Source organism: Hugenholtzia roseola DSM 9546 (genome assembly GCF_000422585.1).
In the GTDB taxonomy this organism is placed as follows: domain Bacteria; phylum Bacteroidota; class Bacteroidia; order Cytophagales; family Bernardetiaceae; genus Hugenholtzia; species Hugenholtzia roseola.
This window is the reverse complement of record NZ_AUGI01000034.1, coordinates 1-57,671: the sequence shown is the minus strand read 5'-3', so window position 1 is coordinate 57,671 and position 57,671 is coordinate 1. Positions and strand designations below refer to the sequence as shown.

The following is a 57,671-nucleotide window of genomic DNA, read 5'->3' as shown; positions in this document are numbered from 1 at the left end:
GTCGCATACGACATGCAAGACGTGTCCGCCGCCGATGGCATAGCCATTGACCATTGCCACAACAGGCTTAGGCAGGGAGCGAATTTTCTTTTGTAGGTCTAATACATTCAGGCGCGGTGTGCCGTCGCTATCCACATATCCGCCTACGCCTTTGTAGTTTTGGTCGCCGCCACTACAAAAGGCTTTATCGCCTGCACCTGTCAGAATGACTACGCCGATTTGCTGCTCGTAGCGGCAGAAGTCGATGGCTTCTATCATTTCGCGCACCGTTAGGGGCGTGAAGGCGTTGCGAAAGCGTGGGCGATTGATGGTAATTTTGGCAATGCCTTCGGCAAGTTCGAAGCGCACTTCCTCGAAATGCTTGAATCTTTCTATGACTTGCCAATCGGCGGCAGGGCGAATGGTAGAAAGGCTGTCTTGTTCGTTGTATGCCATGAGAAAACGATTTTTTATGAAAAAAAACCTAAGTCCGCTAATATTGTTTGAGATATTAGCAAACTTAGGGCTGCTTAAAGCGTTAAGCCAAAGGAAGCAGGACGTGTTTAGGTGCAAAAAGCCACATGCCTTTCCTTATTTAGGGGCGTTTGCTTCTAAGTAAGCAATAGCCTGTCCTACGGTAGAAATCGTTTCGGCTTGGTCGTCAGGAATAGAAATATTGAATTGTTTTTCAAACTCCATAATCAATTCGACGGTATCAAGCGAGTCTGCGCCTAAGTCGTTGGTGAAGCTGGCTTCGGGTGTAACTTCTGCTTCTTCTACGCCTAACTTCTCAACGATGATGTTCTTTACTTTTTCTGCAATCTCTGACATTGTAGGGTTCGTTTTAGTAGAAAAGAATTAAGGCGCAAAGAAAGAAATTTATTAGCGAAAAATCAAATGCAAACCATAGAAAGCGCAAAGTTTTTCGAAAACTTTTTCGCACTGCCCTGCTTATTGCATTTAGGGGGAGTATTTTGGGAAAGAGAAAGTATGTTGTTTTATCTAAGAAGTTGTTTTTTCGAAACGTGCTTGCAAAGGAAAAAAGTGCCGAAAGTGCCAATAAAGTATCCATTCTGACGCTACTACCTCAAATAGAAGGCAAATAGAAGACAAATCGCATGCAAATAGCAGGCTACTAAGCCCAAAAAAATTTGAAAATGGGTACAAGATGCGTAATTTTGTGGCATCTTGCGTAATTGCTTGTGTGGCTACACAAAAGCGATTGCCTCACCGCCAAAAGCCCTCCGTCATGAACTCTGTCAAAATCTTTGCTTGCTCTGCCTCCCTCTATTTAGCCGAAAAGATAGCCCACTCTTACGGCAAGCCGCTTGGTAAGATGACTCTCCAACGATTCAGTGATGGCGAAATGTCGCCCAGCTTCGATGAGTCTATTCGCGGCGCAGATGTCTATATCATTCAATCCACTTTCCCCCCTGCCGACAACTTAATGGAATTGCTCCTGCTGATAGACTCTGCCAAGCGTGCCTCGGCAGGTTCGGTTACGGTCGTGATGCCTTATTTTGGCTATGCCCGTCAGGATAGGAAAGACAAACCGCGCGTGGGGATTGGCGCAAAATTAGTCGCCAACCTGCTTTCTGCGGCAGGGGCAAGCCGCCTGATGACCTGTGATTTGCATGCAGGTCAGATACAAGGATTTTTTGATATTCCCGTCGACCATCTCTACGCCTCGGCAATTCTTTTTCCTTATATTGCTTCCCTAAAACTCGACAACTTAGTCTTTGCAGCCCCCGATGTAGGTGGCGTGGCGCGTGCGCGTGCTTATGCGGCACATTTTCAGGCGCACATGGTCGTTTGCGACAAGCACAGAAAACGCGCCAATGAAATTGCAAGCATGCAGGTTATCGGTGATGTAGAAGGTGCAAATGTGGTCATTGTAGATGATTTGGTAGATACGGCAGGTACAATTTGCAAAGCCGCAGAGGTGCTTTTGGAGCGTGGGGCAGTTTCGGTACGAGGCATGGTTACGCACCCTGTCTTGTCGGGCAAGGCATACGAAAACATCAACAATTCGGTATTAGAAGAGTTAGTCGTTTCGGATACCATTCCTTTGAAGCAAGAAAGTGCCAAAATCAAGGTGCTTTCCGTTGCCGACCTCTTCGCAAAAGCCATTCGCAAGATTCACGACCAAGAGTCTATTAGCACGCTTTTTATTTCCTAATCCGACCCTTATCCCAAAATCCTAAGTGGCTTGACAACGCTTAGGGTTTCAATTCCCAACTTCCTCAAAACACCATCTTTTCCTATGTATAACCTACTCAAAGGCAAACGCGGCATCATCACAGGTGCATTAGACGAAAAATCTATCGCTTGGAAAATCGCACAACGCGCACACGCAGAGGGCGCAACTTTTACCCTCACCAATGCACCCGTAGCTATGCGCATGGGAACGATTCAGAAACTGGCGCAAGAGTGCAATACGATTGTGATACCTGCCGACGCGACCTCTTTGGAAGACATCGAGAACCTCTACCAAAAATCAGTAGAGCATCTGGGCGGCAAAATTGACTTTATCCTACATTCCATCGGCATGAGTCCGAATGTGCGCAAGAAAAAAGACTACGGCGACCTCAACTACCAATGGTTTATGCAGGCTCTCGACATCTCGGCGGTTTCCTTTCACAAAATGATGCAAGTAGCGGAAAAGAAAGACATCTTAAACGAAGAAGCCTCTATCGTCGCCCTTTCTTACATTGCTGCCCAACGCACTTTCCCCGACTATGGCGACATGGCACAGGCAAAGGCTTTGCTCGAATCTATCGCCCGTAGTTATGGCTACCGTTTGGGTATGAGCAAAAAGGCGCGTGTCAATACCGTTTCACAATCGCCCACCCCTACTACCGCAGGAACAGGCGTAGGCGGCTTCGATGCCTTCTTAGAATACGCCGACAAACTCTCGCCCTTAGGCAATGCCTCTGCCGATGAGTGTGCCGATTACGTCATTACGCTCTTTTCCGACCTAACTAAAAAGGTTACGATGCAAAACTTATATCACGACGGCGGATTTTCCACCATGGGCGTTTCCGAAGCCTTGATGAACAAGATGTAATTTGCACCTGAAATAAGACAGACCCAAAAACTAACAGTTTTCCAAAACTGTTAGTTTTTTTTGAAAAATGTTATCTCTTTTCTATTTCAATTTTTTTCCAATATGCCGCTTTCCAAACGCATCATACCTTGTTTAGACATCAAAGACGGACAAACTGTAAAGGGCGTGCAATTTGAGCAACTTCGTTATGCAGGCGACCCTGTGGCTTTGGCAGCGCGTTATGCGGAAGAGGGGGCAGATGAATTGGTCTTTTTAGACATCACCGCCACAGACGAAAAGCGCAAGACCTTAGCCGATTTAGCCTTGCGAGTAGCCCAAGTCTTGCCTATTCCTTTCACCATTGGCGGCGGCGTGAGTTCGGTTGCCGATATTGAAGTGCTGTTGGCTTCGGGTGCGGATAAAATTACCATCAATTCGGCGGCAATTTACAATCCTACCCTCATTACCGAAGCGGCGAAAAGATTTGGCGAGCAGTGTATCGTTGTGGCGATTGATGCCAAAGCGGAAAGTAGTCAGGTGCAGGGAGCTACACAGGCTTATTGGCGCGTCTATGCCAGTGGGGGCAAAAAAGCTACTGATTTAGAGCTTTTTTCTTGGGCAAAACGCTTAGAAGATTTGGGTGCAGGCGAGCTACTTTTTACTTCTATGACGCATGATGGCACAAAAAATGGCTTTGCCGATACGGTCTATGCCCAACTTTCGAGCCTGCTTCACATTCCGATTATCGCTTCGGGCGGGGCAGGCAAAAAAGAGGATTTTGCCAATGTCTTCGAAAAGGGAAAAGCCGATGCCGCCTTAGCTGCCAGCGTCTTTCATTTTGGCGAAATTCCAATCCCTACGCTCAAAAATTTCCTACAACAAAAAGGGATTGCGGTGCGTATCTAAGGCTATATTTTCACCTTTTATTGCGCTCACATGGAAAATTTGCGCTGCCCTTATTGCGATTTTTCTTTTCAACTCAACGGCAAACATTTTAGCGGCGGTTTGCCGCCCACAGGCGGCGACTATGAGTGGTCGGAATCGGATACCAAACGCAAATGCCCCTCTTGTCAGGGCGAAATACCCCTGCGCTTGCGTTCAGACATCGAAACAGGGATAATTTTGAAAGTGTGCAAAAGCCCCAAACCGTTCAAAGAAGGCATTACTTGGTATGCCGTCGGCACAGTGTATGAGTCTTTTTTTGAAAAAGGTTGTTTTTCGGTGTCCGTACAATTTTTATTTGAAGACTTTGCGCAGGCTCAAAAAAAGGCGTATCACCCCTACAAACTTTTAAAAGTTACAAAAGAAGGGTATTTTTTGTATGAAAAAGAGGCTTTCGCCGATTTGCCCCTTCCAGAGGAGGACTACCACCAGCCTTATATTTCATACGCAGGCTACTAATTTTTATTTTTTATTTTCAACCTAAACGCTTCTCGATATGTTCCCTACAAATGTTGGCAGAAATGATAAAATCTTGCGCCTTGTCTTTGTATTAGCCATGACCATCTTGGGTTTTAGCGTGAGTTCGTGGTTTTTCTTAGGGCTGCTGCCCCTTTTTTCGGTGCTTACGGGCTACTGTCCGCTTTATAGCTTAGTTGGGTACAATAGCTGCCCGCTCAAAAAGTAAGAACGCTTTTTACAAACCAAACCCTCCCCTAAAAACTTAGGCGAGGGTTTTGAATTTTAAGATAAAACTTAGGATAGGACGTTATTCGTTTGAGCCGATATTCGTATGTACGACAATCGTTTCCAATTCGTCCGCGCTCAAATGGACATTGATGTAGCCATTGTAGGTGAGCATTTGGTCGAAAGTAGTGCCGCTTGAAGCAGGAATTTCGGTTACGCTCATGCCATTCACAACGTCGGTTAGCATAAAGGCAATACCGCCAGGGCTTGTAATGGAGCCGTCATGGATATGCGCAGGGTGTACGCCCGGTGCGTTAGGCACAGAAAGGGTTACGCGCGTGCCATTGTTGGCGGTGCGTTCAAAAGTAGCAGTGCCACTAAGCCCTAAATTGTTGCCCGCATCTACTAAGCTATAAGTACGCATTGTTACTTGTGGCTCGTCGTCGTCGTCGTTGTTACAACTTGTGAAGGTAAAGGCAAAAAGAGCCAATAAAATGGCAAAGAATTGAACTTTAAAAATCTTTTTCATTTTACTATTTTTATACGTTGTAAAAGAAAGAATAAATAGTTGCTTGTCTTGTATAGCACTGTAAAAAAGCAACACGAAATATAAACCTTTGCCTACCAAAAATGTTTTGCCCAAAGGCTAAAAAAGTGCAGAAAAATATTGTTTTGGGCTTTTTTCTACCATAAAAATAGGGCGGCGGTAGTATTTTTTTCGTTCAAAAAATCTTAAAATAGACTTTAATGCTTGATTTTCAAAGACTTAACCCTGATTTCGTCTGCCATTACAGGCAGCACCACAAAAACACAAAAAAGTGAGAAAAATAAGCCGCCCGTAACGCCTGCCGCCAAAGAAAACCAAAAAACTTCTTCCTGCCCTTCCCATAAAAAAGGCAAGAGTCCCAAAAAAGTAGAGATAACGGTAAGTAGGATAGGATAGCTTTTTTTATAAATTGCCTTTAAAAAAATAGCCTTCTTTCTGCTTCTTTTTTTCAAAAAATTATACTCATCAAGAATAAAAATGGCTGCATTGACAACCAAACCTCCCAAAAGTACAAAAGAAGCATAGCCGCCTTGGTCGAAATAAACTTCCAATCCGCCGAAGGTGATAAAAATGCCGATAAAGGAAAAGGGGATTGTAAAGATAATAAGCAAGGCTTGTCTGAAATTTTCAAATAAAATGCTACAAATAAAAAATATAATTACTACCAAAATCAATAACAATCCGTATTCGGTCTTTGCTTTTTCCCAAGAAAAAAAGTTGTTTTCCAACTGTTTTACCTCATAACCCTGTGGCATTTGGCTTTTGTACTGTTCAAGGGTTTGGTCTAAAAATTTTTGTCCAAAATTCGCTCCCCCGTAATAATCGAAACCGACAATGCGCAAATAAAGGCGATTTTCTTTGTAAATCGAGCTGCTGCTATTTTCTATTTTAAGCGTAGAAAAATCTTGAAAAGCGACTGTTTTTGTGTTTATTTTTGTAGCACTATCTAATTGAAAAACAGATAGATAGCCACTTTTTAGTTCTTGCGCTGCAAAACTTTTTGAGTCCCTACTTTCAAGGCGCACAGGCAAAAGGCTATTTTGATAGGGCAAGTAAAACTCGGCTTCGCTGCTGGGCGTATGCAAGCGCAAAGCTGCCGTAAGGGTTTGCGCTGAAAGCCCTTGATGGGCTAATTTTTCCAAATCCACCTCCCAAGCTAAGGTCTTTCGGGCGCGTTCTTCGTAGGAAAGTCGCTCGTTGGTATTGACTTGCTGAATCCGCTTGTGCTTGACCAAAAGTGCGGCTAATTTTTCTGCCTCTGCCTCCAAATTTTGATAATGCGTGCCTTTCATCTGCACCCGAAAAGAAGCTAATTGTGCTTCGTTGCTATTACTAAATGCCTGATTACCAACGCCATAAATATTCCACTTCACGCCGTCTAAATCCACTGAACGCGCAATAAGTCTATTTTTTAGTTGTAAAGGATAAGATGAATTTTCTACTTCTTTTGGAAATAAAATTTCAATCTGACCCGAAGAAGTAATAACTTGCGTAACAAATTTTTCTATATTTTTTTCTGCTTTCAAAATCAATTCTATGCTGCGTAAGGCACTGTCCATCTGTTGTAGGGTTGTGCCTTGTGGCATTTCTGCCTGCACATAAAGGCGTGCTTTTTCGGCTTCTCTATAAGAAAATCGTTCATATCCGAAACGAACAAAAAGGCGCAAAGTGCCACCCAGATAGGTATCGATATGGGGGCGTATGTCATTTTGGTACAAATCTGAACCTATTATATCATTATACCAAACTAAAATCTTGCTATTTTTAGGGTTTTCTACCTTCGAGGGAAGCAAAAAAATGGGTGTGCCAAAGAGCAACAAGAGGGCTATCATAAACTTCTTTTTATGACTTTTTAAAAAAGCAATAAAAAGAAGATATTTTTGAAAAACTTGAACCGAAAAACGCCTACCGAAGCGAAAATTAGTTTTCTTTTTCTTTTCTTTTTTCGTTTGAAAAAGCAAATGATATAAAGCAGGCGTGAAAAAAAGTGCCACAGGGAGCGACAATAAGAGATTGAGAGCGACAATCGCGGCAAAGTCGGTTAGGTTGCGGCGCGTTTCTTCGGGTAGGAAAAAGACCAAAAGCAAGGCAGCGGCTGTCGTGAGCGAAGCCCCCAAAAGTGCCAAAAAGAGAGAACCCGACCGCTTTTGGTGTAGGCTATCCACCATCACAAGGGCGTTGTCTAAAATCAGACCAAAGGAAATGGCAACCCCCGCCAAAGAATATAGGTGAATTTGTATCTTAAAAAAATAAGCAAATAAGGCGGTAAGGCAGAGATTGACAAACAAACTACTTATTAAAACACATAGATAAAGTAAGTTTCTTTGCAGCAAAACAATAAAAAATATCAAAATAAGAAGCGAAAAAAGAGCGCGACGATAGGTCTTTTCCAATTCCTTTTCTAAAAAATCGGTTTCGTCCCACTCCAAAAGAAGTTCAAAATCGGTAGGAAGTGGCATCTGCGCGATAGCAGCCTTGATTTTCCGCCCCGCTTCTAAGGCGTTGGCATCTTTTTGTAGGTAAAAAGAAAGCGTAACGGCTTCCTTGCCATTGATGCGGTAAAAACCCGAAGGCGCGTTTTCCACCACTGCAAAGGTAGCGACATCGGAAAAACGCACAAGTGGATTTTCGGAAAGCAATAAATTTTCTACTATTTTTGTGAAATTTTTAGAAAAAGTAGCCTTATTTTCAGAACTTTCTGTTAGGAGTGGGCGTTTCTTGACCCAAAAATTTTGTCCTACGCCGTCTTTGCTTTGCCCTATGTAATCGATTTGGGCAAGCTCCTGCAATCGACTGACCAAATCTTGATGGCTGATGCCATACTGCAACATTTTTTCGGGTAGGTAGCGCACCTCTATCGCCAAATCGGACGTGCCGCGCACGCTAATTTCCTCTATTTGTGTGATTTTAGAAAAATGAAGACTTGCAATTTTGCGCACCTGCTCCTCGATTTCGAAAGCCGTCAGGGGAGCATTTACCGAATAACTAAGGCTTGCTTTTTTATGACTCTGCGCATTTGCATCTGTGAGCTGAAGCTGTGGATAGGAAACCGAAGGCGGCAGTTTGGGGTAGATTTGGCGTAAAATCATGGTAGTTTCAAACTTTTTTAGTTCCATGTTTTGCCCTTTTTCAAAACTAAGCGTAATATTTCCGCCATTGTAACGCGAAACGGAGCTAATTTTTTTAAGTCCTTGCAGTTGGGAAAGGGCATTTTCTAAGGGTGCAGTTGCCAAATTTTCTACAATATCGGGAGCGGCTTGTGGGTATTGATAGCGAATTTGTAAGGTATTGCTTTCGGGTTTTGGGTTGAGTTCGACGGGAAGAAGTGGCAGCGCAAATACGCCTAATACGCTGATAATTAGGAAGATAAAAACTATCCGAAAGGGCGTTAGAAAGGAAAGCTGCATGGAAATAAATTTTAAAGCAGGTTTGTTTTAAGACAAAATCTATTTTTTAAAATCAAAAAACAAATATAAAAGTGGTATGAAAAAGAGAGCCGTCGCCGTTCCCATACCCAAGCCCCCTATTACGGCTAATACCAAAGGCGTTTGCAGTTCTGCTCCCAAGCCTGCACTAAAAAGGGTAGGAAGTACGGCTAAAATAGTCGTTAGGGTTGTCATCAATATCGGTTTGAGGCGCAAAACCCCCGCCAGATGCAGGATTTCGCGCGTGTCGGTAGTAGGAAGTTGTTTTTTTAGTTTATTGATGGTATCAATTTTTAGAATGGCATCATTGACCATAATACCCAGCATCACGACCAGACCAATTGCCGACATCAAATTAAGAGAAGCATTGCCCCAATACAAGACCAAGAACGCGCCCGAAATACCCAGCGGTAGCGTCAGGACGACAATAAGCGGTTGTAAAAATGACTCAAATTGTGCCACTAAAATAAAGTAGAGCAACACAACCGAGATAAGAAGGATAAAGAAAAGTTGCTGTAAGTTTTCTTCATTTTCTATAAAATTTCCTGCCCAAGTAGTTTGTAAGTTTTTTGCCTCTTTTTTCATTTTGAAAAGGCTATCTATCTCGATTTGTTGTCTTTTTTCTAAATCTTGCCACACAAAACTTTGGTAGATACCCAGCGCGTCTGCGGTTAGGTTGCGATAATCATTTTCCCTTTCTATGCGTACTAAAAGATGGAGCGGGATTTTTTGATGCTGCGTATTATCTGCCACTTCTAAATAGGTGTTTTGTAAAATTTCTGCAATATTCGCCTGATTTTGTGCCAAACGAATGGGCAATACTTCGCCGAAAGATTTTATATCTGTAATAAAATAGTGTCCTACACTTTGTTTTATTTTTTCTAATATTTGCCGCTGCGAAAAGCCGTAAATGGCAGCTTTTTCGGCTTCTACCTGCAAAATGACGCTATTTTCCGTTCTCATGCCGCTTCCTACTTCGGCTTGGTAGGGCATGGTTTCATACAAAGAACTTACCTTTTCTACGGAAAGCGGACTACTTTCAAAAGGGTTGCGAAAGCGAAGTTCATAGTTTGGATTGGGGCTTGCGAAAAGTTGCGAAAAAGCGTCGGGGGCAGCCTCAAATTGAAAAAGAGCCTGTGGCGCATGATTTTCTAACCAAAGTTGCAAACGCTTTTGTGCCTCTTTTTTGTCTTTAAAATTGGACAGGGCAAAGTAGAAAAAGACCTGCGATTGTGTGCTACCTTCCCCTTCGAGTAGGTATTGCCGTTTGCCCAAATCTATTTCTATTTGCGAAAAAACGCCTTCAAATTGATGTAAGAAAAATAGCGTCTTTTCTAAATTCTGTTCAGAGCTAAGTGGTAAGTTCCAATCTAATTTTAACACAAAATCGGGTTTGGAAAGTGTCGGCAGCCTTTCCACTTTTAGGTTTTTGGATATAAAAAAAGGTGCGGCTATCAGACCTATAAAAAAGAGAAGTCCTATCTTTTGGTGGCGCATGACCTGCCAAAAGATAAATTCATAACCTTGCAGGAGTTTTTGAAAAAAGCGCGTTTCGGTAGAAAAATCTAAGGTAGGCGCAAAGCTATTTGCCTTTTTTTTGTGTGAAAGAAGAAAAAGATGCGGCAGAAAAAGAAATGCCACAGCCAACGAACTTGTCAGGACAAGGGTAATGGAAAGGGCTTGGTCGTAGAAAAGTGCGCCCGAAATGCCGTTCATAAAAATAAGGGGCAGAAAAACAGAGAGCGTCGTGAGCATCGAACTCAAAAGTGGCGCGACAACATCTTGCACCCCTAAGACACAGGCTACTAATTTTGATTTGCCTTCTTTTAAAAATCGTTCAATATTATCCAAAACAATGATGCTATTATCTATCAACATACCCAACCCTAATGCCAAGCCGCTCAAAGATATGATGTTGATAGTCAATCCCATTACATAAAAAAGACCGAAGCCCAAGAGCAGCGAAAGAGGCAAACTCACGCCTATCATCAGCGGCATGCGCCAATTTCCTAAGAAGAAAAACAAGACGATAAAAGCCCCCAAAGCCCCCAAAAGTAGGGTATTGCGCAAGTTGGCAATCGCGAGGTCTAAAAATTGACTTTGATTTTGGGTAAGAGAAAAATCGAGGGTCGGATATTTTTGCCTAAAATCGGCTACGGCTTTTTCTATTTCCTCCATTAGGGCTTGCATCTGTGCATCAGGCTGCTTGTGCAAAGTAAGGACGAAGCCCTCTTTTAGGTTCATTTGCGCCTTTTTTTCTGAAAGCGAATCGGCAAAAAGGTGAAACCCCTGCGGCATTTCTTCTTCGAGAGTGATGGTCGCTAAGGTTTCCAGACGCACCACGCGCCCTTTGGCAAGGCGAATTGGTAGGCGGCGCAAAGCGTCAGCATCTGCTAAAAGGTTGACGGATTTGAGAAAATAGCGGTACTGCCCATCTTTTACCGAAACCGAACTAAGGGGTTGATTGGCTTGCGTGATGGCTTCAACAAGTTGATTTTCAGATACTTGTAGGGCTGCTAATTCTGCCTGATGTAGGCGCACGCTGATTTGTTTGCGTTTTAGCCCATTGGCATCTACAAGCGAAACGCCTGCAATTCCTTCCAGCCGCTTTTTTAAAACCTTTTCTACTAATTCCGAAGTTTCTAAAAGATTGCCTTTTTCTTTTGGTACAATTTGAAGACGCGCTAAGGGAATGTCGTTGGTGTTGATTTTGATGATATGCGGACGGCTAACCTCTTTGGGCAAATAGTTGAGCAGGCGGTCTAATTTTTCGTTTGCCTCGATGTAGGCTAAGGTCATGTCTGTCCCAAAGGCAAAAAAAAGCCGTAACTGTCCGCTTTCGCTAAGGGCTTCGCTTTTCAAATCGGACAACCCTTTGACTGTCAGCAGGCTTTCGCGCAAAGGGCGCAAGACATTTTGCTCTATTTCGGCAGGCGAATGTCCGCGATATTCCACCTGCACCAAAAGCTGCGGTACGTCTATGGGCGGCAGCAGCGATACAGGAAGTTTGGAAAATCCTATCCAAGACAAAACTGCCACTGCCAAAAAACTCATCAAGACCCCAATCGGACGCTGAAAAAGAAAAGTCAGAAGTGAAGAGGGCGACATAAAAAGATAATTTTAGAAGGATAAATGCACCCCAAACCCAGCGGTTTCGAAACAACGGTGGAAAATGCTTTTTTAAGTTTGGTGCAAAATAAAATTTGGACTTAAACCCTAAGGGTCTTCAAGACCCTTAGGATTTGGGGCATAGAGCAAGGCAGTGCCTTTGGCATTGTTGCTGCGATAGAAGCCTAAAATACACCCCGCCCCAAACCCCCAGTAATGTTAAGTTCTGTCAAAAGCCTTGTTTTGTCAAATTTGACACAAAATAAAATTTGGACTGACCCTTATTTTTGGGTCTGAAAATCCTTTTTTATTTCAATCTTGCTGCGGACAAGGCAGTGCCTTGTCCCTACATTTGGCTCTGATTTTTAGAATTTAACATCACTGCCCAAACCCCTCCCCCAAAGGGAGGGGCTTTGATATGGTATCATTTTTTTGCATTTATGCAAAAAAAATGATTTGTATTTCGAACCCTCCCCTATGGGGGGAGGGCAGGGTGGGGGTTCAAGAGTTTTATTCGAAGCCCCCCTTTTTTTGACAGGCTGACCGTTTCAACAACATCTACCCTTTGTCCCTACATTTGCACCTACTTTTTAGAATTTAACCTTATTGGCGTGCTTGTGCTTTGGAAAGCTATTTATTTTTTTCCACTTCCACTTTTGCGTCGTGTGAAAGTTGGAGGTTGTTGCTGATAATGACTTCGTCGCCTGCCTGCAAGCCTTCGAGGATTTCTACCCATTGGCTATTTTCCTTGCCTTTTTTGACGTAGTTCCAAAAGGCACGCCCATTTTTGAGCGTAAAGACGACTTCTTTTTCAGAGCGCAACACAATCGCTTCTTTGGGAACTAAAAGCTGCGGACTTTGTGGAATTTCTATCAGCAGGCGGACATTCATACCCAGAAGCAAGTCGTTTTGGGCAGGAAGGGCAAAACGAAGCCGCACTAAGCCTTCCCGCTCGACGGCAGGGTTGAGGTCGACTAACTCTGCCACGTAGGTAGGATTGCCCGCAAGGGGGGTAATTTGGGCTTTGATGCCTTTTTGAAGCACTCCTATTTGGCTTTCGGGAAGGTAGGTTTCTACTGCTAATTGCGTATCGGTGTAGAGCGTCCCCAGAGCTTGAAGTGCCTGAATTTGAGTGCCTTTGCTAAGATACCAGTCGCTGAGGACACCCGAAAAAGGGGCTTTGAGGCGCGTATTTTCTAACCTTCTCTCGGCTTCGGCTTGGCTTACCTCTGCCAACGCCAAACCGCTGCGCACGCGCAATATCTGCGCTAAGGTATCGGAAAGAGAGTGAGGAACGCCCCAAGTGCCACCGTATTCGACAAATAATTTGCGGTATTCGTCCAGACGCATCGCCGTTTCGGTGCGGGCGCGTTCCAAAGCCAAGCGAAATTCGCTATCTTCTAAGACCGCCAAGACTGCCCCTTCGCCTACGCGCCCCCCATTGGCAACCAACACTTGCGATACCGAACCTGAAACCAAAAACGAAAGGGCTGCCTGCTGATGCGACACCACCTTGCCATTGCTCGTAATTTGATAGGAAAGGGGAGCAGAAGCGGCAACAAAGGTCTGCACGCGAGGGGTAGGAATGGACGCAAGGGAACTGCTATCCGAAGCCCGATTCGTCTGCTGCTCTTCGGCACTACTTTGGCAGCCACTCCACAAAAGATTTAGAAACAAGACGACAATGGCGATTTTTCTCATGCTTTTGTGCTATTTTTGAAGGGCAAAGGTAGGAAGTTTTTGGGAAAGTTTAAAGATTTTTTTCTAATACTTCAATTTCTTTAGTAATAACTTCAGGATATAATTCTTTTTCAGATATTATATATTTATTCTTAATTTCATATAAAGTTGGGTATTGTCCTACTCTTGCCTGTCGAATAAAGTAACCTTTTGGGTCTAAAAGGTACATGTCTTTCTCATTTAATCTGAGTAAATGAACTTGTAAAAAAGCTTTGCCTTGCATGGTAGAAAGAACTGTTTTTAGTTTTTTATTGTGTACGTATTTATTTGAAAATAGCAATGCCTTTTCTTTGCAACCACTACATCCTTCCATCGGTATTATCAAAACATACTGACACAGTGAGTCTTGTTTAATTGGGTTACCTAAAAGGCTATCCGCATGAAAAAAAGTGTTATTGACAAGCTGATAATCTTTGCTTTTTTGACAAGCAATAAATAATAAAAAGGACATAAATAAAATATATTTCATATCATATTACTTTTTTCTTTGAAGTTTAAACAAACGAAAAGAAAGGTTGTCTTCGTCTAAGTCAGGGTTGCGATAATGACCTTCCGAAAGCCAGAGTCCTTCTTGGGTGATAAAATGATTTCTACTATATATTTTTTTAGGAAGCAAAGTTTCACCTACTATATTATACTCTTCATCAAGAATGATAATAGAACAGGGCTTATCGTCCCAATTTTGCTTTTTCCCTTCTGCATTGGTTTCCTCAATGGCTTGATAAGCAAATCTGTAATAGACGCGATTGTACTTATCGGCTAATAGATAACGAAAAGAAGGATTCTCTAAATAGTGCTTTTCATGATGATTAAAATATTTAGATTCTGACCACTTAGATTTTATGTTTTCAAAATAAAAACTATTACACATTATTTTTTTTATGTTTTCTTTTTTATTAAAATGTCTAATATGAATATTATTTTCAATAGGATAGCTAATAAGAAGCTGGCTACTATCAAAGGAAAGTGTGTACTGTAAGTGAGTAAAATACGCTCCCCAAATATTTTCATTACCATCAATCTCTGAATCTCCGATTTTGATAAATCCTAATCCTTTCATTGTCCGAATGTCAATAGCATATAGGAAGTTGGCGTTAAAAAAGGAAGGTTCGTCAACTCTATAAGTACTGTTATCATTGGCACGAAAGTAAAGAGTATCACCTATAAGGAAGCTTTGATGAGCATTGCTGCGTGGCAAAGGAAGCATAAATGGAGACTCCTTACCTGTGTCATACAGGCGGCACCGTCCGAGTACTTCGCCTTTTTGATTGGCTAATGTTACTTGAAAGGATTTCGCCCCAAAAACAAATATACTATCCCAATTATGAAGGTAGAAGCCGCCCCAACCACCTATACCATTATTTCCGTCTGAGTCAAATTTTATGTCTGTAATTTTCTTTTCTGAATTTAAGTTATAAACTGAAATATAAGGAATTTCTTTATTTGCCCAAAATAAATAAATAGTATCATTTATATTTTTTGTTTGATAATAATTTGTTTGATACATAGATAACTCATCTAAAGGATAGTGCTTTACTATGTCAGTAGCCACTAACTCTAACTTCTGTTCCTGCGCTACAGAATTATTATCATCTTGGTTAGAAGTAGTGCAACTCGAGATTACTGCAATTAAAAGTAGTAGAATTTTTTTCATGTTTATGGATTTGGAAAGCTACTCCTTCTATTATTAAGAGAAGGAGTAGCTTGAGGAAAAGAGGGAAGTGTTAATTACCAGTATGAATTGGACCGCCAATAATAATAACAGGGTCTAAGCAGCCGCGTCCAGGATTATCGCAATTGTCGCCATTAAAAACCCAACAATCATCAGGAATGCCTTGACCATTAACTTCCACAGTTGTAGAAAGATAAATAACAGTTGAAGCAAATAAAGCTAATATAGCCAAAAGAAACTTTTTCATAATAACAAAAATTTAGAGGTTTGAAAATAAAATTTATGCCTTAGCTTGCTACAAAATAGTATGCTTACTAAGACAGGGCAAACCTATTTTTTTTTTTTCTAACTTCCAAATTTTTCTGTGCTTTTAACAAAAATTTAACCTCTCTTTTTTTTGCTCTTATTTGCACTTGCTTTTTCAAGAGATGAAAGATTCTTGCTTTTGTGCTATTTTTTCGAAAGGTAAAGGTAGGAAGTTTTTGGGAAAGTCTAATAGCTTTTACTCTATTTTTTCTAAATATTGTATCGCATTTACTATTTCTGGGTCTATGATGTAATGGTGATAAATAATTTGTTTGTTTTTAAAATGAAGTAAAATAGGTTTTCCTAAACCTGTTTCGTATCTAAATATTTGTTTTTGTGGGTCTGATAAAAAATTAACATCAGGGCTTTGAAACTTACTTTGTAGCTCTTTTACGTAATCTGCTGTTCCTACTAAAATAATGGTTAGTTTTGGTGTAGGGTTAGCAAGAGCAGCAAGAGCCTCTAAGTTGTATTTTCCACACTCACAACTTTCTACATCAATTATATAGAAAATTTTATCCAATAAATTTTCTTCATTTATCTGATGTACTTTGTGGAGATAGTCTTTTACCCCTTGTTCATACTTATAGGACGTATGACAAGATACGAATACCATCATTACAAAAAGAAATATTATATTTTTCATAGTTATTTTAACTGAATTATATCAAACTCCAATAAATCTTCTTGATTGTCGGGATTAAATTCGTTGTCTTTGCTGACCAAAAACTTGCCTTCGCCCAGATAACAAATTTGCCCAAAATGGTATTTACGAGGGGGAAAATAGACTTCTTTGGGTTTTTCGTCATCTATTTTTCCATAAAGGATAGACCAAGAAGACTCCATGTATTGATTGAGCTGCCCGTCTGCATTTTTTAGCTCCTGCCCATGGCGTACAATGCGGTAGTACGTATTTGTTTGCTCGTCGTAGAAAGATAATGATGTATAGCATCCGTTAGCATTTCCAAAATTAACTAATTCTTGGTAATCTCTATTTACAGAAATTTTATCAAATTTTATAGGCAAATAGTTACTTTTCCAGTTACAGGCTTCAATTAGTTTATTTTCTTCTAATGAGTATTTATAAATTGAGTTGTCATTGCCAAAAGAAACTAAAAAATATTTTTTATTTAATCTAATTAAATTAGGGTCTTCCGAATAAGGAAAATAATTTATTGAATCTGATTGTATTTTTTTTGAATAAATACCATAAGTATTTGATATTTTTTTGTCTTTTATATCGTATGTTGCAAAATATCCATACTCATAATAACTTGGATATTTGCTATCTAATGCAGGAAAAATAGGTAGATATAGTTTTTGTTTGTTGCTATCCCAAAAAAAATAGCTTGCGCCACTGTTAGTATACCCAAAAGCGACAGATTTTTTCTCTTGCATCGCCTCTTTGATATTAAAAATTGCTACTTTTTGTGTATCTAAGGCACTTGCCAACTTTACTAAATCCTTGCCATCATCGAGCAAAAAAATAGAGTCTAAGCTATAAATATGATGCCTTGTTATATTAAATTTTTCTTTTCCTTCTTTAATAGAAGGTACAAAATAAACTATTTTTTTTAAATCTAAGTCATAAATAAATAGTCCAGACTCATTTACTAAGTCCAAGCCTGCCAAAAGTTTTTTTCCATCGGCTTCAAAAAAATGATAGTTATATAAACTTGTAAAAAGGGTATCACAAGGAAGCTCCAAACTTTCCAAAATCACAAGTTCGGCGGAAGTTGGTAAAATGCCTGTTTCTGCATTTTCTGTTGTTGTGCTTTGGCAAGAAAAAAGCATCAATAAAAAAATGATAAGACTTATATTTTTCATACTAAGTAACGATTGATGTTTAGTTTATTGAAGCCTCTGCCAAAAAAGCAGAGGCTTTTAGTTGAAAATTATCGTTTCATGCACTCATTTCCGCTGCCTTTGCAGGGCTTAAGTCCATTTGAGTTGGGTTTACCAAAATGTCCATTAAAGCAATTATTACAAGGATTTCCACCCAAATCGATTTGAATGAGTCCGTCATCAGGATTAGAATAGGCAAGCGAGGCAAAGCCCACACAGAAACTGACCGATAGTGCTAAAAGAAATTTTTTCATAAAAACAAAATTTAGAGGTTTGAAAATAAAATTTATGCCTTAGCTTGCTACAAAATAGTATGCTTACTAAGACAGGGCAAACCTATTTTTTTTTTCTAACTTCCAAATTTTTCTGTGCTTTTAACAAAAATTTAACCTCTCTTTTTTTTGCTCTTATTTGCACTTGCTTTTTCAAGAGATGAAATTTTCTTGTTTTTGTGCTATTTTTTCTATTAGCAAAGGTAGGAAGTTTTTGGGAAAGTCTAATAGCTTTTACTCTATTTTTCTTTGAAGTTTAAACAAACGAAAAGAAAGGTTGTCTTCGTCTAAGTCAGGGTTGCGATAATGACCTTCCGAAAGCCAGAGTCCTTCTTGGGTGATAAAGTAAAAATAAGGTACAAATCTATTAGTGGGCTTAATTTCACTCTCGCCTATGATATTCAGATTTTCATCTAAGATGACGAACGAAATAGGTTTATCCACATATTTACGCATTGCGCCTTCTTGGTTTCGTGCTTCAATGGCTGAGGCAACGGCACGATAATAGACCTTTCTATATGGGTCTGTTATGATAAACTTGTAACTCGGACTTTCAAAAAATATATCAGAGGGACGACTTTCATATCTTTGTTCGGAGGAGAGGTTTGGAATCTGCTCTAAATCTCTACTCTTAGCAAGTTTTTTAATAGATTTTGATTCTTTTTCTAAACCTTTTAGATAAATATTTTCGTCCATTGCATAGCTAATTAAAATACTTTTTGTATCAAAACTATAATTAAAACAAATATCTTCCATTTCTACCCAAGCTGCTTTCGTATATGGAGAATCGTCCCCTTTAAAGCGCAGGTCGTATTCGCCCGTTTTGGTGTGTAAGGCGAGGAAATAGTGCGTTTTGGCAATATAGCCCGCTTGATGAGAAAATAGCCCCGAACTATTATCGATAATCCCTGTGTATAAGGTATCGTTTTGAAGCAGAGAAGGCGCACTTGCAGCAGGGGCGTAGGCAACAGGATATTTCATAATTGTTTTTATATCTGCGCCTAACGAGGGTTCTTTTTCGTAAAGTTTGTATCGTTTCAAAACTTTTCCACTCCGATTGACTAAGGCTATTTGATAGGCTTTGTAGCAATAAATATAAATAGAATCTAAACTATGTGCATAAAAGCCTGTGAGCGAGTAAATAGCACTTTCGCCTTCTTTTTCTAAGGGAATAGAGGCAATTTTGGCTCCTGCCTTCTCTAAATCATAAATGTCTATACAAGGTTTGAGTGGATTGCCAATAAGAAAATAATTTTTGCCCGCTTCTTCTAAGGTCTGAAAATACGCACTCAAATAAGGCGTTATCGAGTCCAGCTCAAAGGTTTTCCTTTGCTCTGTTGCAAGAAGTTGATGGGTGTAAATGGCAGGTAATACCTCCTGCTTTGTAGCTTGCTCTTCTGTACAAGAGAAAAAGAAACAAACTAATATTATCAGTAAAAATGACTTTTTTTTATTTTCCATTTTTTTATTTAAATACCTTCAAAAGTTTTATAACTTTTGAAGGTAAAATAGTGATTAATTTCCTGTATGAATGGGACCTCCTATAATAATCACAGGAGATAAACAGCCTTGCCCCATTGATGGACAACAATCTCCTGACGGGCAATCGAAGTCTGTTTTATAGTAATTACCCATCGATGCTGTGGTTTCTTTTGTTGTAGAAACACACAAGGCAACAACTGCCAATAACGTTACAATAGCCAAAAGAAATTTTTTCATAAAAAAGTAATTTTGAAGATTGAAAATGAAATTTACGCCTTAGCTTGCTACAAAATAGTATGCTTACTAAGACGCTGCAAACCTATTTTTTTTTTCTAACTTCCAAATTTTTCTGTGCTTTTAACAAAAATTTAACATCTCTTTTTTTTGCTCTTATTTGCACTTGCTTTTTCAAGAGATGAAATTTTCTTGTTTTTATGCTATTTTTTCTATTAGCAAAGGTAGTAAGTTTTTCAAAAAATCAAAATAAACTCTACTTTTCTATCTGTATCTAAAATTTTATCGGAAGCCTGTGCGCTCCCTAAGGCTTGTATTTGTATGCGCGTTGCATCTATTCCCTTTGTTATCAGATAGTTAGCTACACTTCGCGCTCTTTCGGCAGAAAGTTTTTCGTTTGCTGCGGCACTTCCACGTTTGTCTGCATATCCTTGTAGCGAAATTTTTATCTCTGGTCTGTTTTTGAGTTCTTTGAAAAGCCAATCTAACTCTGCTTCGGCTTCATCGGGTAGCTGGCTACTGTTTGTTTCAAAGTAGATAGTTTTGAAAGTATATTTTTTATTAGGCTCTATTTTTTGCAGTCTTATATTCAGGGTGTCTAATTTTTCATTTTCGGCGATATAAATGGTGCTATGTGGGAGGTAACCTTCTGCGGTAACAAGTGTATGGTATTTTTGGTTTAAATATAGCTTGATAGTAGAAATTTCTGTTTGCTTATTTTTTGCCTCAAAGTTTATTTTCCCATTGGTTTGTTGTAAAATTTGATGCGCTAATGCTTTATTTTCTGTACTATCCTCCACTTTTAAGGTAAGCAAGGCTGCATTTTTAACTTGTATAAATCTTTCAAAAAAACAATAAATGGTATCGCGTGTATAGGAAACATTGGTAAAGTCCTTGATACGAGATTTGTATATTTTGGGCTTGCTCCAAGTCTTGCTTTCTACCTCATAGGTTGAATAATAAAAAAGTGCATTAGGTTCTTTTAGCAGCGAAGGGGCAAACCAGCAAATCGTTTTCCCGTCTGCAGCCAACGTAAAGGTGTGAAAGGGGTAAGCCATTAGGGTTTCTTTGATAAGTGGAAAATCTATTGGTTTAGAATATTTACCATTTTCAAAAGTTCCTATTTTAATTTTAACATTAGTTTTATTGACAGTTGTTGCCAAAATATACAAAGGTGAATTGGCTACTTCTAAGTAAAGCCATTCGTCGTGATAACTATTCAGCGGTTCAGGCAGCCGTTCAGACTTGCCCCAGATAGCTTTGTTTGTCATTCCTTCTTCTCGTTTCGAAACATAGACATCATGGTTGCTTGCCTTCCCGTCGGGTGTAAGTCTTATTTGATAAATTTTATGCTTATCATAAGTATAAAATATCGGGCTATAATGATAACGCCCTGTTGCATATACTTGAGTTTTTATAATAGTATTTGAAATAAGTTCTACCTCTTCTATGCCACCATCGGCTTTTATACTACCTTTATAGAGGTCAAAAACCGCAACTGTGCTATTATTACCTGCAAAAAATAGTAGAAAAAGAACCTCGCCGTCAGCTTGTATAGAAGGCGGAGAGAAACAAATTACATCGTTGGTGTTGTGTGTTTTATGGGTTTCGGTAATGAAAGTGCTATCTCTAAAAAACAACTTCTGGGAAACTACCAAAGGTAGTTCGTCTTCCTGTGCAAAAGCAAGCATAGGAAATAACAAAATAAAAATATAAAATAACTTTTTCATTTTTGCAAATAAGTAATTACTTGATGATGTGTGTCTGCCTCTTGGGGAGAAAAGTGTTTAACTTGCGTTACCTTTCTGTTTTCTATCCAAAGCGCAACTGGATAAATGGTAAGTAATTGCTTTTTACTAACCAAATTGCCGTCATCTATGATAACGTTTTGGCTATAAAATAGCTCTGCCAAATGGATTTTTAGCCCTTTTTTGGAGGTAAAGGCAGTAAAAATGGCTTTCAGTTCCTTTTTATGTTTGTACTGCGAAAAGACATTTTCAGCGTCAGAAATACAACCACCGCAACCAGCGTTCGGGATAATCAAATAAATACCATTTTCAAGCCTTTTTGGGTCTATTTCGGCAAGCAAGGCATCTGCCTTAGCAATCTGTTCATCTGCTTTCTGACAAGAAAGCAAAAATAGGAACACAGGCAATAATAAGATATATTTTGTTAGCTTCATTTTTCTATATCTTCTATTTGAAAAATATCAAAAGTTAGGACATCTTCATTTTCGGGGTCGCGGCGGGCAATGTGCAAGCCTTCGGGGGTGAAGAAATGGACGTGAGGTAGGTGCTTGCGAAGTGGAAGCTTCAATTCTGCTACTTTTTCCTTATTGCCGTTTAGTGCTATGAGGGAAACAGGCGGAAGGGTGCTTCTTATAGGGTCTTGTGAAGCTAAATCTTCGCTGCTGACCCCCAAAAAGGTAGTTCGATAAATGTAACCTTTATACTTATCTTTCATTACAGAATAAAAAGAAGAACTTTTTAAAAATGTTTCTATATAATTTACATCTGCCTCTGCTTCTGCTCGGTTATTGTAAGGTGGCGGTACTGTATCAAAAAAAACGCTATGAGCAGCAAAAGCCTCTTGCTTCGTTTGAAGGTCGGTTTGATATAAATTTTTGTCGTTTGGAAAACTCACTAACCAATTTTTGTTCTCTTTGTCGTAATGGGCATACACATAGTCAAAGTTCATGCCGCCCCAATCTCCTTTGTCGTATTCTTTAGAAACTAAAAAATAGTCATTTTCTTTTACTTGTTTTTTTGTAAAAGAAACTTCAATAAAAGGCGAGTAATTTTTATCAAAGCGTGTGCCTACTAAAAAAAGTTTATCATCTTGCCACGCCATTTGGCTAATCGTAGAAGCAAGCACCCAATGTTTTACCTCTCCTGCCACTTTCACACTTTCCTTTACTTTGCCGCGTGCGTCGGTAAGAAAACACTTTCCGCCTGCATATAAGAAAATAGAATCGTCGTTATGATATAAAAAACTTTCAATTTTGCCTACTCCCTGCTCTCCTTCCAAAGCGTATCGAATGGGCGTAAGCTCTATTTCTTTTTGATAATCAAAAATACGAATCGTGTTGTCATTTCTATTAAAAAAATAGATTAAAAATTGCTTTCCTTTTTCTACTGCTTGCAAAGATGGCGTTTGTGCTTGTGTCAAGCTGTCGAGGGGAAAGGATTTCGTCCTTACTAAACGAAGAAGTTGCGTTTGTGTTTCTGCAACATCACTTTGTATTATCTGCTCTTTATTTTGTGAACAAGATAGCACAAAAATAAACAGTAAACTTATTATTAATAATTTTTTTTTCATTTTTTTAGTTTTTAAATAAAGTATTTTGTTTTAGTTTAGTTTATGTATTTAAACTTTGACAAAATACTTTATTTAATATCAAATATTAAAATTTAGTATAGCAAACTACATAGGTGAAGGTAATGGTACAACCCCCCCTCCTCCACCTCCTTGCGAGCAGTTAGAAGGTAACCCTGTTCCTGATACACACTTATAACCATCACCAGCAGTACTATTAAGGAGGCAACGAGCCGTACTACCCGACGCACACCCTGCCTCCGCCTCTTGTTGCGAAGCCATAAAACCAAATACCGAGCATGCTGTGAGCAAGGCTACTAAAAGAATCTTTTTCATAATAACAAAAACTTAGAGGTTTAGAAAATGAAATTTATGCCTTAGCTTACTACAAAAATAGTATGCTTACTAAGACAGGGCAAACCTATTTTTTTTTTTCTAACTTCCAAATTTTTCTGTGCTTTTAACAAAAATTTAACTTCTCTTTTTTTTGCTCTTATTTGCACTTGCTTTTTCAAGAGATGAAAGATTCTTGCTTTTGTGCTATTTTTGCAAAGATAAAAAAACATGTTCAGATATTGCTTTTTACGCAGATAACACAAAATAAGGACAAGGCACTGCCCTGTCCGAAGTGGTCTTTTGAAGGTTAGAAAAAAGCAGGTGGGCTACTCCGCCAAAGAAGGCGCATTGGCACTTCGCTCTAAAAGCGTAACCTTGCCTGTGTGTGCGTCCATTTCTATCAAATCGCCACTATAAAGTTGAAAACTTGGTTCTATTTTAGAAATAGCAGGAATTTTAAGCTCCCGCAAAAGGATTGCTGTTTGCGAAAAGTAATTTCCAATATAAAGCACAATGCCATCTATTTGTGCCAAACAAGGTATCCAACTGGGGTCTAAGGCATCGGCTACTAAGATGGTGCGCTCGCCTGTGCTTTTGAAATCGAGAAATTCGCTCTCTACCTTATTGACGCGCCAAACGCGCCCCCGTACCTTTCCTTCTTGTATGCTAAGACCGACGGCGGAGTGCAAATTCCTGACTTGGGAGTCGTTTTTCTGCAACTGCGGAAATTGTGTAATTTGGTGTTCTTTGCTGTGCAGAAAGGGCTGCGGAAGCCAACTTCCTTGTTGGGGGTAGCAAATCTGACAAATTTCCTCTTTATTGAGGTGGTCTTGAAAGAGTGCCTTTAAGTCTTCGATGTGGTAGCTTGCAAAGTCAAAATCTTGTCCAAAACGTATTTGCGCCTGCTGCTGCAATTCCTTTTTGAGGGAAAAGAAAAAGGTCATGATGGCATTGCGCAACTGTTCGCGCAGATTGAGCAAGGGCAGGAAGGGCAATAGCCAAAGGCGGTCTATCCAACTAAGTTTGGATTTGAGGCTCTGTTTTTGCTGGGCAGGGGTGGCAATTTCTTTCCAACGTTCCCAATATTGAGGGGGCTTTTCGCTAAATCGCAAACTTCCAAAGTCGGATTCGTAAAAGCCACGATGTCCGTATTTTTCTAAAAAATCGGAAAGCTGCATTTTTCCTTTTCGCCACAAAAAGAAATCCTGATAAAAGTCTAAATCTTTGTGCAAATCCAAACTTTTCAAAGCAGGTGGCGTGCCGAAGATGCGCCTTGCCAATGCCAATGCCGCCGAAATGGTGTGAATGTGCCAAAGCCAATAAGTATAGAGCATTTTCAAATCCTTGAAGAAGCCATCGAGAGCAGCGGCAGGCTTTTTTTGCCAGATAAGCAGGCGTTTTTCCTGTTGGATTGATAAGGATTGTTGCACTTTTTTGAGCCATCTTTTTGTTTCGGGAACGACAAAAAGTTGCTTCTGCAAGCCGCGCCAAACGGCAGGGAATTTATACAGAAAACGAAACGGACGAAAGCCTACGCGATACAAGTCGGGCGCATCGAAGACCTGCGCAATCCAACGGGTAGGCAGCCCCCAATGCACCATGACATCTAAAAGGGCAGAATAATTGATGCAAGGCAGCCCTTCGGCTACCTCGAAGAAATTGCGCCTTTCGAGCGTACTATCTATTTTGCGATAGTAATTAAAAACATTTTTGCCACAGGCTTGCATCAGCGAAACCATCATGCGGGTAGGGGCAGCCGAAAATAGCTCCTGATGCTCACCCACAATCAAGACTTCCTCCGACTGTAAAGGCGTAGAAATAGGCTCGGCAGTGAGAAAATAGACCTTTCGCCCTGCAAAGAGGAAACGAATTTTTAGCCCATGCAAATGGGCAGGGGTATGTTTTAAAAGGCGTTTGGCATAATTAGAAAGGCGTACAAAATTGTGTGTCAGCGTCTTATTTGCACCCTTAAAAGGTTTCCAATAGGGGAAAAAAGAAGGCAGCAGGGTAGAAATCCATACGTCGGATTTGGCAAATTTGGGTAGCAAAACCAGCCTCGCCGCTTCGGGTAGGGGCGGATAAGGGTTTGTACGCGCCTCTGATAGGTCTTGGGTCTGAAAATCTTGGCAGTCTAATTTCCAAATGCCATTGCGAAAGGCTAAAAGTGTGCCTTGATAGTCGGCGGCGATACGCTCCTGCACGATTACGTTTTGGTCGATGACGGTAGGATACCGCTCGAAGACCTTGTGCATTTCAATTTCTATCGTCGCCGAATTTGCATACAAAGACTCATAAAAGGGCTTCTCTACCTCCTCTTTGGCGGCACGCGCATAGGAGTAATTTGAGCGCACGACATAGGGCGCACGCAAGACCCTTTTTAGGTGTGCTATCTCTTGGGGGTCTAAACTTTCCTGATAGCTAACTTCCAAAAAGGTAGGCGTGGGAATGCCTAATTGGTCGAATAAATATAACTGTTCTAATTTTGCCATTAGGATTTTTGTTTTTTTACCGCAAGAAATACATGTTCCTACCACAAACGCACCAGCGGCGCAAGGGCAAAATAGGTTTTAGCTCTCGATATGCAGGGCGACCATCTCCACTAATTTGGCTATCGTCTTTTGGATACCTGCATAGACCTGCGCAATAGAGCCTTCCATCATATAACAAGGCGTGGTTACGATATTGTGAGCATCATCGGCTACTACCTCGTCTATGGCACACATCACAGCATTGACCCCAATGCTTCGCATGCCCTCGCTGATGGCGGCAATGTCGTAAGGGGAAGGGGCAGCGGTTGTGCCGACAGAGAGTTTGGCTGCCAAACCTGTCCCTTCTAAGGCTTTGGCAAGGGTAGTGGGCGACATACAAAGGGCAGCGATAGGCTTGTGTTTGGCTACCAACTCTTGTATCAATCGCTTTACGTCGGCATCTATTTCGCCTGCCGCACCTTCGAAAGCCCAAGCGGTGAAGTTTTTAGCCACACCAAAACCGCCCGGCATCACCAAGCCGTCCATATCTTTTGCCGAAACCTGCGAAAGTGGGGTAATGTTGCCCCTTGCGATACGCGCCGCCTCTACTAAGACATTGCGCTTTTCTGCCATCTCCTCGCCTGTTAGGTGGTTGATGACATGGTGCTGCGGCTTGTCGGGTGCGATACAAAAATAAGACACGCCCATCATATCCAAAGCCAATAAAGTCAAGACTGATTCGTGAATCTCCGCGCCGTCATATACACCAGAGCCAGAGAGAAGAACGCCAATTTTCATAGGATTAGAGAGGAATTAGAAAAGGTTAGAAAGAGGTTTTAAAGAGAGTCGGGGGTATGAACTCTCCAAAGATACACTTTTTACGGCACTTTTGCAAAAAGCCTAACCGCCACTTTCTTTTTCTAAGGCTTTCAAAAGGCGTGCTACAAATTCGGCTTGTTCGTTTTGTGGAAACTCATCATTGAACTTTTCTAAGGCTTGCTTGTAGTTTTGTTTGTCGCCTCTTTGCGCCATCATCAAAATTTCTATCAAACGCACCTTACTAAGCATGGGGTGATTGGGATATTGGGCGCGAAAAGCCGCAATTTGTTCGAGCGTTTGAGCTTGTTCTTCTTTCTGAAAACTATCATAAAGGCTTTGATAGCGGCTTTCCATCAGGCTGTCGGTCTGTGTCATCTGCGCCTGATAGTTTGGATTTTGAATCAACTTGGCATAGATAGTAGTGCCAAACTCCTTTTCTACGCGCTCTTTGTAGGGGTCGCTTTCGCAAAAAGGCTCTTTCTGACAAATCATATACATCAAATAGAGGGCTTCGGGCAGGTGCTGTGTTTGGGGAAAATCTTTGGTTAGGCGGCTAAGGGTTTGCAGGGCGTTGCGCTCTTCCTGCATTTGGTAGTGATAGATTTTACCTAATTGATACAATGCCATCTCCAAACTATCCTTGCGAGCTGCCTGCTCTGCCTGTGTTTTGGGAACGGCAGCCAAGCGGTCTTCTATCGAGGGCAATTTGGCATAACGGGCGGCTTTGAGTTCGTCTTCGCTCATTTCCGTTTCGGGTTTTTCCGCTACCGCGTCAGGATTATCGGGGTTGGAAAAAGACACTTCTTTTTTCCTACTTCTGCGCCAGTTGTCTTCCAAAGGGCGATTGTTCCACGTGCGAGCAAAATAATCTTTGCCCTGTGCCATCGCGACGGGATTATAGAAATACCAGTTGCTTGCATTTTGTCCGCCCCCTTGCAGCGGATTAACTCCCTGATTTTGAGCTGCTTGCTCGTTGCGCTGCCGCTCCAATAGTTCTTGTGCAATTTGCTTATCTATGGTGCGTTTTTCTTTTTCTATTTCGGTTTCGAAGTAGCTTTTTTGTGCGCTTGGGTCTAAATTGGCAAGACGCAGGTACAAATCCTGCCGCTCTATGATTTGATAAGTGGTATAAAATTCTTGTAAGATGGCTGCCTGATTGACAATTTTTTGATAATCGAGCATATCGGGGCGCAGCGTCTGGGCGGCACTATCGTAATAATTGGCGGCTTGTTGGAAGTTTTTTTGTTGGTAGTAAATTTCACCTAATTTCAGATAGGTGTAGGCTTTTTGTTGGGGGTCTGTGCCTATAAAAGTGGCTTTTTCCAAAGCATTGATGGCTTTTGGATAGCGGTCTTTGTTATTTTTCTGTCGCAGATAAAAGTTTGCTAATTGATAATAAATTTTGTCTTGGTATTCTTCATTTTTCTTATCTGCTAAAAGTTTTTGGAAGTATTTTTCCATTTTTTCTATATCGGCAGGACTATCAGAGGTAAAAACTTCGGCGGCTTGCAGTTGCGCATTGAAATCCATTTCATAGCTTACGTGTGCAGCAAAGGCGGCAGTGTAGTTTTGATAGGCTAAATCGGTTTGGTTTTCTTTCTGATAAATCTGACCCAAGATATAATGATAGCGTCCCTTTTCTTTTTTGCGTTGGATATAAGGCAGCACCAATTCGAGGTATTGCGCCGTCTTGATAAAATTATTTTTGAGGCGATAGTGTTGTGCCGCATGTTTGTAGAAAAGGGCAATGTTTTTTTCTGAAATGCCTTCACTTTTTGCAACGATGTCCATCACGTATTCGGCTTCGTCAAATTGCGCCGTTTCCGAAAAATTGCGCATCAGCCAAATGAGGGCTGCCAAACGCGCTTCCTCCGTTTTGGGGTTTGTATTGATGTATTTAAACGTGTTGGCGGCTTGTAAAAAATCGCCTTGATAAAAACGCGCCTTCCCAATTTCCAAATACGACCAATCTACATATTCGCTGCTGGGGTGATTTTGAACAGGCAGAGAAGCCTTTTCTATCACATACTCGAAATTAGCCTTCTGCGAAGCCGCCACAAGGCTATCCTGTATCCGCAAGAGAGGATATAAAATATTGTTAAAATCTTCTTTTCGCTCTAATTCCAAATTGTTTTCGGCTTCTAACATCTTTTCTTTGGCTAAAAAATAGGCATTGAAGCGTGCCGTTGTGTTGTGGTAGAAAGCGCAGCCACTAAGAAAACAAGGAATGAGCAGCAGCCAAAAAGTCCATAAAAGGCTCACTTGAAGCGATTTGTGCAATGTTTTGTCAGAACGCATACAAACAAAGAGGGATATGATAAAAAATAAAGACGAGTGGAGAAAGAGGGTGAAAAGGCACACCAAATCCCGTAGAGTGGAGTTTAGAAAAGCTAATAAGAGCTAAGATAATCACAAGACAAAGACAAAGATACGCATTTTCATCATACCTGCACCCAATCTCTGCCGCCGTAAGTGGCTTGGCTGCAACTACAAAAGTCTAAAATAGACTCCAGCCCAAACTCTATTAGTGCTAAATTCCAAAAATCATTGTTTAACGTAGGGACAAGGCATATCTTTGCCCCTTCCATTTTTGGGACTATCTTTATTGTTTTTATACCAAAAATAGATGTTTTTATTGTTAGTTTATATTTTATAATGTTTAGTATTGATTGTAAATGTTTTTAAAAACTTATTTTAATTGAGGAAAATGTCGTTCTAAATTGAGCAACACCACGGGATAAAACGCTTTATTTTTTCCGCTCGGTTGATATTCTCTATAAATATCTTCAGCTAAACGAATAGCAGCAGGCGTTTCGCGCCATAGTCTTGCTGGGCTTCTTCTTTCTAATCTTCTTTGTACTGCCGACCAAGCACTTCGTCTAAGGTCTGTTAAGGTTTTACAGTTTAGATTTAGTAACCCGTTCCTCGGTGGTAAATTTTCTGACTTTTCTAACTCTTGCGTAACGTTATCATCATTAGAACAAGTTATTTCGAAAGATGCTCTCGCGTAATTAAACTTTAGACGGGCAAATTCGAGACTTTTGGGATTAGGAAGATAAACAAAATTTTTTTGCTTGCCATCTGCATCTAACTGACGACTTCTGTAAACATCACAATGCTCGTTTTGGTCGCGGCAGACGGCTAACATATTGTTGAAGTCTAAATCCAAATGGGGGTCGGTAGACTGAGATTTAAAATGCTCTATCCCCATAGTATTTTCATTAATTGGCTTCATACAATAAGCACAAATGTAGCCTTGATTTTCGAGCAAGGCTGATTTTACTTCGTCTTTATCAGAACCTCTTAAATCATCGTAGCTTGCACCTTCTACATTCTGTAGTGCTAATAATGGTGCTGGAGTATGTCCTTTCTTGATTTTTATCATAATCCCTGCTCAATTTTTAAAATGGATAATGTTGTGTCAATAAATACCATATCGGTATCTTCATGACCCAAAATAGCTGCCAATTCAAGGTATAATTTTTCTGCTTTTTCAATGCTTTCAGGTGTTTCCTCATCAAGCAAAGAAATTATAGTATCAACCTTTTCTTGAATATATTTATCACGTTTAGGTACATCAAAAAATACTTTATTTGCTTTATTTATTTCTTGTCCATAAAAATATTCAAGCCTTTCAGCTCTTTTGTCTTCAATTTTAAAAGCATTGCAAATGTCAGAAGAAATACCTGTTAAGACCTTGGAACTATGTGTTGTAACCACAAACTGCATATTTTTAAATTTGTCCGCCAAAACCTTTAAAATGTTTTGTTGCCATTTTAAATGTAAATACGTGTCAATTTCGTCAATTAACACAATACCATTCATTTCAAAAATACTTTCTTTTGCCTTTTGCGGCTGTTCTTTTTTGTAAAACTCGTTGACTTGATGCGCTCGCGAAACCAACTCCCCGAACCAATAAAATAAATTTTGGTAGCCTTGGCTTAACAAATCCAGTTCTATGGTTTGTGGCTTATCCAAGTTAGCAGATTTAATGTTTACCAAAATTATTCTACCGTCTTTTGCTTCTTCATCATAGAGAATTTTAGAAAATTCTACGATTGTTTCGCTTTCATTTTCGGAAGTAACCAATGAAATTAATTTAAATACGTCTTTGATTTTAGAAAGATAAGCTGTCGCCTCGGATAGGTTACCATCTTTTAAGGCAGTAAGATGTTGCTTGTAATTAGTATCTGTCCAATTTTTAAACCGCTCCAATTTTTTATGTGCGCGGTCGGTAATCATAGTAAATAAATCAATATACTCAGGGCGATTAGATTCGTGAAGTTTTGCAGGGCTTTCATAGCCACCGCCTTGTGGGAAGCCAAGAAAAAGTATATCTGTTTCAGATTCGTTGTGCATTGTGGCGAAATACTCCGTTTCAGGCTCTAAAACATCTTCTGCTAAAACACCTAATCTATCATTAAAATATAACTTGATTTCGTTGTTATGTTCGTCATTTCTTTCATAAAGTAAGTTAATCAAACCGTTTTGAGCGTAAACGGGGCGTTTGTTGTCATAACCTATTATCTGAAGCCAATCTTTTAGCTCTTTACCAAGTAAGTTTTGTCCGCTTTCTTGAAAGGCATTAACGCCCGTTAAGGCTAAAGCTAAAGCACGTAAAACCGTAGATTTACCTGAGCCATTTTCACCTATCAAAATCGTTACCTTTTGAGAAAGTGAGAGTGATAATTCCTCAAAATGACCAATATTTTGAAGATATAATTCTCGAAGCTTTATGGGCTTATAGGTTTTTCTTGGAAGAGTAGCTATTCGGAAAGTCAAAACGTCCTTTTGCTTTATTTCATCTTGAATTCTTATAGATTCTTCAAAATTTTCTCGATGAATTGGTGTAATTTCTTTATCTAAGTCACTGAATAATAGAAACTGATTTATTTTTTTCCAATCATTCTCAATAAAATCTTCTAAGCCACTTTTCCAACCCTCTTGTGCATAACTTCTACGCCAAGTATTTTCATACTCATTAGTTTGGGTGTTTTTTGTCCGAGAAAAGCGTCCTAACGTATGAGCTAATTTTTCAAAAAAAACTGCTTTTTTATCATTATCCTTAGCATTAAGCCATAAATATAAATGTCCCTTTATTGTTATGTGGATAGAAATATTAGCCGCTTTCGCTATTCTATCCTGCCCTTCCCAAAAAGAAAAATACAAATTTTTATCGTTTCCCCAAAAACGATGTCCATCTGTCAGACGATTTTTAACATTATCTGTACGCAAAGAAAAATATAAATCAGGATACTTTTCGCGTTTTTCTTCTAAAAAATCAAAAACCTCTTGGTGCAGTTTGGCAATATTGGACATAATTATCTGACTTGATAGGTGCTAAATCGTTCAAACATAAAGGCAAAATCAGCGAGTTTGTTTTGAAAAGTACACCACACCGTTGTTAGTGTTCCCACCGACGACCAAATTATGGCTAAAACATTCCCACTTGCGTTACGAAGATAGAAAGTTTTGTGCATACTACCAAATGTTTCTATGTGCTACTCAAAATTTATTGACCTGATAGGTAGTAGTTACGTGTTTTTATTCAAAAAGGTTAAAAAATATTATATTAAGTAATATAAAAAATAAACTTTTTTAAACTGCTTTGAAAGCGTTTTGCTTTTCCTGAATTTTGGCTTTCGATTTATTTTGGGTTATTTTGGGTCTAAAAGGTCTTTTGCAGGTCGCTTGGCTGCTTGAAAGGCGTTTTGTTTCAACCCTAAAACTCTTGCTTATGACTACCCTCCCCTCCCTTCTGACCCGTTTGCTCTTTGGCACAACGCTGCTCGGAAGTCTTTGTTTCCTAAGCCAATGCCAAAATGCTTCGGACAATTCCCAACAAAAAAACGCAGATTCTACCCAAACCGCTATGCAATTTCCAGAGATTCCACCCATAGAAAGCATCGACGTTCATTCTTTTGCCCAACCACAAAAGGCACGCCTGACCCAATTAGCCCTCGATGTTAGCGTTGATTTCGAAACCAAAACCATTGCAGGTGTGGCGGCTTATCAAATCGAGGCGGCGGCAGGCGAAAAAGAAATTATTTTCGATACCAAAGATTTGACCATCGAAGCCGTTACTGATAAAAATGGCAATGCGTTGCAATATGTGATAGGTGAAAAAGACGACATCTTAGGCGCACCCTTGCGCGTAACCTTTCAAGACCCTGCCGCCGAAGTGCATATCCGTTACCGCAGCTCATCTAAGGCAGAGGCGTTACAATGGCTCGAACCCCAACAGACGCAGGGCAAAAAAGAGCCTTTTCTCTTTACACAATCGCAGGCAATTTTGGCGCGTACTTGGATTCCAATTCAGGATAGCCCCGGTATTCGCTTTACCTATACGGCTAAGGTCAGCGTGCCAAAGCAACTCTTGGCAGTGATGAGCGCGACCAATCCCACCGAAAAAAATAGCGAAGGCGTTTATACCTTCGAGATGAAACAGCCCATTCCTGCCTATTTGATGGCTTTAAGTGTAGGCGACATCGTCTTCGAAAAGGTAGGCAATCGCACAGGGGTCTATGCCGAACCTGCTACCCTAAAAGCGGCAGTCTATGAGTTTGCAGAGATGGAACAAATGCTCGAAGCCGCCGAAAAACTCTACGGCACGTATGCTTGGGAGCGGTACGATTTGATAGTCTTGCCCCCCAGTTTCCCCTTTGGCGGCATGGAAAATCCGCGCCTGACCTTCGCTACACCTACAATTTTGGCAGGCGACCGCTCCCTGACCGCCTTAGTAGCCCATGAACTCGCCCATTCGTGGTCAGGCAATTTGGTTACGACACACACTTGGGACGATTTTTGGCTCAATGAAGGCTTTACCGTTTATTTCGAAAACCGCATCATGGAGGCAGTTTATGGCAAAGAATACGCCGATATGTTGGCTCTCATTAGCTATTTAGACCTCAAAGAAACCGTAGAGGAATACGAAAAAGAGGGCAAAAGCGAGGATACCAAGCTCAAATTAGACCTAAAAGGACGCAACCCCGACGACGGCGTAAGTGCCATTGCTTACGATAAGGGCTTCTTTTTTCTCAAACGCTGTGAAGAAGTAGTGGGCAGGGAAGGCTTCGACGAATTTTTGAGCGAATACTTCAAAACTTTTGCCTTCAAGACCATCGATACCAAGACCTTCGTTTTCTACCTCGAAACGCGCCTGCTTGCACAATACCCCGAAGCCAAAGCCGCCATCGAAGCCGAAAAATGGATTTATCAGGCAGGCATACCCGAAAATATCCCCCAAATTAGCTCGAAAAGCTACCAAACTGCCCTCGATGCTGCCCAAGCCTTTGAAAAGGGAAGTGAGCCACAAGCCCTACAAAGCCAATATGAAACTGAAAAGTGGCGTTTCCAACAGTGGGTCTTTTTCCTACGCAACCTCCCCCAAAGCCTTTCAGAGGCGCAAATGAAGTCGCTTGACGCTACTTTTGGTTTTACCAAAATGGGCAATAGCGAAATCTTAGCCGTCTGGCTTGCTATGGTCGCTAAAAATGAGTACAAGCCTGCTTATGTGCAGATGGAAAGTTTTTTGATGCAGGTAGGAAGGCGAAAATTTATCGTACCCATCTATAAAATGTTGATGGAAAAGCAAAGTACGCAGCCTTTGGCAAAGCAAATCTATAAGAAGGCACGCCCCAACTATCACCCTGTTGCGGTCTTGACCCTTGATGAATTAGTAAAATAAAGAAAAACCCTAAGTATCTTCAAGACACTTAGGGTTTTCTTTTTTGATTTTAGGGCGCATTTTTAGTTTTTCTTCTTCTGCTGCTGCATCGGATTGGTGTTGTTCATATTGCGTTTATAGAGTTGGAAGCGGGTCGGAATTTCCTTGCGTGGGAAAAAGTTGTTTTCCATTTCTATATCGGCAGTCTGCTGATGGGGGTCTAAGACAATCTGACGGACAGGCTTTTTTGTAGCAAAGACCTTCACCACTTTTTCGTTATTGTATCGCCACACTTCGGCAGGAATGTGTTGCAATTCCTTTGTACCATCTTCATACTCAAATTGCACCAAAAGCGGCATCACCAAACCGCCATAATTTTCGAAAGTAACCTGATAGAAGTGCTTATTGCGCTCGAAGAAGGCTTTTTCTTCGCTCGAAAGTTTGCCCAAAAAGTTGGGGTCGGCTTTGAGATTGCGCTCGGCGCGATTGCCGACAAATTCGGGGTTTTGGTTGTAAAAGTCGCGCAATTCGGGCTTGCGCTCGATGCGCGTTTGGGGGATAGTGTTAAGATTGCGCTGGTCGGAGATGTCGGTAAAGTCTTGGTAGTTTTTCAGGGCAATGTAGTCGCCGTCGTTGGGTTTGTGTTCAAATTGTTCTACCTGCGTAATGGCAATATCTACACAGTCGTTGGTATAAAACCAGCCATGCCAAAACCAGTCTAAATCTACGGCAGAGGCATCTTCCATTGTGCGGAAGAAATCGGCAGGCATGGGGTGTTTGAAAGCCCATCTCTTGGCGTATTCTTTGAAGGCATAGTCAAAAAGCTCGCGCCCCATGATGGTTTCGCGCAAGATATTGAGGGCAGTGGCAGGTTTTCCGTAGGCATTGTTGCCAAATTGTAAAATAGACTCCGAATTGGTCATGATGGGATTCATACCTGCTTTTTCGCCTTTCATATACTCCACAATTTGAGAAGGCGCACCCCTACGCGAGGGATAGTTGCGTTCCCATTCCTGTTCGGCAAGGTATTGCAGGAAGGTATTGAGTCCTTCGTCCATCCATGTCCATTGTCTTTCGTCTGAATTGACAATCATAGGAAAGAAGTTATGCCCTACTTCGTGAATGATGACCGAAATCATGGCGTATTTGATGCGGTCGGAATACGTGCCGTCGGGTTCGGGTCTGCCGCCGTTGAAGCAAATCATGGGGTATTCCATGCCCCAAACGGGACCATGCACTGAAATCGCGACAGGGTAGGGATACTCGATGGTATATTTGGAATACACTTCTAAGGTATGCGCAACGGCTTCGGTGGAATATTGCCCCCAAAGCGGATTGCCTTCTTTTGGATAGTAGGACATCGCCATGACGGTCTTGTCGCCTACTTTTACGCCCATTGCGTCCCAGACGAATTTGCGCGAACTCGCCCAACCGTAGTCGCGGACATTTTCGGCTTTAAATTTCCATGTTTTGGTGTTTTTGTTGCGCCCTTTTTCGGCTTGTCGGGCTTCGGCTTCACTCACGATAAGCACAGGACGGTTTGCAGTTTGGGCTTCGTCAAGTCTTTTGCGTTGGGTTTGGGAAAGTACCTCGTCAGGGTTTTGTAGTACCCCTGTTGCGCCTACGACATGGTCGGCAGGGGCAGTAATTTCCACTTCATAGTCGCCGAAAGGGAGGGCAAATTCGCCGCGCCCCAAAAATTGCTTGTTCTGCCAACCATTTACGTCATCATAAACTGCCATGCGAGGGAAGAATTGCGCCATTTCGTACAAATAATTGCCGTCTTCGGGGAAAAATTCATAACCACTTCTGCCGCCTACTTTGAGTTGGTCGTTGATGTGATAATCCCATTCTATTTTAAAGCTATAAGAATCGCCTTTGCGCAGGGGTTTTTCCAACTCTATGCGCATCATGGTCTTGTTGATGGTATGATTGAGGGGCTTTCCTTCGGTATCGGTTACGCTTTTGATATTGAAGCCGCCATCATATTGGTAGTCGCCTGTTAGATATTGCAAGTTCCAAAGGTCTATTCTATCGCCAAAATCGCCTGTTTGCGTTTTGTAGGTGTCCGATTCGGGTTTGAAAAGGTTTTGGTCTAATTGTACCCAAAGGTAGGTTAGCACATCGGGCGAATTATTGGTGTAGGTGATGGTTTCTTTGCCATAAAGCCACTGCTTTTCATCATCTAAGACCAAAGACATCTTGTAGTCTGCCTTTTGCTGCCAATATTGATGCCCTGGCGCACCCGAACCTGTGCGATAGACGTTAGGCGTAGGTAGGATAGGTTCTAATTGGGCAAATTTGGATTGTTCGTTGTGGGGCTTTTTATGACGCTCCAAAGAGGTGGTGTTGTTTTGTGCAAAGAGGCTATGTTTTGTCGGCATCAAAAACAAACAAAGCAATAGCCCAAAGCAAGTGTAATATGGGGTCTTTCTCATGTCAAGAAGGTATCAAAAAGCTCAAAGAAGGATTTGGAAAACAATGAAAGGGCAAGATACGCATTTTTCCAACCAAAAACCGCCTGCCTTCACATTTTAAGATGCCCTTTTCCAAACTTTTTGTATCTTTGAGCCTCAAAACAACCGAGATAATACGACTTTTCCATTTATACTCAACCCTTCAACGCAATGAAAACTATCGCTTCTTGGATAGGCTCTTTGGCACTCCTTCTTAGCCTTGCTGCCTGCGGCGAACACAATCAGCCCGCGCCCAACAAAGGCAAAAACCTCGACGATACGCGCATCTATGGGGTAATCGGCGGCGCACCCAACCAATTACAACCCAAAGACGCACAACCTACCACCGACCCTGAAACTACGGAAAAGATAGAAAAAATCAGAGAAAAATTCTATCCCAACTAAGCCTTTTGAAAAGCAAAAACAAGCCATCTTATCGCTGCCTTTTTTGAAAAGGGAGAGGAAAGTCCGAGCAGCACAGAGCAGCGTACCTCCTAACGGGAGGGCAATTTGTACCCAAATTGACAGAAAGTGCCGCAGAAAAGATACCGCCTACTTTGAGTAGGTAAGGGTGAAAAGGTGCGGTAAGAGCGCACCGCCTTTTGTGCAAACAAAAGGGCAGGGAAAACCTTACGCGCTGAAAGACCAAATAAGCCAACGCTTGTCCTTCGGGGCAAAAAAGGTCGCTCGCCTGAGTTGGCGGGTAGGTCGATACAGCCTTTTTGTGAAAAAAGGCGTAGATAAATGATAAGAGCCTTGCAAAAGGTACAGAACTCGGCTTATCGGCTTGTTTTTGCTTTTTTTAATCGTTTAAAGCCTATTTAAACCCTATGCAAACCCTAAGCGCATCTTCAAAACGCTTAGGGCTTTTCAGACGTAGATAAAGATTTTGCGAACAAATTTCGCCCCATTAGGTTCTGATAATAGATGCAGTTTGCAAAGTTTAGCGATTTCTTTTTATTTTCTATTGCCATTCATCTCCTCTTCCTATGGATTCCAAACTCGACAACTCCGAAGAACAAGTCTACCGCCGCAGGGGAAATTCTGTGCGCGAATATTTTACGCTGATGCCTGTTTTTAGCTATCTTTTTCGCGTTTTCGGAAAGCAGAACTCTAAAAATTTCAATATCAAGATGATGCATGGCATCAATCGCATTTCTATCCTGATGTTTCTTTTTGCCTTGCTGGTCTGGACGGCAAAACGCCTTTTTATGTAAGAAGTCAAAGGTAAGGCTTCAAAAAAAAGGACAAAGCCTTGCCTTGTCCCTGCCAAAATTGTAACCACAAAAATTGTAATTTTTTAGCCCTTAAAATCACCGCGCCCTTCTTTTTGGGAAAGGCGCGGCTTTTTGAGTTGGTTTTATTTTAGGGCTTAGTTGATGTTTTTGGCATCAATGGGCGCACGTGCTTGTATGCCTTCCCAAGTGAATACTTTTTTGAGCATTTGTAGGTACTGATAACTTTCGCCTACCTCCTCTTTGATGATTTCCTCTTTCAGATTGGCTTTTATTTCGCCACTGCCTTGTTCTAAAAGTTGGGTCAGAAAATCTTTCTTTTCAGGATAAAGTACCGTTTTGTAGTCTTCTACTTTGGCTTCTTTGGCAGCATAGGCGATGGCTGCATCTAAACCGCCAAACTCATCTACTAAGTTGCGCTTGATGGCTTCTTGCCCTGTCCAGACGCGCCCTTCTGCATAGTTTTTGAGCGAATCGAGTGGCATCTTGCGCCCTTGTGCGGCTTTGGAAGTAAAGTTTTCGTAGCCTTCATTGACAAGCTCTTGGAAAAAGTCTTTTTCGGCTTGGCTAAAATTTTTGGTAGGCATGCCCAAAGCAGAAAGTTCGCCCGTATTGACCCTATCAAAGGTAACGCCTAATTTGTCTTTGAAAAAGTCTTCGGTTTCGAAGAGCAAGCCAAAAATCCCTATCGAGCCTGTGATGGTGTTTTCGTTGGCAAAGATGCGATTGCAACCCATTGCCATGTAGTAGCCGCCCGAAGCCGCCACATCAGACATAGACGCAATAATGGGCTTCTTCTCTTTGGCTAACTGCACTTCGCGCCACATCACATCAGAGGCTAAGGCACTGCCTCCCGGCGAATTGATGCGCAAGACTATCGCTTTTACATTTTCATCTAAACGCGCCTTTCTAATTTGTGCCGCAATGACATCAGAGCCAATTTGGTCGTCGCTGCCTTTGCCCGACACAATTTCGCCCTCGCCGATAATGACTGCGATTTTATTTTCGCTTTCGTTTTCTTCCGCCTCTACGCTGGCAGCATAGCGCGATAGGCTCACAAAGTTCAACTTTTCGGTTTCGTCTTCTATGCCTAATTTTTGGCGCAACTGTGCCTCCACTTGGTCGTAATACCAAACGTTGGTAACCAATTTATGCGTAAGGGCATCTTCTGCGCGTCGCACCGTCATGCTATCAGAAAGCGTTTTGAGGGTATTAAAATCAAGCCCTCTATCGGCTGCAATGCTTTTGAGAAAGTGGTCGTGTAAAGAATTGAGATAGGAGGTAACCTGTGCGCGATTGGGTTCGCTCATCTTATCGAGTATGAAAGGCTCTACGGCAGATTTGAACGTTCCCACTTTAAAAACTTGCGCCCTGATGCCTAATTTTTCGAATGTGCCTGCAAAAAAGGGAACTTCACTGCTCAAACCGTTGAACTCGAAAAAGCCCTGCGGATTGAGGTAAATTTCGTCGGCTAAGGCAGCCACATAGTAGCCTTTTTCCGAAATCGTTTCGCCATACGCCATAATAAATTTGCCACTTTCTTTAAAGGCTTTCAATTCCAATCGCAATTCATTCAAAGACGACCAACCGCCCTGCGTTACTGCGCCCAAGTCGAGATAAATGCCCTTGATGTTGTCGTCCTTAGCGGCGGCACGAATCGTTTTGCGTATTTCCCACAAGCCCATAGGCAGATTGAGCTTATCGGCAGGAATCCCAAAGGCTTCAAGTGGATTGTCGGGCGTGCGCTCACTGATAGGCTGCGTAAGAGAAAGTTTTAATATAGAATTAGATTTGATTTCGGGCTGCGAGCCACCTGACGAAAAGAGGGTGCTAACGAGCAGCAAAAAGAACGATACGACCAAGAATATCGCCACCCCAAAGGCGGCAGCAAAACTGGTTACGATAAAGTTCCATATTCTTTTTCCGATAGAAACGTTCTGTTGCATAAGAATTGAAAAGGAAGAGGTATAAGTGGAAGAAAATAAACGAAGCGATTTTGGGTAGGAAAGTGCGTTTCCCGATATACTAACTTCGAAGCGTAAAGCGATTTGGGGCGAACACTGCGCTCGCCTTTGCAAAGGTTATCGCTTTTCTATATTCTCCTTATCAGTTTCTTAAATGCAGTTTTTATTACAAAAGGGAGCTATCAAAAAAAATGCGGCTCTGCATTTGTAAAAAAGAAAGCCGTTTTAGGGGGAAAATGTTGTCAGGTTAAGTGCTACCAAAAAACGGGTATCCCCGAATTAGACGCGAAATAAAATTTGGATTGAACCCTTTTTTGGGTCTGAAAATCTTTTTTATCTCTAAATTGCTTTCCCACTTTGAAAATAAATCGAAACAAAAAACCTTGCTGTAAGCACAACAAGGTTTTAATTAAGATTTTAGTTATCACAACTTTTTGTATGAATTACAAAGCGGTCTGGACGGGACTCGAACCCGCGACCTCATGCGTGACAGGCATGCATTCTAACCAACTGAACTACCAGACCGTATTTTTGTTTTCACTTCACAAAGCATTTTTTTCTTTTAAAAAAATAGTCTTTGTTTCTTTTGAAGGTAAAACCTTCTTAACTTGTATTTTGTTCCCAAGACTTCAAAAAAGTTTCAAAACTTTTTTCTGTCTTTTTCTAATTTTTCGCTATAAAAGCGGTCTGGACGGGACTCGAACCCGCGACCTCATGCGTGACAGGCATGCATTCTAACCAACTGAACTACCAAACCGTATTTTTTGACTTCATTTAGAAAGACGCTTTAAATCGTTTTCAAACGCGCTTTAAAGTTTTGTAGAAACCGTTGTTTCTGTGTCTTTCAAAATTGTGATGCAAAGGTAGGGGCTTTTTTTTGATTGTGCAAATTTTCTGCCTCTTTTTTTTGAAAAAAATACAAAAAAGACCGAAAGCGGCTTTTCGCCAAATAAAATTTTACCTACATAGAATTTCAAAAGAAATTTGATAGATTTGCAGCCTTATATTTGCGAATACCCAAAAAATAATCTTATCTTAGCGTTCATGAAAACAATACGCAACACAAAACGAACCCTTACTTTTTTGCTTTTTTTGCTTTTAGGGCTGCCTTTTTCCGTAGGGGCGCAAAATATGAGCATAGAAGTAGAAACGCTCAATCCGAGTGAAGGCATCAACGACGGGCAGGCAGTAGCACGCATCAGCGGTGGCACGCCTCCCTATCGCTATCAATGGAGCAATGCCGCTATGCCCTTGCAGGCAGATACCTGCAAAGGACTTACCGAAGGCACAACCTTCAAAGTTGTGGTTACTGATGCCACAGGCAAAAGTGGGGAAGCGCAGGGCGTAGTCGCACCCGAATCTATTGTAGAACACATCAACGCCGTCTTTGCGCCTGCCGTAGATGCGATGGCGATGGTACTTTTTTGGGACCCCTTCGCTGCCCTTAGCCTTTATGACCCTGAAATTAAGGTAGAGGAAGCTCCCTTGAAAGCTCCTTTTTTTATAGATGCTACTATTTCCCAAATCAAAATAGAAAAATGGCTTGTTCAAGATGGTGCAAAAGTAAGCCATGAGCAGCCTATCGCATTGATTTATAGCAACAAAGAAACGCGCGAATTACGCGCCAAAGGCGAGGGGATTCTCAAAATTCACCTGCCCGAAAATACTGTAGTCTATGATGTCAATATGAAGGCTGCCAATGCCTCTGATGTCGTCAGGCTCAATAATGGCGTGTTGGCGAGTATCCAATACAGCAGTCCGCAGCCGCTTCTCAATCCCAACGGTACGCCCCAAACGATGAACATTCCCTTTGTGGTTATTTGGCTTGTCTTAGGGGCTACTTTTTTTACCCTCCGTATGGGTTTTATCAATGTCTTTGGCATCAAACACGCCTTTGATTTGATACGTGGCAAATATGATGACCCAAACAAAGATGCAGGCGAAGTTTCTCATTTTCAGGCTCTTACGGCTGCACTTTCGGGTACGGTAGGTTTGGGCAACATTGCAGGCGTGGCAGTGGCAATTACGGTAGGCGGTCCGGGTGCTACCTTGTGGATGATTGTGGCAGGGCTTCTGGGCATGACTTCCAAATTTGTAGAATGTACCTTGGGGGTGAAATATCGCATTATCAATAGCGAGGGAACGGTCTTTGGAGGACCGATGTACTACCTAAGTCAAGCCCTCAATAAATACAAATTGGGTCATTTGGGCAAAGTCTTAGCCGTCGTGTTTGCCATTCTTTGCGTAGGCGGTTCTTTCGGGGGTGGTAATATGTTTCAAGCCAACCAAGCCTTCCAACAGTTGGCGGGGCAGCTTCCCTTTTTAGAAGGACGTGGCTTTATTTTCGGAATTTTCTTTGCCGCTATGGTTGCCGTCGTGATTATTGGGGGTATCAAAAGCATTGCCAAGGTTACGGATAAGATAGTGCCTTTTATGTGTGGCATTTATTTGGCGGCTGCTTTGGTTATCATTCTTATCAATATCACCGCCGTAGGAGATGCCATTATGCTAATCCTGACCAAAGCCTTTGACGCAGATGCGGCAATGGGGGGGGCGATTGGCGTTCTGGTGCAGGGTTTTCGAAGAGCAGCCTTTTCTAATGAGGCAGGGGTAGGCTCGGCTTCTATTGCACACTCGGCAGCGAAGACCAACGAACCTGTGAGCGAAGGCATTGTCGCGCTTTTAGAACCCTTTATCGATACCGTCGTGGTTTGTACCATGACTGCCTTAGTCATCATCATTACAGGCGAATATGCCAATCAGGACGGACTCACTGGCACGCTCCTTACCTCGAAAGCCTTTGGCGAATCTATCCCTTGGTTTCCTACTATCCTGACCTTTGTCATTGTGCTTTTTGCTTTCTCTACCATGATTTCGTGGTCTTACTACGGCGAAAAAGCGTGGGCGTATCTTTTCGGGCAGAGCAAAATTGCAAGCCTTTTCTACAAGGCTCTTTTCTTGGTTTTTGTCGTGATAGGCTCGTCTATACAATTAGGTGCAGTTATCGATTTTTCAGATATGATGATTCTGGGCATGGCATTTCCCAATATCTTGGGCTTGTTTATCCTTTCGCCCGAAGTTGCACGCGATTTGAAAGACTATTTCCGACGCATCAAATCTGGCGAAATCAAACGCTTCGAATAGTTGTGCATGGTTTGAAATTTCTAAAAAGAAAAAAACCACGATTTGGGTCGTGGTTTTTCTTTTGGCTGCTAAAAATAAAGTGCGTCCTCTATGTAGTCTAATACTTCGGTACGCGCGATGGCAAATATTTTTTCTTCGCCATGCGTTTCAATGGCTGCTTGCCTCTGTTCGGGCAAATACAGTTCGCCACTAAAAGAGGCATAGATGTAGTCTTTTTTGCTAAGTGAAAAATAGCGTGCTGCACGCTTCATGACTTGCTCCATTTTTTGCTTATCCATAAGTTTATTGTGTTTTAGTTTGAAAGCACACCCGCTATTCGTTTGGGCAGCTTTGATAGTGATTGAATGTTTTAAAGTAGCGATTTGCCTTTTTTCACCTTCAAAGGTAGCCTTTTTAGAAAAAGTGAATAAGAAGAAATGGTATTTTTTTCTTTACCTTTTTCCTACCCAAAAGAAAGAAGTATGAAAAGGAGAAGGCGAAAAAGGGTTTTTGGTGAGTGCAAGATTTATTCCTGCCTGCCTATAAAACGAAAAAAGAGCGTTTTTCGTTCGCTTCTTTTGTGCTTATCCTGATTATGCCTGAAGGATTATGCTTGAATGGTTATGCCTGAATGGTTATGCCCGAATGGTTGTGTTGTCTGATAGGGTCATATTCCTCACTGTCTTTCCGATTGCTATGCTTTACAATTTCGATGGCGAAGTCTTTTCAAGTTTCAAATTAAGTCCGCGCCTTATTTCGCTTTTGGTAAATCAATTTAATAACCGCGCCTTTCGCTATGGTGATGGGCTTTTTGAAAGTATCCGTTGGCAAGGTGGCAAGATGCTACTTTGGGAGGGACATTTGCGGCGTTTGCAGCAAGGCGCAGAAAGGCTAAAATTGCGTTGGCATACCCAAATTGATTGGACAAAAGAAGTGAGCAAGACCTTAGCGGCGGCAAATGCGCTACTACCTGACTCTGCACCGCTGCCTCCTGCTTGGCGCGTAAGGCTTAGTATTTTCCGAAAAGGTGGGGGGCTTTATACGCCCATAGAAGCCGATTTTTCTTTTTTTATAGAAGCGATACCGATAGAAAATCCGCAGGCGGCACAGTATTTTTCCTACCTGCCTGCCCTCCAAAGTTATGACTTTTACGAGGCATACCCTTTGCCAACTTATTCAAAAAAAGATGCTTTTTATTGGTCTTCTCTCAAAAGTATTGCCAATGCGCAGCCTTATGTGCAGGCGGCTTTATACAAAAAAGAAAAAGGCGTAGAAGAAGTTTTGTTGCTCAATCGTGCAGGGCGCATTGCCGAAGCCTCTTCTGCTAATATCTTTTGGGTGGAAAAGGGTATTTTACATACGCCGCCGCTTTCAGAGGGCTGCATTGCAGGCGTTCTGCGTGCCTTTTTGATAGGGCAAGCCAAAAAAGAAAATATCGCCTTTTCTGAAAAAAAATGCACCCTACAAACTTTTGAAGCAGCCGAAGAAGTTTTCCTAACCAATGCCGTAAGTGGGATTCGCCTTTTGAAGCCAAAAAAAGAGGGACAAGCATTTTTTTGGCAACGCAAATTGGAACAACTTTGGGCAGTGATGTTAAATTCCAAAAATTAGGTTCAAATGTAGGGACAAGGCATTTACTTGCCCTATGCCCCAAACCCTAAGGGTCTTGAAGACCCTTAGGGTTTAAGCCCAAATTTTATTTCGCTTCTAATTTGACAAAATAAGGTTTTTCGAAGAACTTAGCCTTACTGCAACTTTGGACAGAAAATCTCATATTTTCGCTGCCAGATAGGTCTTAAATCGCCCTTTGAGAAGTTTTTAAACAAGACAAGAACAAGACAAGAATAAGGCAGTAATAAGACTGGGGCAGGGCAGAAGCCAACTTCTATCTTCTATTTTTGTGTAGTTTTGTGAAAAAAACAACCTCTTTCCCATTCTCAAACACACTTAGCACCCTACTATTCCTATGCTCGATGCCCTTGCTCCGCTGCCACTTGGCAAACTGATTCGCTTTTTAGAAAGCGGTAAGCCCTTGAAAATAAGTGCCAAAGCCCGTCAGAATATTCTGAAAAGCCGCCATTTTTTAGACCAAAAAATCAAAAATAGCCCTACGCCCATTTATGGCATCAATACAGGTTTTGGCTCTTTATGCAATACCGAAATTGAAAATGAAAAATTAGCCGATTTGCAGGCAAATTTGGTGCGCTCCCATGCCTGCGGTTTGGGCAATCCCATTCCGAAAGAGATTGTCAAATTGATGCTTTTTCTAAAAATACGCTCCCTTTCTTACGGCTATTCGGGCGTACAGCTCGCTACGGTGCAAAGGTTGGTAGATTTTTACAACCACGACATCTTGCCGCTCGTGTATGAACAAGGCTCTTTGGGGGCTTCGGGCGACTTAGCACCGCTGGCGCATTTAGCCCTGCCACTGTTGGGTGAAGGCAAGGTCTGGTATCAAAATCAAATCGTGGATACCGAAACCGTTTTGGCAGAAAAAGGCTGGCAGCCCCTCGCCTTTGGTGCAAAAGAAGGGCTTGCGCTTATCAATGGCACGCAATTTATGAGTGCTTACATGGTTTGGTTAGTGGCTTATTCCAAACGCCTTTTACAATGGGCAGACCTTATCTCGGCTCTTTCCCTCGATGCCTTTGATTGCCGCTTAGAACCCTTTGATGCCCTTACGCATCATATCCGACCCCACAAAGGGCAGATAGAAACGGCGCAAATCATTCGCCACTATTTGGCGCAAAGCCCCATAGCAGGGCAGGAAAAAAAAGCCGTACAAGACCCCTACTCTTTCCGCTGTATTCCGCAGGTGCATGGGGCAAGCAAAGATGCCCTCGCCGCCATTGGGCGCGTTATCACGACCGAAATCAACGCCGTTACGGATAATCCTAATATTTTTCCCGACCACGACAAAATCCTTTCGGGCGGCAATTTTCATGGGCAGACCTTAGCCATTCACCTCGACTTCTTAGCCATTGCCCTTGCCGAAATCGCCAACATTTCTGAAAGGCGTTTGTATTTGCTCATTTCGGGGCAGCGCGGATTGCCGCCTTTTTTGGTACAAAATTCAGGCTTACATTCTGGTTTTATGATTGCACAGTATAGTGCAGCCTCTGTCGTGAGTCAGAACAAGCAACTTTGTACGCCTGCCTCCATAGATAGCATTGTTTCTTCAAATGGGCAAGAAGACCATGTGAGCATGGGGGCAAATGCCGCTACAAAAGCCTATCAAGTGGTGCGCAATGTAGAAAAGGTCTTGGCGATTGAACTTTTGGCGGCAGCCCAAGCCTTAGATTTGAGAAGACCCCAACAGACTGCCCCTGTTTTGGAAAAATTAGTGGCGGCACTAAGGGCAGAAGTTCCCTTTTTAGAGCAAGACCGTTTTTTGGGTCAGGATATGCAGCAGGCGATTGCTTTTTTGCAAAAACAAAATCCTAAACACTACAAGAGCGAAGCATAAAATAGAAGTGCTTATCATAAATGCTTCTAAGCCACTTGAAGGCAGTAATGTTAAATTCTAAAAATCAGAGTCAAATGTAGGGACAAGGCATTGCCTTGTCCTATGCCCCAAACCCTAAGGGTCTTCAAGACCCTTAGGGTTTAAGTTCAAATTTCATTTCTAATTCGAAAGAACAAGAATTTTCACAGAACTTAACATTGCTGCATTTGAAGAAGGAAAATAAGGTTTGCTTTCTTTCTTATCTTTTCTATCTTTTCTCTATGTCAGGTGGCTATTTTCTAAAAATGTTAGCTTTTATGCCGTAGGTGCTTCGAGGCGCACCCCTACCACTAAAACATCATCTATTTGTGGGTTAAAACCTTTCCACTTATCAAAGGTCTGGGCAATGATTAACGCTTGTTCTGCTACGGGTAGGGCGTGTATTTGGTGCAAAAGGTTTCTTAGGTTGCGTTTCATAAATTTTTTGTCGTTTTTGCCTCCAAATTGGTCTTGATAGCCATCAGAAAAGAGATAAAGCATGAGGGGTTTTTGCACCGAAATTGTATGCTGCTGGTAGGAAAAAGATTCGCTTTCTTTTTTGCGAAAGCCCTGTCCGCCTCCTATGGGGTATAGGTCGCCTTTGATTTCGTGAATTTGCCCCTGCTCTACATAAATAAGGGGGTTTTGCGCACCTGCAAAATGAAGTTGTCCTGCTTGTTTGTCCCAAACGCAGATGGCAATGTCCATGCCGTCGCGGTTGTCGGTTTGGTTTTGCTTTAAAATGGCATTGACTTCCTTGTGTAATTGATTTAAAATGAGGGCTGGCTCGGTTTGGTGTTGGTCTAAAATGATTTTATTGAGCATATCATTTCCTATTAAAGACATAAAAGCACCGGGTACGCCATGTCCTGTGCAGTCGGCAGCAACCAAAATTACCTTGTCTTCTTTTTCGCCAATCCAATAAAAATCACCACTTACGATGTCGCGCGGACGGAAAAAGACAAAACTTTTGGGGAGCAATTCCTGAAAGCGCGATTCAGTGGGTAGCATGGCATCTTGTATGCGTTTGGCGTAGTTGATGCTGCTGATGATGTTTTCGTTTTGCTTTTCAATGACCTGATTTCGCTCGTCTAAGACGGCTTTTTGGGCTTCTATTTCCTCGTTGATGGTGCGCAGTTCGGTGGTTCGCTCCAAAACAATTTCTTCAAGCTCTACTGCACGCGCCTTAATTTTTCTGATGCGCCATAGCCAAATTTGCCAAAGTAGCAGCCCCAAAGCTCCCACAACGCAAAGGGCAAACCACCATGTCTGATAAAATTGCGGCTCTACCACAATCGGCAACGTTACTTTTTCATCATTCCAAAAACCTTCACTATTCGAAGCCATGACCTCGAAGGTATAGCGATTGGGCGGTAGATTGGTATAAACGGCTTGTCTTTGCTCGGACGTAGTTTCTACCCATTCCTTTTCGAAACCGACAAGGCGATAGCGGAAACGCATCTTTTCGGGTGCGCGAAAACTAAGCGCGGTGAAGTCTATTAAAATGCGCTGTCCTTCGGCTTGCAGCGTGATTTGTTCAGGCGAAAGGGTCTGCTCCTTTCCTATGTCTATGCGGCGGATATAAAGGGGTGGCTGATAGATATTGGGTTGCATGGCAAGCGGATTGAAAGCCAAAGCTCCGCCATGGGTCGGAATCCAGACTTCGCCCCAAGAGGTGAGTAGCGATTTGGTCGCGCCCCTGCACTGTTCAGATGCCATGCCGTCTTGCTTGTCGTATTTTTTCCAGAAAACACGTGCTTTTTCGCCCTTCGCTACGGCTTCCAAGTCTTCGCGTGAGGCGCGTAAGATGCCGTTATTGGTAGGAAACCAGAAATTGCCTAAGGAGTCTTCTATCACATCAAAAAGGCTTTCGTGCAACAAGCCTTCAAAATGCGTGTAGGTGAAAAATTTTGTGCCATCATACCGTACCAAACCTGCATTGGTAGCAATCCAAATGATTCCCTGTGTGTCGATGTGAAAATTGAAGACCAGATTGGCAGGCATGCCTTTATCGGTATCGAAGATTTCCAAATTGCCGCTTGTGGCATCATAACGCCCCCAGCCGCCATTATTGGAGGCAATCAGTAGCCGCCCTTGCTTGTCTTCGGTGATTGCCATGACAAAGTCGAGTTGGGCTTTTGCGATTTCGGTTTTGGTTTCGAAAGACCACTCCTGCCCTGCTTTGGGTTTGCAGAGAATTAAGCCCTTGCCGCGTGTGCCGAGCCAAATCTGTCCTTTTTGGTCTTCATAGACAAAGCGAATGAGGTTTGTAGGCAAGCCTGTACTTTCAGTGTAGAGTTTTTCGCTGCCATCGGGATTTTTCACAATCAGACCAATATAAGTCGCGACCCAAAGTCTGCCACTTTTATCGTAGCGGAGGTTGAAGATTTCGTTTCCTTTGATAGGAGTTTTGAGCTTAATTTCAGAGATGCTATTTTTTTCGGGGTCTATCAGATGTAAAAAGCCGTTGCTTGTGCCTACCAAGACCTTTTTTTGGGGTGCTTCCGCTACCGAATAGACGGCTTTGTGTGCAATGCCTTCTCTTTTTGTAAAGTTCCAAAAGGGGCTATCGCGCAGACAGGCAAGTCCATGCCGCGAGGTGGGAATCCATAGGTTTTTTTCGTTGTCGAGATAGATATTGCGCACGTCGTCAAAGTCGTCGCCCAATTCTGTCGTCAGCACTTCAAGGCTGTCGCTAAGTTGATTGTGGCGCAAGATACGCGCTCTGGTTACAATCCAAAGGTTGCCTACTTTATCGTGCAGTAGGTCGTGAATACGCTCATTTTGAAGCTGTGGAAAAAGCCCTTCCCATTGTTGTTGGCTCTGATTCCACTTAAAAACGCCCTTTTGTGTGCCTACCCACATTTGCCCCTGTGTATCTTGGTAGAGGCGAATGGGACGAATGTGGGGCGATTCGGGTTGCTTGCTTTCTACTTTGGTAAGTTCTTGGGCGGCTTTTCGCCACACGCCATTATTTTGTAAGCCTATCCAAAGGCTGCCGTCTTTGGCGTGTAAGAGGTCGTAAATGGTTTGGTGGTCGGGAAAAATATCGGGGCGAAAGCGTTGAAAATTTTGGCTTGGCAGATGGTAAAGAAATAAGCCGCTGCTTCTTGTGCCTATCCAAAGGCTATCGGGGTGAGTTTGGCAGAGGCTCTCGATGTATTGCGCTTCGAGTCCTAAACGCGTAAAAACGCCTTTTTCGTATTTTATCAGACCGCTACCCTGTGTGCCTATCCAAAGGCGTTCTTCTTGCGCGACGAAAAAGGGGTCGTGTGCCAAACGGACGATATTATTGGTCAGAAAGGCAGCCTGATTGCTCTTATTGAAAAGCTCGAAGTACATGCCATCGAAACGAATAAGCCCATCATAACTACAAATCCAGATATAGCCTTCGCGCGTTTGGGTCAGGTGCAGGAGTGTGCCAATGGGGAGTCCTTTTTCGCTCGTCCAATATTCTATGGGAAACTGTGAGAGTTTTTTGGTAGGATTGAAAGCCTCTTGCGTTTTTGCTTCTATGCCCTGTGCCTGCAAAGTGGGAAAAAAATGGAAGCCCTTGTTTGTTAAACAACAAGGAACACCGATTCCGAAAATGAAAAAAAACAGGAGTAGCCACTGCAAAAGACGCTTCATTACGCCAAAAGTTTGTGTTTTGTGTAGTATCTGACAAATTTAGCATTTTTTTTGCTTTTCACAAACGCGCCGCTCTAAATTTTTAGGGAGCTTCTACTATCTTTTTTTTGTACTTTTCTAAGAGAAATAAAAAAACGTTTTTTTTCGCTTTAAGCCTAAAAAAAAAGAAAAAAGGCACAAGATTTGAGATAGTAAAAGAAATTTCTATTTTTTGCGGCTATAAAAAGATGCTCCTTTAATATTTTGTGCTGCTATTTTTGTATTTACTTTCTCTCTATTCCTAATTTTTACCCTCAATTCTGTTAAAAAATGAAAACTCTCCTAACCTCTTTCTTTGCCCTCGCTTTGCTTTTCGTTTTGCAAGGCTCTGTTTCTGCACAACGCTATTATGTGTATGACGGCGACACTTTTTCAGTGATGCTAACGGCAGATAACGGCAATACACGCATTACGAATGTGCAGTTTTCGGCTAACAACCAGTGGCACGATTTCCGCATCACCGACTTTACCAACTTAGAAGACACAGGCGAAGGCGGCTTTTTATATACCGTAGTAGATGGCGTAGGCAAAGAATATACTGTGGATTACTACCGTTCTTACGACTATATTATCGTGCGCGAAGTAGTAGGCAGTGGCGAATGGACGCTTTACCGTCGCGATGAATAAGCCCTAACGATTTTTTCAAACGCTTGTAGGAATTTGCTCCTGCAAGCGTTTTTTTGTGTCTAATTTTTACTGCCCTGCCAATTTTTTTGTGGAAAACTCAAAATTCAGCATCAAGATTTTGAAAACAAACCTGCCTTACTTGGGTGCAATGGCTTTGGTTTGGCTCTTTGGGTGTTCATTTTGGCGCAACATATTTGTCTTTTTTTCGTAAAAAAGCAAGACGCGCTTTGTTTTTCCCTCCTTTTTATTTATTTTGCTCTGCCTTTCTTTTTCACCTTTTTTCCTTGTTGCGAAGATGTTTTTCCTTACTTTATTGGCTTTTAGCCTGCTGGCAACTGCTTTTTTTTGGATAAGTGCCGCCATTAGTTTGGCACTAACGGATAGAAAGTCCTCCTTTTATTGGGGCTACCTTTGGGATAGGTATGAAAATTTTTTAAATAGAAATTTATATAAAGTATTGATAGGCAGCCTTCTTCTAAGTGTAGGGCTTACCGCTGCTTATTTTTCGAGAGATGCTGCGGCGTTTTTTAATTTTACAGAGCCTTATCACCTGCAAAGACCTACTTGTGTAGAACCCATAGCAGGTAGTGTGGCGATAGAAACTTCGGCAATGCCACAGGGCGGTTGGGTCAATTACCACCATTTTATTACAACGGCGTTGAAAGATTCGCCCTACTATTCGCACTTCAAGGGCAGCGAGCAAGCCTATGTAGAGTTTAGCGTTTTAGCTGATGGCACTTGCAGCGAACCTCAAATTATTGGAGGTAGTGGAAATGCGACATTTGACAAGGAGGCTTTGCGCGTAGTGGCTTTGCAGCCTTTCTGGATACCTGCGCGAGGCGAGGGGCAGCACACCGAGCAAAGGGTGACGGTAGTGGTCGATTTGAGATAATATCAAAAATAAGAGAAAAATAAGAGAAAAGTAAGCTAAAAAAAAGAAAAAAGGCAGCCACAAGCAACAAACCCCATTCGAGAAGTTCCTAAGCGGACAGGCTTCGAGTGGGGTTTGATTTTGCCACTAAGCCAAACTACGCCAAGTTGTGATAAACGGCTTGTACGTCGTCTTCGTCTTCAAATTTTTCTATGAGGTTCATGATAGCCTCTTCCTGCTCGCCACTCAATTCTTGTGTGGTATTGGGTATGCGCTGTACGTTGGCTTTTACCGTTTCGATGCCCAATCGTTCAAGGGCTTTTTGCATAGCACCAAATTGCTCAAATTCAGTGTAGATATAGATGTCGTCTTCAATTTTTTCGATGTCGCTTGCGCCTGCATCTATTAGGTCGAGTTCTACCTCGTCTAAATTTGGAATTTTATCGGCAGCAATTTGGAACACGCCCTTTCTTTGAAAAAGAAAATCTAAGGAGCCAGTCTTTCCCAAAGAGCCACCTGCACGTGTGAGGTGCATGCGTACCATCGCGACGGTGCGATTGGCATTGTTTGTCGTACATTCTACCACAATCGGCACGCCAAAAGGACCGTAGCCCTCATAGACAATTTCCTCAAAATCGCCGTCTTCGCGTGAAACAGCGCGTTTGATGGCTGATTCTACGCGGTCTTTGGGCATATTTGCGCCGCGTGCGTTTTGCATAGCGGTTCGTAGGCGCGTATTGCTTTCAGGGTCTGCGCCTCCTTCTTTGACCGCCATGGCGATTTCTCTACCAATCTTGGTAAAGGTACGCGACATAGCGTCCCAACGCTTAAACTTGCGTGCTTTGCGATATTCAAATGCTCTTCCCATGTGTCGCTATATTTCAGGTTTTGGGTTGGATTCTACCTTCTTTAAAAGGTGTCGGTAGGGTTTCAAGCCCCTATCGGCATTTTTCATAAAAATTGTGCAAAGATACACGGTTGTAGTCAAATCAACTCCTACTTGGTTCAAATTCGCCCAAATTCATTCAAATTGGCTCAAAAAGTTTCCCATACTTCTATCTGACTTTCTATCTTTTGGCGATAGGGAAACTGCTCACCTGCTTCTTTCAGACCCCAAAATAAGGCTTTTTGGGCATTTTCTACGGCGGCGGCATAGTCGCGATTCAAAGCCAATATCTCTGCCTTAATCCAATAAGCCCAAAAATGTTCGGCATGCAGGCGAATGGCTTGGTTTGCCCATTCTAAGGCTTTTTCGGGGTCGTAGGCGCGAAGGTAGTCGGCACTTCGCACATAGACCTGCCAATCTTCTGGGCGTTCCTCGATGGCTTTTTCTATGTTTTTAAGTGCGTATTTTACCGTATCTACCTGAATGGGTATGACAATCCGTTTGCTTTCCCAACCCAAAATAAGGGAGGCTTCGTCGGTGCTGATGGCATCAAAGAAAAAAACGAGGGTTTCTATAAAATGGGTCTTTTCGGGCTTTACTTCTATGCGAAGGGTATCTTTTTTATTGTCATACCCTTCTGTTCCCCAAAGTTGGGTGTCGGTATTGAGAATGACTGTCCAAGTCCCCTTCTTTCGTGGCACGACAAAAAAGGAATATCTGCCCGCAGGGAGCTTTTTTCCGCCGAAGATGATGTCGGTCGAGGCTTCAATAGTCGTACATTCGTTTGCGCCTGCCCGCCAGAGTTGGTCGTAAGGAATGAGTTTGCCCCAAATTTTGCCCTTTCGTCCGCGCACGTTGGGTCGTCCGAAGGTCAGGGTGATGTCGGTAAGCCCTACTTTTTGCTTTGTGATAGCCAATGCGCTTTGGCGTGGCAACTCTTGTGCTGCCGTTTCTACAAGAAGCAGGCAGGGCAGAGCCGCTATCAGGAAGATAAGCACCACAAAAGCCCTTGCATCAGTGGCAGATTGCCAAATTCCTGTTCGCTTACCCATCAATTATTTAGATTTTGGTTTGTGAAAAATCGCATAAATTTCAAGCATAAAACCTGAAAAGACAACAAGCGGACTTAGCGTTAGCCCAATAAAGCCGAAGCCATGTGGCGCACTTTCGGAAGCCATTAGCAGGAAGCCGCCCAAAATCAGGACAACGCCCACTATCATCAAGATATAGTTTTCCTTTTCGAGGGCAAAAGGCAATTTTTCCTCTGTCTGTGCGTCGGAAATGGGCGATTTGGTGTTGGTATCTTTCATAGAAGAAATAGAATCAGAAACAAAACAAGTGAAAAGAAGAAAGAGTTTGAAGCCAAGCCCTTTGAAAGCCCACTTTTTTTATAGGGGCTTTTCTATGGGCAGCCTGCCGCAAAAAACGTTTCAAAGATAGGCTTTTTTGAGTAAGTAGCCAAAACAACACGACCCTTTATTGGGTTATGCTTTTTATGTTCTTCTTCAAAAAAGCACAGTGTAAGAATTTTATTTGTTTTGTGGCTCTAAAATCGTGCTTTTTTATGAAAAAAGGGCTTTATTTGCAAAATACAAGCGGTTACAAGCATTTACCCCTCTCTTACGACAATTATTACATTCCGCTTCCTCATTAACACAAACAAGATGAAAAAAATATCTACCTCTGTGCCTTCGCGCCCTCGAAAGGGTTTCCTTTCGTGTAGCAGCGGATGCCTTTGGGGTCTGAAAGGTGTAGGTTTGTGGCTGCTTTTCTTTCTTTTAGGAGGAAATTTGGCACAAGCCCAAGATTTTTTGCGCTTCAAATCCCAAACACTTGCCCATCATAAAAATATTGAATCCTATGATAGGCAGAAAAAAGACCTCACCCCCTATCTTTTCGAAGGCAAGTATTATGTTTTGGTAGAATTTGAAACCCTGCCAAGTGCTGCCGCTCAAAAAGGCATGCAAAGCGACGGCATTAGGCTTTTACAATACATGCCTGATAAAGCCTATTTTGCTTCAATAGAAATGCAGATAGCCCAAACGACGCTACAAAAATGGGGCATCAAAGGCGTTTGGGGCATGGAAAAAATCCACAAGACAGATGCACGAATTTTGAACCAAGACTATCCCGAATGGACGCTTAATCAGGAAGGATACCTCGACGTTACCGTCATTTTGTATGACGCTTTTGAAACGACAGCCCTGCGCCCACATTTTACGCGCATAGGGGCAAGCATTTTGAGCGAGGAATTGATGGATATACAACAGATTTTCTTGCGTGTTCCTTTTTCGAGGGTAGAAGATTTGATTGCAGAGCCTTGGGTGATGTGGGTAGAAAGTTTGCCCGAACCGATGAAACAAGAGAATTTCTTTGGAAAGTCAAACCACCGTTCGGCAATCTTAGAAGATGGCATCAGAAACCTCACAGGCGAGGGCGTGAGTGTGGGTATTTGGGAAGCAGGAGGTGATTTTGGTATCGGTCCTCATCTTGATTTTACAGGCAGACTCACACAGGTACAAGCCTCTGCTGTGAGCCAACACGCTGCACACGTGGGCGGCATTGTGGGCGGTGCAGGACACGTAGACCCTTACGCACGTGGCATGGCTACCAAATCAAGCCTTTACGGTTATGGCGCAGGTAGTTTCGGCTCGCAAGTTATCCCTGCCTTCAATGATTTTGGGGTAGTGATTACTTCAAATTCTTATGGGGGCGGTCCTACTTGTCCTTCGGGAACAAGCTATGGCGACCCTTATGGCGGCAATAATCGCACACAAGACCTGCGCTCTAATAGTGTACCTACCCAATTACACGTCTTTTCGGCAGGAAATTCGGGTACTTCCTGCACAGGCGGCTGGGGTACAACCACAGGAAAGGCAGCCAAAAATACCCTTACAGTAGCCAACGTTACACGCACCGATGCCTTAGCAGGTTCGAGCAGCCGCGGACCTTTGCAAGATGGCAGGATAAAGCCTGAAATTTCGGCTTTGGGTACGAATGTCAATTCTACTAATACGGGAGTTAGCAACTATGTTTCGCTGACGGGTACTTCTATGGCTTGTCCAGGGGTCAGTGGTACGATTGCGCAATTAGTACAGCGGTATCGCCAATTAAATAGTGGTGCAAATCCGCTTTCTTCACTCATGAAGGCTTTGGTCTGTAACAATGCCGACGACTTGGGCAATGCAGGTCCCGACTATCGCCATGGTTTTGGTAGGATAAACGGACTTCGAGCAGTAAAGGCGATAGAAGAAAACCGATTTTTGGTCAATAATGTTACGACAGGAGGGGTCTTCAATCATACCATTGCCGTACCTGCGGGAGCGGTCAAGCTACACGTGATGGTAGTCTGGAACGACCCTGCCGCCGCTACCAATGCCAATCCTTCTTTGGTCAATAACCTCGACCTCTCGGTCATCAATGGAGCTACAACGTGGCTACCTTGGGTTTTAGACCCAACTATCGGCAATCAGGGCAATTTGCCTGTTCGCGCTGTGAATAACCGCGACAACATCGAGCAGGTTACGATAGACAATCCTACGGCAGGTACTTATACCCTGCGTATCAACGGAACAGCCGTTCCTTCGGGTGCAAATCAAGAGTTTTCGCTCACTTGGACGGTAGATATGCCTTATTTAGAAACTACCTTCCCTGCGGGGGGTGAAAGTTTTGAGCCAAATCAGCAGGTTGTTTTGGCTTGGGACGGCGCAGGCATCAGTGGCAATCAGACTTTGCAGTATTCTACCGATAACGGCATTACTTGGACAAATATCTCTACCACCGTTGCTGCCAATTTGCGCCGCTTTACTTGGACTGTTCCCAATACCATCACTTCGCAAGCCCTAATTCGGGTGAGCAATGGTACGCTTTCCGCCCAAACTTTGGCTAATTTTAGCATCATGCCGCGTGTTTCGGGCTTGGCAACAACCAACTGTAATGCTGGCGTGGTCTTAGATTGGAACGCAGCCGCAGGAGCTACCTCTTACAATGTCTATCAGTTCAACCCCGCAACGGCTACTTATACGCTTTTAGGCAACACCACTACCAACAACTTCTTTGTATCAGGGCTTACCAACGGCACAACGTATTGGTTCACCGTCCGCGCTTTCAATGCGCCCAATAACGCGCTTAGTCAGCGAGCAACCGCCGTTAGTGCCACGCCTTCGGCAGCCTCTTCGGGTACAGATTTGGAGATGGTGGCAATTCTTAGTCCCATTGCAGGTTGTGCTACTTTGGGTGCAAATGAAGCCATCACCGTCAGGATTAAAAATGTGGGCTGTACGCCTATTGCAGCAGGAACGAATATTCCCCTCAATTATACCGAAACGGTTACGGCTACGAATGTAAATGAAGTCCTGACGCTTGCGGCAGTCCTTAGCCCTGGGCAAACGCTTGACTACACCTTTACCGCTACGGCGAACCTTTCGGCAAGCAATACCTACAATTTTGCAAGTACGGTTAGCCTCCCTGCCGACGGTACGGCTGCTAATAATTTCGTTTCAGGGGTGCAGGTTGTCAATAGCAGCCTCTCTTTTGCCCTGCCTTATTGTGAAGATTTTGAAAATCCAAATCCCGGTGAGTGCTGGCGAAGAACAAACGACCCACAGCCGCCCGGAAAAACGGCAGGTTTTCAGTATGGTACAAATTTAGGTAGCAGTTTCTTCGCTATCCCTGCTTCTTCACAATATGCGGCTTCCAATGACGACTCTGGTACTTTCTGCGGCGGCGACCCTGGCTGTGATATGAGTAATGATTTTCTTATCAGTCCTAAAATCAATTTGGTAGGATACAATGCCGCACAGGTGAGCTTTAATTTTGTTTTTCCTGCTACTGATTACGGCTCTACCGCTTTTGTAAAGGTTAGTGCAGATAACATTAATTGGACAACGATACACGATTTTACCACTACCGCCCAAAACAATGCTTGGCAGAGCCTAACGCTTAGTCTCAATAGCTATGTAGGGCAGCAAATTTGGGTGAAATTCCACCATGACGATAACGGTGCTTGGGCGACAGGTTTGGCGATAGACAATGTCTGCTTTTCAGACCCTACGCCGCCCAATCTAACTGCCTTCACACCTACACACAATAGCACAGGCGTTGCAGTGGGTACAAATCTAACCCTTACTTTTGATGAATATATCGCGCTTGGCACAGGAAATATCACCCTTTCTGATGGCACAAATACGATTCTAATTCCTATCAATTCGCCACAGGTTAGCATTGCCAATAACGTCGTTACCATCAACCCAAGTAGCGATTTAGACCCCAATACTACCTATACTGTAACCTTCCCCACAGGCGTTCTGACCGACCTTTCGGGCAATCCTTTTGCAGGGGTTACGGCTGGTACCTGGTCTTTTACCACTGAATCTCTACCTTGTAGCATTACAGGCATTAGCGCAGGTGCGCAAACGGCTTGCGACCCAGCGACGAATCAATACAGCCAAACGGTTACGGTTACGTATTC

General features: G+C 42.3%; 43 protein-coding genes, 2 tRNA genes and 1 other RNA gene (1 of these 46 running past the window's edge). 15 read left to right on the top strand and 31 right to left on the bottom strand.

What is annotated here, in order from left to right:
- Both menB and G500_RS0102390 read right to left on the bottom strand, forming a co-directional pair.
- Positions 1 to 435 carry the 5' portion of a 1,4-dihydroxy-2-naphthoyl-CoA synthase gene (menB, locus tag G500_RS0102395; protein ID WP_086047783.1) on the bottom strand. 432 nt of this gene lie to the left of the window's left edge, so only the first 435 of its 867 coding nucleotides appear in the window; the start codon lies at positions 433 to 435; its stop codon lies beyond the left edge, outside the window.
- A 135-nt stretch (positions 436 to 570) separates the two neighbouring features.
- Positions 571 to 810 carry an acyl carrier protein gene (locus G500_RS0102390; RefSeq protein WP_027001430.1) on the bottom strand — a complete coding sequence of 80 codons (240 nt, stop codon included), beginning with the start codon at positions 808 to 810 and terminating at the stop codon, positions 571 to 573.
- A 418-nt stretch (positions 811 to 1,228) separates the two neighbouring features.
- On the opposite strand from G500_RS0102390, the gene G500_RS0102380 reads away from it, so the two are divergent.
- From G500_RS0102380 to G500_RS0102360, 5 genes are all read left to right on the top strand, one after another.
- The gene (locus G500_RS0102380) at positions 1,229 to 2,158 is read left to right on the top strand and encodes a ribose-phosphate pyrophosphokinase (RefSeq protein ID WP_027001428.1); all 930 of its coding nucleotides are present in this window, start codon (positions 1,229 to 1,231) and stop codon (positions 2,156 to 2,158) included.
- Positions 2,159 to 2,242: 84 nt separating this feature from the next.
- Entirely contained in the window at positions 2,243 to 3,046 is an 804-nt protein-coding gene (locus tag G500_RS0102375) for an enoyl-ACP reductase FabI (protein ID WP_027001427.1), read from the top strand.
- A 102-nt stretch (positions 3,047 to 3,148) separates the two neighbouring features.
- Positions 3,149 to 3,931, top strand: coding sequence for an imidazole glycerol phosphate synthase subunit HisF (gene hisF, locus G500_RS0102370; protein ID WP_027001426.1), 783 nt, complete (start codon positions 3,149 to 3,151; stop codon positions 3,929 to 3,931).
- A 30-nt stretch (positions 3,932 to 3,961) separates the two neighbouring features.
- Positions 3,962 to 4,426, top strand: a complete 465-nt coding sequence (locus G500_RS0102365; RefSeq protein ID WP_027001425.1) for a hypothetical protein — start codon at positions 3,962 to 3,964, stop codon at positions 4,424 to 4,426.
- A 37-nt stretch (positions 4,427 to 4,463) separates the two neighbouring features.
- A complete protein-coding gene (locus tag G500_RS0102360; protein ID WP_027001424.1) occupies positions 4,464 to 4,652 on the top strand; it encodes a YgaP family membrane protein in 189 nt (62 codons plus the stop codon).
- Positions 4,653 to 4,733: 81 nt separating this feature from the next.
- Here G500_RS0102360 and G500_RS22025 read toward each other — a convergent pair whose 3' ends face one another.
- From G500_RS22025 to G500_RS0102215, 20 genes are all read right to left on the bottom strand, one after another.
- On the bottom strand, positions 4,734 to 5,180 hold the full coding sequence (locus G500_RS22025; RefSeq protein WP_035756096.1) for a CHRD domain-containing protein: 447 nt from the start codon (positions 5,178 to 5,180) through the stop codon (positions 4,734 to 4,736).
- Between the two features lie 215 nt (positions 5,181 to 5,395).
- On the bottom strand, positions 5,396 to 8,605 hold the full coding sequence (locus tag G500_RS0102350) for an efflux RND transporter permease subunit (protein WP_035756066.1): 3,210 nt from the start codon (positions 8,603 to 8,605) through the stop codon (positions 5,396 to 5,398).
- A 39-nt stretch (positions 8,606 to 8,644) separates the two neighbouring features.
- On the bottom strand, positions 8,645 to 11,731 hold the full coding sequence (locus G500_RS0102345) for an efflux RND transporter permease subunit (protein ID WP_035756063.1): 3,087 nt from the start codon (positions 11,729 to 11,731) through the stop codon (positions 8,645 to 8,647).
- Between the two features lie 630 nt (positions 11,732 to 12,361).
- Positions 12,362 to 13,432, bottom strand: a complete 1,071-nt coding sequence (locus G500_RS0102330) for an efflux RND transporter periplasmic adaptor subunit (protein ID WP_027001421.1) — start codon at positions 13,430 to 13,432, stop codon at positions 12,362 to 12,364.
- A 49-nt stretch (positions 13,433 to 13,481) separates the two neighbouring features.
- Positions 13,482 to 13,940, bottom strand: a complete 459-nt coding sequence (locus tag G500_RS0102325) for a hypothetical protein (RefSeq protein WP_027001420.1) — start codon at positions 13,938 to 13,940, stop codon at positions 13,482 to 13,484.
- A 6-nt stretch (positions 13,941 to 13,946) separates the two neighbouring features.
- A complete protein-coding gene (locus G500_RS0102320) occupies positions 13,947 to 15,125 on the bottom strand; it encodes a DUF4221 family protein (protein WP_027001419.1) in 1,179 nt (392 codons plus the stop codon).
- 70 nt (positions 15,126 to 15,195) lie between these two features.
- Positions 15,196 to 15,390, bottom strand: a complete 195-nt coding sequence (locus G500_RS0102315) for a hypothetical protein (RefSeq protein ID WP_027001418.1) — start codon at positions 15,388 to 15,390, stop codon at positions 15,196 to 15,198.
- 255 nt (positions 15,391 to 15,645) lie between these two features.
- On the bottom strand, positions 15,646 to 16,095 hold the full coding sequence (locus tag G500_RS0102305; RefSeq protein ID WP_027001417.1) for a hypothetical protein: 450 nt from the start codon (positions 16,093 to 16,095) through the stop codon (positions 15,646 to 15,648).
- Between the two features lie 2 nt (positions 16,096 to 16,097).
- A complete protein-coding gene (locus G500_RS0102300; RefSeq protein WP_211220122.1) occupies positions 16,098 to 17,246 on the bottom strand; it encodes a hypothetical protein in 1,149 nt (382 codons plus the stop codon).
- A 98-nt stretch (positions 17,247 to 17,344) separates the two neighbouring features.
- Positions 17,345 to 17,548, bottom strand: coding sequence for a hypothetical protein (locus G500_RS0102295; RefSeq protein ID WP_027001415.1), 204 nt, complete (start codon positions 17,546 to 17,548; stop codon positions 17,345 to 17,347).
- Between the two features lie 252 nt (positions 17,549 to 17,800).
- Positions 17,801 to 19,027 (bottom strand): DUF4221 family protein, encoded by a 1,227-nt coding sequence (locus tag G500_RS0102280; RefSeq protein WP_027001414.1) that lies wholly within the window; start codon positions 19,025 to 19,027, stop codon positions 17,801 to 17,803.
- A 54-nt stretch (positions 19,028 to 19,081) separates the two neighbouring features.
- On the bottom strand, positions 19,082 to 19,285 hold the full coding sequence (locus G500_RS25610; RefSeq protein WP_154656981.1) for a hypothetical protein: 204 nt from the start codon (positions 19,283 to 19,285) through the stop codon (positions 19,082 to 19,084).
- Between the two features lie 233 nt (positions 19,286 to 19,518).
- Complete coding sequence (locus tag G500_RS0102265) at positions 19,519 to 21,012, bottom strand: OmpA family protein (protein WP_027001413.1); 1,494 nt, start codon at positions 21,010 to 21,012, stop codon at positions 19,519 to 19,521.
- A complete protein-coding gene (locus G500_RS0102260; protein WP_027001412.1) occupies positions 21,009 to 21,464 on the bottom strand; it encodes a hypothetical protein in 456 nt (151 codons plus the stop codon). The genes G500_RS0102265 and G500_RS0102260 overlap by 4 nt, the downstream gene beginning before the upstream one ends.
- A complete protein-coding gene (locus G500_RS0102255) occupies positions 21,461 to 22,600 on the bottom strand; it encodes a DUF4221 family protein (RefSeq protein WP_027001411.1) in 1,140 nt (379 codons plus the stop codon). The genes G500_RS0102260 and G500_RS0102255 overlap by 4 nt, the downstream gene beginning before the upstream one ends.
- Positions 22,601 to 23,259: 659 nt before the next feature.
- On the bottom strand, positions 23,260 to 25,422 hold the full coding sequence (locus G500_RS0102240) for a PEP-utilizing enzyme (RefSeq protein WP_027001408.1): 2,163 nt from the start codon (positions 25,420 to 25,422) through the stop codon (positions 23,260 to 23,262).
- Positions 25,423 to 25,500: 78 nt separating this feature from the next.
- Positions 25,501 to 26,199: an isoprenoid biosynthesis glyoxalase ElbB gene (gene elbB, locus G500_RS0102235; protein ID WP_027001407.1), complete on the bottom strand. Its 699-nt coding sequence runs from the start codon at positions 26,197 to 26,199 to the stop codon at positions 25,501 to 25,503.
- Between the two features lie 102 nt (positions 26,200 to 26,301).
- Complete coding sequence (gene porW / locus G500_RS0102230) at positions 26,302 to 28,518, bottom strand: type IX secretion system periplasmic lipoprotein PorW/SprE (RefSeq protein WP_086047782.1); 2,217 nt, start codon at positions 28,516 to 28,518, stop codon at positions 26,302 to 26,304.
- A 391-nt stretch (positions 28,519 to 28,909) separates the two neighbouring features.
- Positions 28,910 to 29,605 (bottom strand): retron system putative HNH endonuclease, encoded by a 696-nt coding sequence (locus G500_RS0102220; RefSeq protein ID WP_027001405.1) that lies wholly within the window; start codon positions 29,603 to 29,605, stop codon positions 28,910 to 28,912.
- Entirely contained in the window at positions 29,602 to 31,539 is a 1,938-nt protein-coding gene (locus tag G500_RS0102215) for an AAA family ATPase (protein WP_027001404.1), read from the bottom strand. The genes G500_RS0102220 and G500_RS0102215 overlap by 4 nt, the downstream gene beginning before the upstream one ends.
- Positions 31,540 to 31,957: 418 nt before the next feature.
- On the opposite strand from G500_RS0102215, the gene G500_RS22020 reads away from it, so the two are divergent.
- A complete protein-coding gene (locus G500_RS22020; RefSeq protein ID WP_035756093.1) occupies positions 31,958 to 33,907 on the top strand; it encodes a M1 family metallopeptidase in 1,950 nt (649 codons plus the stop codon).
- Between the two features lie 62 nt (positions 33,908 to 33,969).
- Here G500_RS22020 and G500_RS0102205 read toward each other — a convergent pair whose 3' ends face one another.
- A complete protein-coding gene (locus G500_RS0102205) occupies positions 33,970 to 36,270 on the bottom strand; it encodes a M1 family metallopeptidase (protein WP_027001403.1) in 2,301 nt (766 codons plus the stop codon).
- 243 nt (positions 36,271 to 36,513) lie between these two features.
- Between G500_RS0102205 and G500_RS0102195 the strand changes: the two genes are divergently transcribed.
- The 3 genes from G500_RS0102195 (at position 36,514) to G500_RS22015 (ending at position 37,559) form a co-directional block, all read left to right on the top strand.
- Positions 36,514 to 36,747 (top strand): hypothetical protein, encoded by a 234-nt coding sequence (locus G500_RS0102195; protein WP_027001402.1) that lies wholly within the window; start codon positions 36,514 to 36,516, stop codon positions 36,745 to 36,747.
- A gap of 15 nt (positions 36,748 to 36,762) precedes the next feature.
- An RNA gene (rnpB, locus tag G500_RS24730) (RNase P RNA component class A) lies at positions 36,763 to 37,140 on the top strand.
- Positions 37,141 to 37,331: 191 nt separating this feature from the next.
- A complete protein-coding gene (locus G500_RS22015; protein ID WP_035756057.1) occupies positions 37,332 to 37,559 on the top strand; it encodes a DUF6728 family protein in 228 nt (75 codons plus the stop codon).
- 155 nt (positions 37,560 to 37,714) lie between these two features.
- Here G500_RS22015 and sppA read toward each other — a convergent pair whose 3' ends face one another.
- The 3 genes from sppA to G500_RS0102160 all read right to left on the bottom strand — a co-directional run bounded on the left by sppA (position 37,715) and on the right by G500_RS0102160 (position 40,298).
- Complete coding sequence (gene sppA / locus G500_RS0102180; protein WP_086047787.1) at positions 37,715 to 39,523, bottom strand: signal peptide peptidase SppA; 1,809 nt, start codon at positions 39,521 to 39,523, stop codon at positions 37,715 to 37,717.
- 469 nt (positions 39,524 to 39,992) lie between these two features.
- Positions 39,993 to 40,066: transfer RNA gene (locus G500_RS0102165), tRNA-Asp, on the bottom strand.
- A 158-nt stretch (positions 40,067 to 40,224) separates the two neighbouring features.
- Positions 40,225 to 40,298: transfer RNA gene (locus tag G500_RS0102160), tRNA-Asp, on the bottom strand.
- A gap of 287 nt (positions 40,299 to 40,585) precedes the next feature.
- Between G500_RS0102160 and G500_RS0102150 the strand changes: the two genes are divergently transcribed.
- A complete protein-coding gene (locus G500_RS0102150) occupies positions 40,586 to 42,685 on the top strand; it encodes an amino acid carrier protein (protein WP_035756090.1) in 2,100 nt (699 codons plus the stop codon).
- A 68-nt stretch (positions 42,686 to 42,753) separates the two neighbouring features.
- Here G500_RS0102150 and G500_RS0102145 read toward each other — a convergent pair whose 3' ends face one another.
- A complete protein-coding gene (locus G500_RS0102145; protein ID WP_035756055.1) occupies positions 42,754 to 42,963 on the bottom strand; it encodes a hypothetical protein in 210 nt (69 codons plus the stop codon).
- Positions 42,964 to 43,273: 310 nt separating this feature from the next.
- On the opposite strand from G500_RS0102145, the gene G500_RS0102135 reads away from it, so the two are divergent.
- Both G500_RS0102135 and hutH read left to right on the top strand, forming a co-directional pair.
- On the top strand, positions 43,274 to 44,275 hold the full coding sequence (locus G500_RS0102135; RefSeq protein ID WP_086047780.1) for an aminotransferase class IV: 1,002 nt from the start codon (positions 43,274 to 43,276) through the stop codon (positions 44,273 to 44,275).
- Between the two features lie 355 nt (positions 44,276 to 44,630).
- The gene (hutH, locus tag G500_RS0102130) at positions 44,631 to 46,130 is read left to right on the top strand and encodes a histidine ammonia-lyase (protein ID WP_035756053.1); all 1,500 of its coding nucleotides are present in this window, start codon (positions 44,631 to 44,633) and stop codon (positions 46,128 to 46,130) included.
- 294 nt (positions 46,131 to 46,424) lie between these two features.
- On the opposite strand, the gene G500_RS0102125 is transcribed toward hutH, so the two are convergent.
- Positions 46,425 to 49,778 carry a two-component regulator propeller domain-containing protein gene (locus tag G500_RS0102125; RefSeq protein ID WP_027001394.1) on the bottom strand — a complete coding sequence of 1,118 codons (3,354 nt, stop codon included), beginning with the start codon at positions 49,776 to 49,778 and terminating at the stop codon, positions 46,425 to 46,427.
- Between the two features lie 309 nt (positions 49,779 to 50,087).
- Here G500_RS0102125 and G500_RS0102115 point away from each other — a divergent pair, with 309 nt between their 5' ends.
- Both G500_RS0102115 and G500_RS0102105 read left to right on the top strand, forming a co-directional pair.
- A complete protein-coding gene (locus G500_RS0102115; RefSeq protein ID WP_027001393.1) occupies positions 50,088 to 50,444 on the top strand; it encodes a hypothetical protein in 357 nt (118 codons plus the stop codon).
- 295 nt (positions 50,445 to 50,739) lie between these two features.
- The gene (locus G500_RS0102105) at positions 50,740 to 51,336 is read left to right on the top strand and encodes an energy transducer TonB (RefSeq protein WP_086047779.1); all 597 of its coding nucleotides are present in this window, start codon (positions 50,740 to 50,742) and stop codon (positions 51,334 to 51,336) included.
- 136 nt (positions 51,337 to 51,472) lie between these two features.
- Here the strand turns inward: G500_RS0102105 and G500_RS0102100 are convergent, their stop codons facing one another.
- The 3 genes from G500_RS0102100 to G500_RS0102090 form a co-directional block, all read right to left on the bottom strand.
- The gene (locus G500_RS0102100) at positions 51,473 to 52,183 is read right to left on the bottom strand and encodes a YebC/PmpR family DNA-binding transcriptional regulator (RefSeq protein ID WP_027001390.1); all 711 of its coding nucleotides are present in this window, start codon (positions 52,181 to 52,183) and stop codon (positions 51,473 to 51,475) included.
- Between the two features lie 167 nt (positions 52,184 to 52,350).
- Entirely contained in the window at positions 52,351 to 53,253 is a 903-nt protein-coding gene (locus G500_RS22010) for a DUF2911 domain-containing protein (RefSeq protein ID WP_051203223.1), read from the bottom strand.
- Positions 53,254 to 53,256: 3 nt separating this feature from the next.
- Positions 53,257 to 53,511 (bottom strand): DUF3098 domain-containing protein, encoded by a 255-nt coding sequence (locus G500_RS0102090; protein WP_051203222.1) that lies wholly within the window; start codon positions 53,509 to 53,511, stop codon positions 53,257 to 53,259.
- A 354-nt stretch (positions 53,512 to 53,865) separates the two neighbouring features.
- On the opposite strand from G500_RS0102090, the gene G500_RS0102075 reads away from it, so the two are divergent.
- Positions 53,866 to 57,671: S8 family serine peptidase (locus tag G500_RS0102075; protein ID WP_027001388.1), on the top strand; the 3,806-nt coding region annotated here is incomplete at its 3' end.

Coding starts and splice junctions, on each gene's coding strand:
- G500_RS0102125 (WP_027001394.1), bottom strand. CDS start 49,778: ATGAAGCGTCTTTTGCAGTGGCTACTCCTGTTTTTTTTCATTTTCGGA.
- G500_RS0102260 (WP_027001412.1), bottom strand. CDS start 21,464: ATGAAGCTAACAAAATATATCTTATTATTGCCTGTGTTCCTATTTTTG.
- G500_RS0102365 (WP_027001425.1), top strand. CDS start 3,962: ATGGAAAATTTGCGCTGCCCTTATTGCGATTTTTCTTTTCAACTCAAC.
- G500_RS0102345 (WP_035756063.1), bottom strand. CDS start 11,731: ATGTCGCCCTCTTCACTTCTGACTTTTCTTTTTCAGCGTCCGATTGGG.
- porW (WP_086047782.1), bottom strand. CDS start 28,518: ATGCGTTCTGACAAAACATTGCACAAATCGCTTCAAGTGAGCCTTTTA.
- sppA (WP_086047787.1), bottom strand. CDS start 39,523: ATGCAACAGAACGTTTCTATCGGAAAAAGAATATGGAACTTTATCGTA.
- G500_RS0102255 (WP_027001411.1), bottom strand. CDS start 22,600: ATGAAAAAAAAATTATTAATAATAAGTTTACTGTTTATTTTTGTGCTA.
- G500_RS0102145 (WP_035756055.1), bottom strand. CDS start 42,963: ATGGATAAGCAAAAAATGGAGCAAGTCATGAAGCGTGCAGCACGCTAT.
- G500_RS0102105 (WP_086047779.1), top strand. CDS start 50,740: ATGTTTTTCCTTACTTTATTGGCTTTTAGCCTGCTGGCAACTGCTTTT.
- G500_RS0102280 (WP_027001414.1), bottom strand. CDS start 19,027: ATGGAAAATAAAAAAAAGTCATTTTTACTGATAATATTAGTTTGTTTC.
- G500_RS0102325 (WP_027001420.1), bottom strand. CDS start 13,940: ATGAAATATATTTTATTTATGTCCTTTTTATTATTTATTGCTTGTCAA.
- G500_RS0102305 (WP_027001417.1), bottom strand. CDS start 16,095: ATGAAAAATATAATATTTCTTTTTGTAATGATGGTATTCGTATCTTGT.
- G500_RS0102215 (WP_027001404.1), bottom strand. CDS start 31,539: ATGTCCAATATTGCCAAACTGCACCAAGAGGTTTTTGATTTTTTAGAA.
- G500_RS0102115 (WP_027001393.1), top strand. CDS start 50,088: ATGAAAACTCTCCTAACCTCTTTCTTTGCCCTCGCTTTGCTTTTCGTT.
- G500_RS0102090 (WP_051203222.1), bottom strand. CDS start 53,511: ATGAAAGATACCAACACCAAATCGCCCATTTCCGACGCACAGACAGAG.
- G500_RS0102240 (WP_027001408.1), bottom strand. CDS start 25,422: ATGGCAAAATTAGAACAGTTATATTTATTCGACCAATTAGGCATTCCC.
- G500_RS0102265 (WP_027001413.1), bottom strand. CDS start 21,012: ATGAAAAAGTTATTTTATATTTTTATTTTGTTATTTCCTATGCTTGCT.
- G500_RS0102220 (WP_027001405.1), bottom strand. CDS start 29,605: ATGATAAAAATCAAGAAAGGACATACTCCAGCACCATTATTAGCACTA.
- G500_RS22010 (WP_051203223.1), bottom strand. CDS start 53,253: ATGGGTAAGCGAACAGGAATTTGGCAATCTGCCACTGATGCAAGGGCT.
- G500_RS0102100 (WP_027001390.1), bottom strand. CDS start 52,183: ATGGGAAGAGCATTTGAATATCGCAAAGCACGCAAGTTTAAGCGTTGG.
- G500_RS0102375 (WP_027001427.1), top strand. CDS start 2,243: ATGTATAACCTACTCAAAGGCAAACGCGGCATCATCACAGGTGCATTA.
- hutH (WP_035756053.1), top strand. CDS start 44,631: ATGCTCGATGCCCTTGCTCCGCTGCCACTTGGCAAACTGATTCGCTTT.
- hisF (WP_027001426.1), top strand. CDS start 3,149: ATGCCGCTTTCCAAACGCATCATACCTTGTTTAGACATCAAAGACGGA.
- elbB (WP_027001407.1), bottom strand. CDS start 26,199: ATGAAAATTGGCGTTCTTCTCTCTGGCTCTGGTGTATATGACGGCGCG.
- G500_RS0102295 (WP_027001415.1), bottom strand. CDS start 17,548: ATGAAAAAATTTCTTTTAGCACTATCGGTCAGTTTCTGTGTGGGCTTT.
- G500_RS0102150 (WP_035756090.1), top strand. CDS start 40,586: ATGAAAACAATACGCAACACAAAACGAACCCTTACTTTTTTGCTTTTT.
- G500_RS0102135 (WP_086047780.1), top strand. CDS start 43,274: ATGCTTGAATGGTTATGCCTGAATGGTTATGCCCGAATGGTTGTGTTG.
- G500_RS22025 (WP_035756096.1), bottom strand. CDS start 5,180: ATGAAAAAGATTTTTAAAGTTCAATTCTTTGCCATTTTATTGGCTCTT.
- G500_RS0102195 (WP_027001402.1), top strand. CDS start 36,514: ATGAAAACTATCGCTTCTTGGATAGGCTCTTTGGCACTCCTTCTTAGC.
- G500_RS0102390 (WP_027001430.1), bottom strand. CDS start 810: ATGTCAGAGATTGCAGAAAAAGTAAAGAACATCATCGTTGAGAAGTTA.
- G500_RS0102330 (WP_027001421.1), bottom strand. CDS start 13,432: ATGAGAAAAATCGCCATTGTCGTCTTGTTTCTAAATCTTTTGTGGAGT.
- G500_RS0102205 (WP_027001403.1), bottom strand. CDS start 36,270: ATGCCGACAAAACATAGCCTCTTTGCACAAAACAACACCACCTCTTTG.
- G500_RS0102360 (WP_027001424.1), top strand. CDS start 4,464: ATGTTCCCTACAAATGTTGGCAGAAATGATAAAATCTTGCGCCTTGTC.
- G500_RS0102315 (WP_027001418.1), bottom strand. CDS start 15,390: ATGAAAAAGTTTCTTTTGGCTATATTAGCTTTATTTGCTTCAACTGTT.
- G500_RS0102380 (WP_027001428.1), top strand. CDS start 1,229: ATGAACTCTGTCAAAATCTTTGCTTGCTCTGCCTCCCTCTATTTAGCC.
- G500_RS22015 (WP_035756057.1), top strand. CDS start 37,332: ATGGATTCCAAACTCGACAACTCCGAAGAACAAGTCTACCGCCGCAGG.
- G500_RS25610 (WP_154656981.1), bottom strand. CDS start 19,285: ATGAAAAAATTTCTTTTGGCTATTGTAACGTTATTGGCAGTTGTTGCC.
- G500_RS22020 (WP_035756093.1), top strand. CDS start 31,958: ATGACTACCCTCCCCTCCCTTCTGACCCGTTTGCTCTTTGGCACAACG.
- G500_RS0102320 (WP_027001419.1), bottom strand. CDS start 15,125: ATGAAAAAAATTCTACTACTTTTAATTGCAGTAATCTCGAGTTGCACT.
- G500_RS0102350 (WP_035756066.1), bottom strand. CDS start 8,605: ATGCAGCTTTCCTTTCTAACGCCCTTTCGGATAGTTTTTATCTTCCTA.